Origin of the sequence: Shewanella sp. 10N.286.52.E4 (genome assembly GCF_041468785.1) — a bacterium.
Classification (GTDB): domain Bacteria; phylum Pseudomonadota; class Gammaproteobacteria; order Enterobacterales; family Shewanellaceae; genus Shewanella; species Shewanella electrodiphila.
Map to the genome: position 1 here is coordinate 1 of NZ_JBFRJJ010000005.1, position 57,671 is coordinate 57,671.

At 39.2% G+C, this 57,671-nt stretch carries 44 protein-coding genes (1 of these 44 running past the window's edge); 37 read left to right on the forward strand and 7 right to left on the reverse strand.

The annotated features are described in order from the left end of the window. On the reverse strand, nt 1-722 hold a 722-nt coding region (locus tag AB4153_RS02385), incomplete at its 3' end, for a tyrosine-type recombinase/integrase (RefSeq protein ID WP_371996228.1). Between the two features lie 555 nt (nt 723-1,277). Between AB4153_RS02385 and AB4153_RS02390 the strand changes: the two genes are divergently transcribed. Then, nucleotides 1,278-1,460, forward strand: coding sequence for a hypothetical protein (locus tag AB4153_RS02390; protein WP_303517704.1), 183 nt, complete (start codon nt 1,278-1,280; stop codon nt 1,458-1,460). Nucleotides 1,461-1,673: 213 nt separating this feature from the next. On the opposite strand, the gene AB4153_RS02395 is transcribed toward AB4153_RS02390, so the two are convergent. Beyond that, on the reverse strand, nt 1,674-3,755 hold the full coding sequence (locus AB4153_RS02395) for a S9 family peptidase (protein WP_371996229.1): 2,082 nt from the start codon (nt 3,753-3,755) through the stop codon (nt 1,674-1,676). Between the two features lie 359 nt (nt 3,756-4,114). Between AB4153_RS02395 and AB4153_RS02400 the strand changes: the two genes are divergently transcribed. The 11 genes from AB4153_RS02400 (at nt 4,115) to AB4153_RS02450 (ending at nt 18,018) form a co-directional block, all read left to right on the forward strand. Further along, nucleotides 4,115-5,362 (forward strand): amidohydrolase family protein, encoded by a 1,248-nt coding sequence (locus tag AB4153_RS02400; protein WP_102527191.1) that lies wholly within the window; start codon nt 4,115-4,117, stop codon nt 5,360-5,362. Between the two features lie 177 nt (nt 5,363-5,539). Next, entirely contained in the window at nt 5,540-5,941 is a 402-nt protein-coding gene (locus tag AB4153_RS02405) for a GFA family protein (RefSeq protein ID WP_371996231.1), read from the forward strand. Between the two features lie 43 nt (nt 5,942-5,984). Further along, nucleotides 5,985-6,680, forward strand: coding sequence for an aspartate/glutamate racemase family protein (locus AB4153_RS02410; protein WP_371996233.1), 696 nt, complete (start codon nt 5,985-5,987; stop codon nt 6,678-6,680). A 506-nt stretch (nt 6,681-7,186) separates the two neighbouring features. Further along, a complete protein-coding gene (locus AB4153_RS02415) occupies nt 7,187-9,565 on the forward strand; it encodes an agarase (protein ID WP_371996235.1) in 2,379 nt (792 codons plus the stop codon). After that, nucleotides 9,546-10,913 (forward strand): SMP-30/gluconolactonase/LRE family protein, encoded by a 1,368-nt coding sequence (locus AB4153_RS02420; protein ID WP_371996237.1) that lies wholly within the window; start codon nt 9,546-9,548, stop codon nt 10,911-10,913. Before AB4153_RS02415 ends, AB4153_RS02420 begins: the two co-directional genes overlap by 20 nt. A 129-nt stretch (nt 10,914-11,042) precedes the next feature. Beyond that, a complete protein-coding gene (locus AB4153_RS02425; protein ID WP_371996239.1) occupies nt 11,043-13,433 on the forward strand; it encodes an agarase in 2,391 nt (796 codons plus the stop codon). A gap of 112 nt (nt 13,434-13,545) precedes the next feature. After that, the gene (locus tag AB4153_RS02430) at nt 13,546-13,932 is read left to right on the forward strand and encodes a VanZ family protein (RefSeq protein ID WP_371996240.1); all 387 of its coding nucleotides are present in this window, start codon (nt 13,546-13,548) and stop codon (nt 13,930-13,932) included. Between the two features lie 233 nt (nt 13,933-14,165). After that, a complete protein-coding gene (locus tag AB4153_RS02435) occupies nt 14,166-14,573 on the forward strand; it encodes a hypothetical protein (protein ID WP_371996241.1) in 408 nt (135 codons plus the stop codon). Next, entirely contained in the window at nt 14,563-15,342 is a 780-nt protein-coding gene (locus AB4153_RS02440; protein WP_371996242.1) for a hypothetical protein, read from the forward strand. Before AB4153_RS02435 ends, AB4153_RS02440 begins: the two co-directional genes overlap by 11 nt. 197 nt (nt 15,343-15,539) lie before the next feature. Then, nucleotides 15,540-17,453, forward strand: coding sequence for a prolyl oligopeptidase family serine peptidase (locus AB4153_RS02445; protein WP_371996243.1), 1,914 nt, complete (start codon nt 15,540-15,542; stop codon nt 17,451-17,453). A 148-nt stretch (nt 17,454-17,601) separates the two neighbouring features. Beyond that, nucleotides 17,602-18,018 carry a GNAT family N-acetyltransferase gene (locus AB4153_RS02450; protein ID WP_102527197.1) on the forward strand — a complete coding sequence of 139 codons (417 nt, stop codon included), beginning with the start codon at nt 17,602-17,604 and terminating at the stop codon, nt 18,016-18,018. 109 nt (nt 18,019-18,127) lie between these two features. On the opposite strand, the gene rsgA is transcribed toward AB4153_RS02450, so the two are convergent. Beyond that, entirely contained in the window at nt 18,128-19,213 is a 1,086-nt protein-coding gene (gene rsgA / locus AB4153_RS02455) for a ribosome small subunit-dependent GTPase A (RefSeq protein WP_371996244.1), read from the reverse strand. Nucleotides 19,214-19,801: 588 nt separating this feature from the next. Here rsgA and AB4153_RS02460 point away from each other — a divergent pair. The 8 genes from AB4153_RS02460 (at nt 19,802) to lepB (ending at nt 32,363) form a co-directional block, all read left to right on the forward strand. Then, a complete protein-coding gene (locus AB4153_RS02460) occupies nt 19,802-21,340 on the forward strand; it encodes a family 16 glycosylhydrolase (protein WP_371996245.1) in 1,539 nt (512 codons plus the stop codon). 282 nt (nt 21,341-21,622) lie between these two features. Beyond that, nucleotides 21,623-23,164: a sulfatase-like hydrolase/transferase gene (locus tag AB4153_RS02465; protein WP_303517674.1), complete on the forward strand. Its 1,542-nt coding sequence runs from the start codon at nt 21,623-21,625 to the stop codon at nt 23,162-23,164. 324 nt (nt 23,165-23,488) lie between these two features. Beyond that, on the forward strand, nt 23,489-24,856 hold the full coding sequence (locus tag AB4153_RS02470; protein WP_102435620.1) for a hypothetical protein: 1,368 nt from the start codon (nt 23,489-23,491) through the stop codon (nt 24,854-24,856). Between the two features lie 126 nt (nt 24,857-24,982). Next, entirely contained in the window at nt 24,983-25,987 is a 1,005-nt protein-coding gene (locus AB4153_RS02475) for a HEAT repeat domain-containing protein (RefSeq protein ID WP_303517671.1), read from the forward strand. Nucleotides 25,988-26,508: 521 nt separating this feature from the next. Beyond that, nucleotides 26,509-27,960 (forward strand): sulfatase, encoded by a 1,452-nt coding sequence (locus AB4153_RS02480; RefSeq protein WP_371996246.1) that lies wholly within the window; start codon nt 26,509-26,511, stop codon nt 27,958-27,960. A 125-nt stretch (nt 27,961-28,085) separates the two neighbouring features. Continuing rightward, nucleotides 28,086-29,990, forward strand: a complete 1,905-nt coding sequence (locus AB4153_RS02485; RefSeq protein WP_371996248.1) for a CRTAC1 family protein — start codon at nt 28,086-28,088, stop codon at nt 29,988-29,990. 319 nt (nt 29,991-30,309) lie between these two features. Next, entirely contained in the window at nt 30,310-31,503 is a 1,194-nt protein-coding gene (locus AB4153_RS02490) for a cation:proton antiporter (protein WP_371996249.1), read from the forward strand. 188 nt (nt 31,504-31,691) lie between these two features. Then, nucleotides 31,692-32,363 (forward strand): signal peptidase I, encoded by a 672-nt coding sequence (lepB, locus tag AB4153_RS02495; protein ID WP_303517662.1) that lies wholly within the window; start codon nt 31,692-31,694, stop codon nt 32,361-32,363. On the opposite strand, the gene AB4153_RS02500 is transcribed toward lepB, so the two are convergent. The 4 genes from AB4153_RS02500 to AB4153_RS02515 form a co-directional block, all read right to left on the reverse strand. Then, on the reverse strand, nt 32,349-32,732 hold the full coding sequence (locus tag AB4153_RS02500; protein WP_371996250.1) for a DUF3010 family protein: 384 nt from the start codon (nt 32,730-32,732) through the stop codon (nt 32,349-32,351). The two genes, lepB and AB4153_RS02500, sit on opposite strands and share 15 nt — an antisense overlap. A gap of 390 nt (nt 32,733-33,122) precedes the next feature. Then, nucleotides 33,123-34,481, reverse strand: a complete 1,359-nt coding sequence (locus AB4153_RS02505; protein ID WP_303517660.1) for a sodium-dependent transporter — start codon at nt 34,479-34,481, stop codon at nt 33,123-33,125. 251 nt (nt 34,482-34,732) lie between these two features. Then, nucleotides 34,733-35,206 carry an Lrp/AsnC family transcriptional regulator gene (locus tag AB4153_RS02510; protein WP_371996252.1) on the reverse strand — a complete coding sequence of 158 codons (474 nt, stop codon included), beginning with the start codon at nt 35,204-35,206 and terminating at the stop codon, nt 34,733-34,735. 353 nt (nt 35,207-35,559) lie between these two features. Then, complete coding sequence (locus AB4153_RS02515) at nt 35,560-38,109, reverse strand: TonB-dependent receptor (RefSeq protein WP_371996253.1); 2,550 nt, start codon at nt 38,107-38,109, stop codon at nt 35,560-35,562. 808 nt (nt 38,110-38,917) lie between these two features. Here AB4153_RS02515 and AB4153_RS02520 point away from each other — a divergent pair. The 17 genes from AB4153_RS02520 to AB4153_RS02600 all read left to right on the forward strand — a co-directional run. After that, nucleotides 38,918-40,384 (forward strand): sulfatase, encoded by a 1,467-nt coding sequence (locus tag AB4153_RS02520; protein ID WP_102527207.1) that lies wholly within the window; start codon nt 38,918-38,920, stop codon nt 40,382-40,384. A gap of 128 nt (nt 40,385-40,512) precedes the next feature. Beyond that, entirely contained in the window at nt 40,513-41,676 is a 1,164-nt protein-coding gene (locus AB4153_RS02525) for a mandelate racemase/muconate lactonizing enzyme family protein (RefSeq protein ID WP_102527208.1), read from the forward strand. Between the two features lie 54 nt (nt 41,677-41,730). Further along, a complete protein-coding gene (locus AB4153_RS02530; RefSeq protein WP_371996255.1) occupies nt 41,731-42,627 on the forward strand; it encodes an SMP-30/gluconolactonase/LRE family protein in 897 nt (298 codons plus the stop codon). A gap of 390 nt (nt 42,628-43,017) precedes the next feature. Beyond that, entirely contained in the window at nt 43,018-43,314 is a 297-nt protein-coding gene (locus AB4153_RS02535; protein WP_371996256.1) for a hypothetical protein, read from the forward strand. Between the two features lie 648 nt (nt 43,315-43,962). Further along, nucleotides 43,963-45,582: an MFS transporter gene (locus AB4153_RS02540; protein ID WP_371996257.1), complete on the forward strand. Its 1,620-nt coding sequence runs from the start codon at nt 43,963-43,965 to the stop codon at nt 45,580-45,582. 100 nt (nt 45,583-45,682) lie between these two features. Then, nucleotides 45,683-46,462, forward strand: a complete 780-nt coding sequence (locus AB4153_RS02545; protein ID WP_371996258.1) for a glucose 1-dehydrogenase — start codon at nt 45,683-45,685, stop codon at nt 46,460-46,462. A 78-nt stretch (nt 46,463-46,540) separates the two neighbouring features. Continuing rightward, the gene (locus tag AB4153_RS02550) at nt 46,541-47,548 is read left to right on the forward strand and encodes a hypothetical protein (protein WP_371996260.1); all 1,008 of its coding nucleotides are present in this window, start codon (nt 46,541-46,543) and stop codon (nt 47,546-47,548) included. A 235-nt stretch (nt 47,549-47,783) separates the two neighbouring features. Beyond that, the gene (locus AB4153_RS02555) at nt 47,784-48,047 is read left to right on the forward strand and encodes a hypothetical protein (protein ID WP_102435586.1); all 264 of its coding nucleotides are present in this window, start codon (nt 47,784-47,786) and stop codon (nt 48,045-48,047) included. 443 nt (nt 48,048-48,490) lie between these two features. Next, nucleotides 48,491-49,915 (forward strand): aldehyde dehydrogenase family protein, encoded by a 1,425-nt coding sequence (locus AB4153_RS02560; protein ID WP_102527214.1) that lies wholly within the window; start codon nt 48,491-48,493, stop codon nt 49,913-49,915. Nucleotides 49,916-49,993: 78 nt separating this feature from the next. After that, a complete protein-coding gene (locus AB4153_RS02565) occupies nt 49,994-51,157 on the forward strand; it encodes a mandelate racemase/muconate lactonizing enzyme family protein (protein WP_102527215.1) in 1,164 nt (387 codons plus the stop codon). A 20-nt stretch (nt 51,158-51,177) separates the two neighbouring features. Beyond that, complete coding sequence (locus AB4153_RS02570; protein WP_102527216.1) at nt 51,178-52,200, forward strand: 2-dehydro-3-deoxygalactonokinase; 1,023 nt, start codon at nt 51,178-51,180, stop codon at nt 52,198-52,200. Beyond that, a complete protein-coding gene (locus AB4153_RS02575; protein WP_102435578.1) occupies nt 52,200-52,835 on the forward strand; it encodes a 2-dehydro-3-deoxy-6-phosphogalactonate aldolase in 636 nt (211 codons plus the stop codon). Before AB4153_RS02570 ends, AB4153_RS02575 begins: the two co-directional genes overlap by 1 nt. Nucleotides 52,836-53,145: 310 nt before the next feature. After that, the gene (locus AB4153_RS02580) at nt 53,146-53,886 is read left to right on the forward strand and encodes a FadR/GntR family transcriptional regulator (protein WP_102527217.1); all 741 of its coding nucleotides are present in this window, start codon (nt 53,146-53,148) and stop codon (nt 53,884-53,886) included. Nucleotides 53,887-53,956: 70 nt separating this feature from the next. Further along, nucleotides 53,957-54,688, forward strand: coding sequence for a FadR/GntR family transcriptional regulator (locus tag AB4153_RS02585; protein WP_102527218.1), 732 nt, complete (start codon nt 53,957-53,959; stop codon nt 54,686-54,688). A gap of 407 nt (nt 54,689-55,095) precedes the next feature. Further along, a complete protein-coding gene (locus tag AB4153_RS02590; protein ID WP_371996262.1) occupies nt 55,096-55,896 on the forward strand; it encodes a 2-keto-4-pentenoate hydratase in 801 nt (266 codons plus the stop codon). Nucleotides 55,897-56,122: 226 nt separating this feature from the next. Continuing rightward, entirely contained in the window at nt 56,123-57,502 is a 1,380-nt protein-coding gene (locus AB4153_RS02595) for a Na+/H+ antiporter NhaC family protein (protein ID WP_371996263.1), read from the forward strand. A 97-nt stretch (nt 57,503-57,599) separates the two neighbouring features. Beyond that, nucleotides 57,600-57,671: the beginning of an NUDIX hydrolase gene (locus tag AB4153_RS02600; protein WP_303517632.1), read on the forward strand. It continues 360 nt past the right edge of the window; the window shows 72 of its 432 coding nt (coding positions 1-72); it begins with the start codon at nt 57,600-57,602; its stop codon lies beyond the right edge, outside the window.

A 57,671-nucleotide genomic window follows, 5' to 3' on the forward strand; every position in this document is an offset into this window, starting at 1 on the left:
AAATGAGTGGCGTAGCTGTGACGTAAATTATGTGGGCTGATGGATTTATGGATATTGCACTCACGGATAACCCGTTTTAAAGCTTTCTGAATACCGCCTTTATCTATCAATGAATCAGGCTGGCTATCTTTACCAGGAAAAATCAGTCGAGGATGGCGATGAGTTTGCCAGTAATATCGCAGTGCTAATAAGGTACGTTGTGGCAGCGGAACTAATCTGTCCTTACCGCCTTTAGCGTTACGAATATGTACCTGCATCATCTGTGAATCGATATCACCAACCTGCAGTGAAATCGCTTCACCGAGACGTAACCCCAAACTGTACAAGGTGAGAAAACACACTTGATATCGCAGCTTATGAGTAAGACTAATAACGATTGAAACTTCAGCGGGCGTTAGAATGTCGGGCAGTCTATGGACTTGCGGCGGCTTAACGATATTAAGCCACTCCCAGTGCTGGTTAAGGACGTGCCGGTAGAAAAACTGTAAGCCATTACGGTCGAGTTTCACGGTGCTCCATGAATGTGAATCAATTAAACTGACAAAGTAGCGCTTCAAATCATCCGTTGAAAGGTTATCAGGGCAAGCATCGAAATAAGCACTAATACGCCTAACGGCGCGGCTGTAGGCATCGATGGTCGCAGGCCGCTTGCCTTGCAGGGTTAAGTTGGTAAGATGTTGTTCATAAAGAAAATCAAAGCGTTGTTGCTCGTGAGTGTTCATGGTGATACTCCTAGATAAGTGCCAAGGTAGGCAGGGTCTAGTAAGTATTTAAGATGGGAAAATAAAGGTGAGCTTTTATCTTTTCTGCCGCAGAGCTGCTTCGTTCAACAAGAAAATCAACAAGGACACGTAACAGTTGGCTACGCTTCTCTACACAATTTTAGCCAACCATTACTTAGCTTGTTATTTGGGCGTTATGTGTACAAGGAGGTTCCATGGGTAGCATACATAGTTACTATTTAGTTGGGTTCATGCTTTTATCAGCAATGTTAAATGCGTTCATAGAGCATGAGGAAGTCGGAATAAAGTTACTTTGCTTACTTTTATTATTCACGACTTTCGTCTTTGCTTCTCTATTTCATTCTTTAATGGTTAAAGTTGCAAAAGAGAAAACAGCAAATGTCGAGTAAGGTAGACATACAAGCTGTTTAACCAGAAAAAATATAGTTGGTTTTTTCGTTCCTCAACATTTTAGCCAACAATATTTTGCTCATAAAACAGTGGCGTTATGTGTTGAGGATGATTCGCAGTAAATTCAAGGATGAGGAGCCCGAAATGAGAGTTAATAAATTTAATCAAGCCAAACTAGGTGCTTTAACCATCTGCTTAGGTGTTTCACTTGGTATGTCTATTTTCGTTGGAAGTACATCACCTTACATTGGATCAATGCTCGGTATAATTACTGTCGGTGTTTTCGTAATGATTGTCTCAGGAAAGTGGGGCACAAAAAGCACATAACCAGTTAATATTTAAAGCTTATATATTGACGAATTTCTCAGGCTTTATACTTTATCTCTCCATCGTTTATCTCTCCAAGCTTTATCTCTCTGCCATTTATAAAAAGCTGGTCATTAAAAAAGAATAACGAGTGCGATAGACACTTATTGAATTCCAATAAAAACAGCCAGCATATCGTTTAACGAAATATGCTGGCTGTTTGTATTGTACCTGTTAGTTGGTTTTCTCTGCTTGGTATTGTTCAAACCACCATAAGATATGGGCAACTTTTGACATTAAGTTACTTGGTCGTTCGTATATACCATGGGGCGCATCTGGGATCCTGACCATAGCGGTATCAATATTGCGTAATTTAAGGGCTTGATAAAACTGCTCAGTTTCAGCAATAGGGGTACGTTGATCCGCTTCTCCCGTTAATAGCATGGTAGGTGTTGTGACATTACCTACATAACTGATTGGTGATAACTTCATATAATGCTCGCTATCTTCCCAAGGCATTTTCTCAAACCAGTTCTTAATTACGAAGGGATAAATATCTGTCGTTAGCACAAAGCTATACCAATTGATCACAGGTTTGGCGACTACGGCTGCTGCAAATCTATCTGTATGGCCGACAATCCAAGCTGTCAGTACGCCGCCGCCTGATCCACCGGTGACAAATAATGCCTCTTCGTTAATTGCTTCTTTGGCAATAACACCATCGACTACCGACATTAAATCATCATAATCTTGGCTAGGGTAATTGTTATAAATGGTTTGTGCGAACTCTTTACCGTAACTGTCGCTTCCACGTGGGTTAGCATAGACAACGACATAACCACTGGCTGCCATTAATTGTACTTCTGCAGAGAAATGAGGGCCGTAGTTCGTTACTGGACCACCATGAATCTCTAAAATTAGCGGGAAGGTTTTGCCTGCTTTTTTATCCGCTTCATAACCTGGTGGATAGGCTACCCATGCTTGAATATCTCTATCATCAAAAGAGGATTTCACGTTCAACTCTTTTATTGAAGCTAAGGTTTTATAACTCAACGCATCATTATTTAAATCGGTAAGTTGGTTAGTTCTTCCTTTACGGGTAATGGCAATATCTGCGGGACGTTGAGGGTCTGAATAGGTAAATGCGATAGTGCCATCTTCAGCGACATCGAATTGGCTGCCCGTGTAAGGTCGACCAAATGAAAGGCCACCAAGGTTTTTAGCGGCAATTTCACGCTTACCTTTTAATGACTGATACGCCACATAAGTTTCACCTTTATCATGATAACTCATGTATATGGCTTTACTGTTATCAGCCCATTTTATGCTGTTAATCGAGCGATCTAAGTCGGCAGTGATAGAACGTTTATTACTACCATCAATATCCATGATAAACAGTTCAGTATTTTCATAGTTTTTGAAGTTTTGATCGTAGCCTAAGTACGCAATCATTTTGCCATTAGGTGACACGATAGGGGAGTTATCTGGTCCGACTCGATCAGTAAGTTGGGTGACTTGTTGATCATTAATATTAACGGCGTAGATATTGGTGTCTGTCCATTCTAAATCTTTCTCTGCGCGCTTATTGCTCGAGTAAATGAGCTGCTTACCATCTTTAGTCCAACTGATATTACTACGATGATCAAATTTCTCGTGGGTGACTTGTCTTGCTGCGCCGCCATTTGAGGACATCACAAAAATCTGACTATTACCTGCTTGGCTAAAACCTGCGCCATCAAAACGATAATACATGTCATCAATATAAACGGCAGGTTTTGCCCATTGGGCATTTTGTGGCTTACCAGGCAGTGAAACAACAGATTTAGGTTTACTGTTTACGAAGCGATTAAATGCGATGTACTTGCCGTCTGGTGACCAACTTAAATTAGATGGAGATTGGCTAAAGTGACTCATTTGGCTGCTTTCACCGGTTTCTAGCCATTTCATATGGATTTGAGCTGAGCCACTGGCTGTTGAGATATAAGCTAGTTTACTGTTGTCAGGTGATAGGCTTGGTGAGAAATCAACATGCAGGCCATTGGTAACAGGGGTAAGGCGCTTGTTTTTATCGACTTTCCAAATGTTACCTAGCTTTTTATCCGTCTGAATATCCATGTAATTACGTACAAAATACACTTCATCGCCTTCAGCGGTAATGGCTAAACCAGATGCATATTCTAAAGAAAACACATCTTCGAGCTGCAGCGTATTATGGACTTGGCTGTTATCGACATCATTTTGAGCATATGCCATTGTCGATGTTATAGCCGCAACGAGTGGCGATATCATGCATACCAGATAAATACCTTTGTTCATGAGTAATCCTTGACCTTAAATTGAACGATGAATATTTGTTATTAGTAACCCTAACTGAGTTATTGGAGATGAGTCAGCTAGAGAATTATTGATATTTATTGAATAAATTACCATAAGCTTAATAAAACACAAAGTTATGTGAATTAATATTTACATTAATCAAAGCTTAGGTATATTAATGAACAAGATTAATAACAATAAGCTGTAATGCCATGACTTTATTTCCATTTTCAACAAAACATAGAATAACTGAGTTCAAATCGTTCATCTCTACTACAGATTCAAACTCTAACAATATCCAAATCCTTAAGAATGATAAAAAAGCCTTTTCGCTTAGCGCGTTGGTTTTTGGTTGTTTAATGTCTCACTCGGTAATGGCTGATACAAAAGTCATTCATGCAGGTGAGTTGCTTGCTGTACCAGGTAAGGCCCCTTTAACAAAGCAAACTGTGGTCATTAAAGATGGTGACATCATTGCGGTTAAAAAAGGTTTCGTTGAGGTAAATAAAATTTCAGCTGATGCCACCTTGATAGATTTATCAGATAAGTTTGTTATGCCGGGCTTGATGGACATGCATGTTCATTTACAAATGGAGTTAGGACCGAATAATGTGTCAGATACTGTAAAACTATCTGATGCCGATGTCGCAATGAAAAGCGTTCACTATGCCAAAACCACCTTATTGTCTGGGTTTACTACAGTACGTGATTTATTAAGTGAGCCAGAGCAAATGTATGCACTGCGCGATGGTGTTGAAAAGGGCTGGATTGAAGGCCCACGTATTATTGCCGCAGCGGGTGTCACTATAACAGGTGGCCATTTAGATGCTGATGGCATGGCACCTGATATTTTAGCGATGAAATCCCCTAAAACGATTTGCGATGGTCCATATGAATGTCGAAAGGCGACGCGTGAAGCCATAAAATATGGCGCTGATGCCATTAAAGTGGCCTCAACTGGTGGGGTATTATCAGATACCGATACTGGTACTGGTCAGCAAATGACTGATTTAGAATTAAAAGAAATTGTAGAAACAGCTCACGGTTTAGGGCGTAAAGTGGCAAGCCATGCTCATGCAACTGCAGGCATTAATGCAGCGCTTCGTGCTGGCGTAGATAGTGTTGAGCACGGCAGCTATGCCGATAAAGAAACCATTAAACTGTTTAAACAAACGGGTGCTTATTTGGTTCCTACTTTGCTAGCTGGTGCAACGGTTGTTGAGATGGCTGAAACGTCAGATTTTATGTCTACACCTATTAAAGCCAAAGCCATTAGGGTTGGACCTGACATGCTAGCTAACTTTGAAAAATCATATAAAGCGGGAGTCAAAATCGCTTTTGGTACAGACAGTGGCGTTTCTAAGCACGGAATAAACGCTCAAGAAGCAGTATTGATGCATCAAGCGGGAATGCCAACCAGTGACATTTTAAAATCAGCGACTGTAAATGCTGCAGACCTTATTGATATGTCAGATAAGCTTGGCACTATTGAAGTAGGTAAGTATGCCGACATTATCGCAATTGATACCAGTCCACTTGATAATATTGAAGCCTTATTAGATATTGGTTTTGTGATGAAAGATGGTGTGGTGTATAAGCAGCAGTAATCATTATCTTTGGTTCAATTGATAGCAAAAGTGATTGAATAAACAATTCATACATCATTTAATAAAAAAGGAGCTTAGGCTCCTTTTTTATTAGCATATTTAATTAATCTTAATTTAAATCATTCTTCTAACTAAGCGTGGTAACGTAAAGCTAGTTCGAACTCACAAGGAAGGGACATGGTAAATTTAACTGAGGTCAATGGTGTTGAGGTTATGCCTAAGCATAGAGCCAGTTGTCATTGTGGTTTAGTGGTCATGGAGCTTTCTTTACCAAATGGAATACAGGATGTTAGGCGCTGTGATTGCAGTATGTGTCGTCGTCGAGGTGCTATTGTTGCATCAATCAATTTAGGTGATATTCAGTTTATTCAAGGTGAACACGAGTTAAGCGTCTATCAATTTAATACCAAAACAGCTAAACATTATTTTTGCCGTCATTGCGGTATTTATACCCATCATCAACGACGCTCAAACCCGAATCAATTCGGCTTTAATGTGGCTTGCTTAGCAGGTATTAATCCGCTGAAAATTGATCAAGTAAAACTATATGATGGCGTGAACCATCCAGCTGACCGTTAGGTCCAGTACAGGACGTGTTAATTCGGTTTATTAGGGAAAAAATATGAAGACCATCGGTTTGTTAGGCGGCATGAGTTGGGAGTCCACTTCTAGCTATTATAAAGCGATCAATGAAGGCGTTAATCAGCAATTGGGTGGTCTGCATTCCGCTAAAATTAGCTTGTTTAGTGTTGATTTTGATGAGATTGAAAAGCTGCAACATCAAGGTGACTGGCAGCAAACAGCAACTATCTTGTCTGAAGCTGCTCAACGAGTAGAACTGGCTGGCGCAGATTTTATGTTGATATGTACTAACACCATGCATAAAGTCTATGACGATATCGACGCCGCCATTAATATCCCCATTTTACATATCGCAGATGCAACCGCAGACCGACTTAAGCTTGATAATATTGACACCGTTGGCTTACTTGGAACAGGCTTTACTATGAAGCAAGATTTTTATAAAGGACGCTTAAAGTCCTTGCATGGTATTGATGTTATCGTCCCTCATGATGCACAGCAAAAAGTTGTTCATGACATAATTTATCAGGAACTATGTCTAGGGGAGTTTAAGCCATCTTCTAAAGACAGTTATCTGCAAATTGTCGAGGATTTATTCTCTCGAGGGGCTCAAGCAGTCATCTTAGGTTGTACTGAAATTGCTTTACTGATTAATCAATCTGATACAGAAATACCACTCTATGATACAACAAGCATTCATGCCGCTGCTGCAGTGAGTCGATGTCTGCGTAAATAAGTTAGTTAACAGCCCTTGATGGCAAGGTAATCGCAAAACTTAAAACGGACATGATAACAATAATGAAGCAATATTAACTTAGGTTGATGTTCATGGGTAAAGAATTGGCTAAGTAAATTGTTAATCTAGTTCACTTGCGTTGATTTAATATAAACGATCTTCACTGGTTACAATCACTCCAAGCATCTTGGATGCTTCATATGCTGTTAATTAATAAAGCAAACACCTCTTCATTACTGGCTGCAAATAATCTCATATTATGTTTTTTACTAAATATATTTTAATGTTAATTGTTGACAATAAGTTGCGGTTGTTACAGTTTATACCTACGAATTTTTAAATTATCCATTGATTACTCAATTTTAGAATAATGAGCATCAGACCTTATTGTTGATATTTTGATGCTTATTTTTGATGTTTGTCCTTATCGCTTGTTATGGCAAGTGAATGAGGAATGGGGTTATCAGTGAAAGTGAAATGCTAAAGTAGGATAAGGAGTTTGTGAAATGAGTGGAGTGACCCAATTGCTACCTAAATCGATGATAGCGTTACTGGTTGGTGCTGTTATTGGTGGGTGTTCAGTGGATAAGGAACCCGATTCTCTTATCACAAGTTCTGATACTTCTACTATTAAAGAGTCTAGCACTAAAGAAACTAACTCTATATTACAGCAAAATAGTAAGGCGAGCTCTGTAAATAATTCGTTTTCGGATAGTGTACTAGCATCGATAAAGCTTAAGAATGCCGTTGCTTCTACCAAAATAATTGATGGTAAATCACAGTTAGTTATCAAACTAAAATCAAAAAGTAATCATACTGCTGGTTTTTCATTTAAACCAAATACCCCTTGGGATTGGAGTGAGCAAGAACAATTTGCTTTTGCACTAAATTTAACTAATCCATTACCTCGCTCGACTCATATATATGTTAGCGTAACCGACAGTGAAGGAAAAGGTCATCACCGTAGTTTCGTGTTACCAGCCAATAGTCACGATACCTATTATATGGAGTTACGAGGTCCAGACCTTAATGTTGAAACTGGATTACGTGCTAATCCTACTCAATGGGATTCAACGTATACCCCAATCATTTGGCGTCATGGTGTGAAAAATATTGATCTAAGTTCAGTTGCCCAAATTGAATTTAGTGTTCATGGTGTTCCTGAAGATAAACAAATTCTTGTTGATGATATTCGATTAATAGATCCAAATAAGGTCAATCAAAATTATCTCGCTAACCTCGTTGATAAGTTTGGCCAAAATACCTCTCTAGATTTTGTCAATAAAGTCAGCTCCCCTGAAGAGTTAGTGTCTATATCGAATCAAGAACAAGCGAAATTATCTCATGTGCCACCAGCAGGGCGTTCAAAGTTTAATGGTTGGAAAGACGGCCCTAAACTTAAAGCGACTGGCTATTTTAGAGTTGAGAAATATCAAGATAAATGGAGCCTTGTTGATCCTGAGGGGTATTTGTTTTTTTCTACGGGTATAGCCAATATCAGAATGGCTAATACCTCTACTATTACAGGTTATGATTTTGACAGTCAGTATATTACACCCCGCTCAAAAGGTGACTTTACGCCAGAAGATTCAATAGGGCTTAACAGAGCACCTAAAGCGGCTTGGTCGTCTCGTTACGTCAGCTCAGAATTACGCGCAAAAATGTTCACATGGTTACCTGAATATGGTGAGCCCATGTCTTCTCATTTTGGTTATCGACGCGAAGTACATACTGGCGCAGTTGATAAAGGCGAAACTTTTAGTTTTTACCAAGCGAATTTGGCTAGAAAATATCAGACAGATGATACTAATGAAATAATGGAAAAGTGGCGAAATACCACAATCGACCGGATGTTAACGTGGGGATTCACCTCATTTGGGAACTGGGTTGATGCCAGCTTTTATCAAGCGGATAGAATTCCATATTTTGCCAATGGTTGGATTATCGGCGATTTTAAAACGGTGAGTAGTGGTAATGACTACTGGAGCCCATTACCCGATCCTTTCGACCCTGTATTTAAACAAAGAGCATTATTCACTGCTAAGCAAATTGCTGCAGAAGTACAAAACAACCCTTGGTGTGTAGGGGTGTTTATTGATAATGAAAAAAGTTGGGGTGTAGAAGGTGATGTACAAAGTCACTACGGCATTGCGATCAATACCTTGAATCGTGATGCGAGTGAAAGCCCTACAAAAGCCGAGTTCGTTAAAATACTAAAAAATCAATATGCCAATATAGATGAGCTAAATAGCCAATGGGGCACAGCAATAGACTCATGGGACAGCTTATCAAAAGGTGTTGTTATATCAGACTTTAATGATGCCGTAGTGAAAGATTTAAGCACGCTTTTAGAACATTATGCCAGTGAATATTTTGCCGTCGTTAGCGGCGCTGTAAAACAATATCTTCCTAATCATATGTATCTTGGTGCCAGGTTTGCGAACTGGGGGATGACACCCGAAGTGAGAAGTGCGGCGGCTAAGTACGCAGATGTCATGAGTTATAACTATTACAAAGAGTCGATTAATGATTCATTTTGGGCATTTCTTGAAGACATCGACAAGCCAAGCATTATTGGTGAGTTTCATAACGGCGCTTTAGATTCTGGCTTAATTAACCCTGGACTAATTCATGCTGAATCGCAACAGGATCGCGGCCTTAAATACCAAGATTACATGTTAAGTGTGATTGATAATCCTTACTTTGTTGGAGCTCATTGGTTTCAATATATTGACTCTCCGTTAACAGGACGAGCTTATGATGGCGAAAATTATAATGTTGGCTTTGTCAGTGTGACAGATATTCCATACCAACCGCTGGTGGATGCCGCAGCAGAAGTGAATAAGCAAATTTACACGAGACGTTATGATGCTAAATCACAGTAATGTAAAGCTTTATCGACTAATCGTACGCTGGGTTGAGAGTCCAATGGCTCAAGTGGGTAAACATCAAGCTATTCAAAAGGCTGAATGTATAGTTAGAGCTGTTATCAAGCGTCAGCATCAGTCTGACGTTCAATCTAGTAACAGCAAAAAAACTGTTGATAGCTATAAGAAACTTGCTGCTTTTCTGATATTTAGTGTTTCATTATTATCGGTTAATGCTTATGCGTTAATTGATGATGTTCCTGTACTCCAATCAGAAAAATTTGATTTAGGTCTTAGTCAAGATGATGAATCCGTCAGTCATGCAAGAGTTGATGCAAGAGTTGATGCAGGTGTTAAGGGAAATGTTGAGACAAGAGTGGAGATAAAAGAAGATGTCACTCGCTATGGGGTTTATGAAATATTCGATCAAAGTGCTTTGGCTATATTGGATGTTAATAAACCCATTGAGCAACTTGCTACAGGCTTTGAATGGGCGGAAGGGCCGGTTTGGGTTAAGCAAGGTGAATACCTGTTGTTTTCAGATATACCTGCTAACAAAGTGTTTAAATACGACCCCAAGCATGGTTTGAGTATTTATCTGTCTAATAGCGGTTATTCCAATGGGCTCGTTCTTGGGGCAAATTCAAGTTTTCGCTCAAATTCTGATCCTATTAACTCAACTGCTGTCAACTCTACTGCTGTAAAATCAAAGCTCGATAGGTTGGTATTACTGCAATCTCGCTCACGTCAGATTGCTGTGATGAATACGCAATTGAATGACCCTCAAAGTGATTATCGTATTCTGGTGTCGCAATATGAGGGGAAACGCCTTAATAGTCCCAATGATGGCGTGCTCACAAGTTTTGGAGATATATTTTTTACCGATCCACCTTATGGTTTACCTCAACAGCTAGATGATCCTAACAAGGAATTAGCATTTCAAGGTGTATATCAGTTAACTGTTGGCAATGAACTGAGGTTGATTGACGATGCAATTAAATTGCCAAATGGCATTGCGCTGTCTCCTGACGAAAATACCTTGTATGTAGCGGCATCTGATCCTGATAGGCCAGCGTGGTATCAATATTCGTTAAATGTCGAAAAGCCTGTAAATCATAAAAGGGTCTTATATGAAGTTGTTGATTTAGACCCCGAACATAAAGGCTTACCTGATGGATTAAAAGTTCATCCTTCAGGGGTGATATTTGCCACTGGACCACAAGGCATTTGGCTATTTAATCCACAGGGAAAACTTTTAGCCAAAATCCATTTAGACAGCATTGCCGCGAACTTAGCCTTTAATACAGATTTTTCCAAAGTTTACGTTACGGCTCATCATCAGTTATTAGCTTTTGATATCCAATAGCGTAACAAATAAAGCAATCACTTTGGCGTTAACAATAGCAATGACTATGCATTTGATTATGCATTTTTTTAGCACTGACCATGGGCTAAATGTTAAGTAATGCCTTGATCATTATAAAGGGAGTTTTAAATGAGACAGTATTCAATTCTATTTTGGGGTCTGATTTATTTGCTGCAAGGTTGTAGTCAGTCAAACACAGAGAATGAAATTAGCAGTAGTAAACAAAACAGTTTTCAACAAATTAATCCTCAAGAAAAAAGCACTTCAAAAGTGGAGAACGATCCGTTTAAAAATGAAGTTAAGTTAGCTAAATTAATTGATTTTGAGGATGACAAAAATCAACAATGGTTAACTCAAGACGGAAGTGAATATAAGGTTATTCAATCAAAAGATTCTGGCAATTTGAATCATCATTTGAGCATCGATTTCTCTAACAAAGCGAATATTTCTTCGCTTACTATCACCCCTGAACAGCCTTGGGATTTTTCAACTGAATCTGATTTTAATTTAGCGTTTGATGTACAAAATAAAGATGGAGTATCTATCCAGTTATACCTCAATGTTATTAACACTCAGGGACAATATCAGAGCCGTTCAATTAGTTTAGCATCAGGTTATAACGGCACGGTATATATCCCACTTGATGGCATCGAGGCTGAAACAGATATGGGGCTTTGGGGGGATGTTAGGCCTTGGAAAACCCAAGATGATTTAATGATTTGGCGCTCTTGGCGTCAATCGGGTGAAAAATTTGATCAAATTGCGAGCCTTAAGTTCTTTACTATCGGTATTTTAGAACCTAAATCTGTTGAAATCGATAATATTAGACTGCGAAAAAACCCACCTTCTGATAAAGAATGGATGGTTAATGTTGTCGATAAGTTTGGCCAAAATGCCAAAGTCAAAACACCTCTAACAGTAGAAACAGAGCAAGCACTGGTAGATATTGCAGCAAAGGAGCTCGCAACACTTAATGCTTCTACTGGAATGGCATCGCGTTCTAAATATGGTGGTTATACTGAAGGACCAAAGTTAACCGCCACAGGCTATTTTAGAACAGAGAAGGTTAATGGTAAGTGGTGGATGGTAGATCCTGAAGGCAATATCTTCTTTTCCCATGGGCCGGCGAATGTCCGTATGGCCAATATGACGACTTTAACGGGTGTCGATTATGATGATCCCACTATTCGGGTTAGACACAATGACGAAATCACGCCTGAAGATTCAATGGGAATCGTTAAGGTGAGTGATGAAGTTAAAGCAAAGCGTTATGTTATTTCGCCCACTCGTCACCAAATGTTTGAGTGGTTACCTGAATATTCAGACCCATTAGCTAAACATTACAGTTATCGTCGAACGACCCATAAAGGTCCCATTCCTCATGGAGAAACTTATAGCTTTTATCGCGCTAACCTTGAGCGTCGTTATGGCGAGTTAACTCCTGAGACTGACTACATTAAGCAATGGCACAAAGTGACTGCACAGCGCATGCAAGATTGGGGTTTTACATCTTTTGGTAATTGGGTAGATCCTGCTTTTTATCAATCAAAACAAGTACCGTATTTTGCCAATGGTTGGATCATTGGTGACTTTAAAACCCTATCTGGTGAAACAAACCATTGGGGGTTAATGCCAGATCCATTTGATCCTGTCTTTGCACAGCGAGCAAAAATTACGATAGATGCGATAGCCAATAATATTCAGTCATCACCTTGGTGTGTAGGGATATTTATTGATAATGAAAAAAGCTGGGGTGAAAGAACCGGCTCAGTTGCTGCAAGGTACGGTGTGATCTTAGATGCAATATCAAAAAACAGTCAAGATAGCCCGGCGAAAAATGCATTTATGCAACGTATCCAAACGCAGTACAAAACCGTTGAGGCACTAAATACGGCTTGGGAAATTAAACTTAGCAGTTGGCAAGAGTTTGCTGATGGCTTGGTGTTTGAAAGCTATAACGATCAAGTTATAAGTGATTTATCGATGTTATTAAAATTGTTAGGCGAGCAATATTTCACTGTGGTGCACGATACATTAGCTCAAGCTCTGCCAAATCACTTGTATATGGGCGCGCGGATGGCAAATTGGGGGATGCCTGATGAAATTATTAAGGCATCACTTAAGTATTCAGATGTGTTGAGCTTTAATATCTATGAAGAGGGAATGCAAACCGATTACTGGCAATTCTTAGAAGAAGTTGATTTACCCGTAGTAGTGGGTGAGTTCCATATCGGTACAGCAACTGATTCGGGCTTATATAACCCAGGTATCGTTCATGCGGCGAACCAAGAAGATAGAGCCAGAATGTATACCGATTATATGCAAAGCGTGCTTGAAAAACCTTACATGGTTGGAGCACATTGGTTTCAATATATTGATGAACCAATTTCAGGGCGTGCATTTGATGGTGAAAATGCCAACATAGGCTTTGTAACTATTACAGACGTTCCTTATCCTGAAATGATAAAAGCAGTAAAACAAGTGACTTCTACTATGTATCAGCAGCGTTATGAACAGTAACTCCGAACATAACGTTAACCTTATTTAATATAATTGCTGTCACTTTGATGTTGTTTCGTACCTCTTATTCATTCATCTTTATACACATAATGGATAAGGGGTTAACGGAATAATGTATAAAGCGCTCATTTTTTTAGCTGTGTCGTTTAGCAGTTTTATAGGCTGGATTATTTACCAAGCCAATACGGGTGGAAGTAATGTCTTTTTCGATTTAGTTCGCACTATTCCCCATGGTGATAAAATTGGCCATTTTTGCTTATTTGGTTTGTTGACAACAATGGGATTACTGGCCAGTCGTTTAGCACACTTTAGCTTCAGAAATATTCGCATTTACTATGCTGTTCTAGTCGTCAGTATCTTTGTGTTAGTCGAAGAAATAAGCCAAGCGTTTATTAGTACAAGGACATTTGATTTAAGCGATCTTCTAGCCGATGCCTTGGGTATTACACTATGCTCATTTATCACTATTAAGTTGTTTACACGTTATACCTATTCTTAACCTCCTAAGGATGAGTAAAAAGGGTTGTAAATAGTAGTTTTGTAATTTGTTTTGGCAATTAAATATATAATTCAATATTTTAATGAGTGATTTTATTTCATCTCAATCAGCTAATTGTGATTTGGCTGAAGACGTATTATTAATAATGCTGAAAACCTAAACCTAAACCTAAACCTAAACCTAAACGGATGTTTAAAAACAGTTGTAAATTAGAAGTAACATTGGAACTATTTATGAGCGGCTTGTTTGTTATTATCATATTAATTTCGTCTTTCACTGTCCATGCTGAGCAAATCAAACCGTTCACTTCAGATGGATGTAGTGTATTTCCTGATGGAATCTTTAGCCAAAATGAATTGTGGTTATCATGCTGTACTGCTCATGATTACGACTATTGGCAAGGCGGCACTTTTAAGCAACGTCTTGAATCGGACAGACGATTAAAACAGTGTGTAGCAAAAGTGGGTGATCCTCATATTGCCAATATAATGTTGGCAGGAGTTCGAGTCGGTGGCAGTCCATATTTTCCCACAACTTATCGATGGGGGTATGGCTGGCCTTATCCGAGAGGGTATAAAGCGTTAACCGATAGTGAAATAAGCAAAATAGAGATAATTATTAAGGAAGATAATGACAATTGATTATTCAAAATACTCATTGGAAGAGTTATTAGACGTTAAAGAAAATATTAATGCAGCTAAGTACCCACAACGATATCAAGATCTATTAGCAGAAATAGACAATCGGGCTAATAGCCCTGAAGAACAGTTATTAGAACAAAAGCAAGTTCAATCTGAAAATGAATTAGAGGACGCATATAATTCAAACTATGGATATAGACTTGAATACTTTGAGTTTGAAGCTAGAGGTGATGAATATAAAAGAGCTTTATTCTTACTGGCTTTTCTTCTGATTAATATCGTTTTTCTGTGCTGGGCTGTACCTAAATATCATGTGGCTCCATTATCTGAAGTCCACGAGTTTCGAACCTTAGTAGACAAAGTGAAGTGTAAAACAGAAACAGTTTACGACGAGGAGTTAGATAAAACTACTCGTTATTATGATCTTTATCTTCAGTCATACCCTGAAACATTTGCTGCGCTTGGTATTAGTCGAGCATTATGTCAAAAAATAGCAAAGACAATATCTGTTTCAATAAATGAGGCTGAAGCTCAAGAGCAAACAGAAATATCCCTATGGCATGAGCAAGGCCTGGTATACCAAATTGCGCACAAAAATCGTATTGTTTTACCTTATACCTATATGAAATCAAAAATTTATAATTTTCAAACGACTAATTTCAAAATGAATTGGTTTTTATTAATTGGAATTTGGATTATATGCTTTCCTTCATTCATTAATGCTATTTTTCCAGGTACTTTTGTGAAAAATAAAAGCATCAATGTGTAAACCATGTTCTTAAGATAGTGTAAAAGGAATTTCTGTGCCTGACACGTTTGTGTTGAGATGATTAGTCGCAGTTCAAGGTAAACTAATTGGCCAAAAATACAGGTTAGTGTTAGTTTAATTTGTGTTCAATTTCTTAGTAAGCTGTTGAGTTGTCGATTTATTGAGAAAACCAATTTCAAGCTAAATAAGGATATATTATGCTTAAGACATTGATGAGTACTGCTGTCATCGCGTTAGTATTGACAGGTTGCTCTACCGCAAAAAAACAAACACAGCCGGCTCCACAGATATCCCCTCAAGCTCAAATCAACTTTGAAACTTACACAGCTGAAGAGTTTTATAAAACGACCAGTGTGTTTGGCTCATCTATTAATCATTCCGGAAGTGCGGTTTTGGTAAGTAATGATGATTCAGGGATCTTCAACGCATACAAAGTGCCAGTAGATGGCTCCAAAACAACTCAATTAACGTTTTCTACAGAAGAATCAATTTTTGTTGAATCTTGGTTCCCTAAAGATGATCGCTTTCTTTATAGTGCTGACAAAGGGGGAGATGAATTAAACCATCTATTTGTTAAAGACCTCGAAGGCAATGAAGTAGATTTAACTCCAGGTGAAGGCTTGAAGGCCATGATGTTGTCATGGCATGAAGATGATGATTCGTTTTTTGTCATGACCAATGAGCGTGATGCTAAATATTTTGACGTTTATCAATATAATACAGCAGACTATAGTCGTAATTTAATTTATAAAAATGAGTCAGGATTTACAGTTGAAAGCATGAGTCCGAATGGTCGTTTTATTGCCTTAAGTAAGAACCACTCTAATAGTAATACTGATTTATATTTGGTTGATTTACGACTAAAAATGAACAAACCTCGCTTAATTACAGAGCATGAAGGTGATGTGTCTTATTATGCTTACACCTTCACCAAAGACAACAAGCAGCTGTTATATGCGACAAATGAGTTTGGGGAATTTAACCAAGCATGGACCTATGATATTGCTACCAGTGAAAGTGAGTTAAATTATAAAGCCGATTGGGATGTAAGTTTCAGTTACTTCTCGAAAGATGGTCGTTATCAAATCACGGGTATCAATGCTGATGCTCAAACTCAATTAACGATAACCGATCACAAAAACAACCGTGAACTCTCTTTGCCTACATTACCAAGTGGCGATCTCCGTGGAGTTAACTTTTCACAAGATTCTAAATCAATGGTGTTCTATATCAATTCAGATACTTCACCATCAAATTTATACAGCCATAAAGTTGGTACTGATAAGGTACTACGTCTTACTAACTCCGGCAATCCAGCCATTAAAGAGCAAAACTTAGTCGCTGGTGAAGTGGTGAGATTCAAAAGCTTTGATGGTATTGAGATCCCAGCTATTTTATATAAGCCAAAACAAGCTGAGTTTACCAAAGTCCCTGCGCTAATCTATATACATGGCGGACCAGGAGGGCAATCACGTAAAGGCTACTCAGCCACGGTTCAGCACTTGGTGAATAATGGTTACGCTATTATTAAAATCAATAACCGTGGTTCAAGTGGTTACGGTAAAACCTTCTTTCACTTAGATGATAAACGTCATGGTGAAGATGATTTACAAGATGTGGTATACAACAAAAAGTACCTACAGAGCTTAGATTGGGTTGATGCTGAAAAAATTGGCGTGATGGGTGGCAGTTATGGCGGTTATTTAACTATGGCTGCAATGGCATTTACCGATGAATTTAAAGTCGGTATTAATATTTTTGGTGTCACCAATTGGGTAAGAACCCTAGAAAGTATTCCGCCTTATTGGGAAGCATTTAGAAAAAGTCTTTATGACGAACTTGGAGACCCTGCTACTGATAAAGAGCGCTTACATAACATTTCACCGGTATTTTTTGGTCATCAAGTTAAAAGTCCAGTACTTGTTGTGCAAGGTGCTAATGATCCAAGAGTGCTAAAAATCGAAAGTGATGAAATGGTCGAGTCTATTCGCTCTGGTGGTACTCATGTTGATTACTTAGTTTTTGATGACGAAGGTCATGGCTTTAGTAAAAAAGAAAATCGCGTCAGTGCTTCGAACAAATACTTGGTCTTTTTGAAAGCATATCTATAACGTTTATCTCTTAAATGACTGAAATGATAATTAAGCCATTTGTGTAAACAAATGGCTTTTGCATTTATAGCAGTTATAGATTGGTATTAATGATAAAATTAATATAATCATAAGTTTGAATGTGAAAAAACATGTAAGAGGAAAGGATGTGAATATAGAAGTTTTACACTCAGAAGAGTCGAAAATTGTTGATCAACTTGTTGATGGTGTTAGGGAGTTTAATTTTAGCCACATGGGTAATGAAACGTCCAAACCCTTGACTGTAATTATGCGAGATAGCAATAACACAATCGTTGCTGGCATATCTGGGCGAACGATATACCATAAATTTTTAATCAACGTGGTGTGGGTCAGTGATGAATACCGTGGTCAAAGACTCGGATATCAGTTGATGAAGTTAGCTGAACAGGAAGCCAAACAGCAGGGGTGTAAAGCCGCGCAAGTCGATACGTTGGCATTTCAAGCCCCGAACTTTTACCAGAAATGTGGTTTCGAGGTTATTGGAACAGCGCCTGGTTTTGACGGCTGCCCCGAACAGTATTTCTTATTTAAACGTTATGAATAGTAAAGGGAAGCTCGCTGGTTAAATGAATTAAAATACTATTTGGCCAGCAATGGTTTTTAACAGAACTAATAGATTAATTTATTGAGCTAAAAACTTAATTACCACAGCGTTAATAAGTGCCTTTTTTAAAAGAACGCGAGGCTGTTTGCACTGAATTAATCATTTTTCCAAGTGCTTTATCTTTAGCTCTTTTTTGCGCTAACGTCGCGCTATTCATGGCTTGTTCTCGCATTAGTTTCTGGTAGCTAACCAATCGTCTTTGATCAATATCCCCTTTATCTAATGCATTTTGAATCGCGCAACCAGGTTCTGAGTTGTGCTGACAATCTGCAAAGCGGCATTGTGCTGCCAGTTCAGTGATTTCACTAAAGGTTTCACTTACCCCTTGCTCACAAGCACTGAGTTGTAATTCTCGCATGCCGGGTGTGTCTATAATCAAACCGCCCTGGGCGAGTGGTTTCAATGCACGAGATGTCGTGGTGTGTCTTCCTTTACTGTCATCTTCACGGATATCACTCGTTAGCTGCGTATCTACACCCATTAAGCCGTTGACTAAAGTAGACTTGCCCACACCAGATGAGCCAAGCAATGCGATAGTTTTACCTTGCTTGCAATAACCGCTGAGTTCAATTATATGGTCTTTATCTAGAGCGTTTAATGCATGAACCATCATAAATGGATCAAGTGACTGTACTTGCTGACGCTTATCATCAGCATCTTTACATTGATCGGCTTTCGTCAGGATTATAATGGGTTCTACTTGCGCTTCTTTTGCTAACGCAAGGTAACGTTCAATTCGGCTTAAATTAAAGTCTTGGTTGAGCGAACAAACAATAAATAAGCTATCCACGTTAGACGAAATTAGCTGAGTATCGATTTTACTGCCCGGTGCTTTTCGTTGAAACAATGATTGTCTTTCTAGTAAGCGTTCAAACTGAAGTTGAGTATTGAATAACAGCCAATCTCCGACACACAGTCTGTCAGTCTGTGTTGCTTGAAGGGCTGTTTGGGTTAATGAAAATTGGCCTGAGTCATTCATTACCACAACACCATTTCGATGGTGTTCAATAACACGTCCTGCATATAGCTTTTCATCAAGGTTTTCTACAGACAATAACTCAAGTTCATTGAGCGACAATTGTTGTTGAAAAAATGGTCGCCACCCAAGTTGTGCTAATGATGTTTGTGAGTTCATATTGAAGACCTTGCAAATCTTTATGGTTATTTAGCTCGAAGACGGGCTGTAAATTATCAACGTGTTTTAAGCGATGACGAAATTGATGGAGAGATTTTAGCAAGAACTAACAAAAGGAGATTGTACAAATACGACAATTTTTAATATTGGTTTAAAGCTCCAGTAATCTTAATTGTTAACAGAAAAGCCTGCCTGCATGGTGAACATTGTCATTATTAAAACCTTATTGTAGTGATTTGTTTTGTGTGACGTAGAGGGAGTAGAACAAGTGTTGTTATTTATGGATTTATTTTTAAAGGCAATTATATTAACTGGTTAGGTCTGCTAGTGTTGCGTGTGGTCGCTTGAATGATAGTGATGTTAAATATATCGAATATGGCTAATGTAAAGTAATGCAAAGCAATAAATAGATATTGCAAATGCAAACATCATATGTTTATATTGAGTTTCAATTTAACAAATTTCACAAACCTGTAAAGCGTGTTTTGAACGTTTTAACTGGACAATGTGGGGTTGATTTCAGTAAGTACAAATCTTGTTGGATGTGATTGTCATCATGGGATTTGATTATTAAAAGGACGTCCGTAAATGAAGCCTATCGTTGCCAAGTCAAATTTCGCTAAGACGATATTTGCACAAAGTGCTTTGGTGTTACTTATTTCTCAAAGCTTAATGGCTTGTCAAAATAATGAAAAAGCGCCTGAAACTGAGTTGGTAAGTCAACAGAGCAGTCAATCTTCAGTGGCACTTGATCAAGTTATGCCGTACTCAGATCCGAACAATGAAGGTGGCTGGGTATTAAATACTGAAATCAGTGATGAGTTTAACGCAGATGTTATTGATCAAGAAAAATGGTTTGTTCAAGGTGCAAATGATGAATACTACATTTGGAAAGGGCGCGCACCATCGCAGTTTGCGCCTCATAACGTTATTTTAGAAGATGGTTTACTCAAACTTCGCAGTCAGTGGGAACCCGACTTTGATTTTGCTGACGAAGCTTACGCAGATGGAAAAATTAAAGCCAAATATGGCACTGCAGAAAGTGGCGAGTTTATGCCTATTACTACTGCTGCTATTGTGAGTAATAAACGTTTTCTTAACGGTTATATGGAAATACGCTCTAAAGCGGTTAACGCATCCATGACTAGCGCCTTTTGGGCTATTGGTTACCAGTCTGAGCTTGATATTTATGAGCAAATTGGTAATCCAAAAATCATTGGTGATATTAAACCTGATCAATCTAAATCAACCGTTCATGATTGGAGCCCACCAGCAAAACGTCCTACACGTGTTTTTCATCATAAAGAAAACTTGCCATATCGCGTAGCTGATGAATTTCATATTTATGCAGCTGAGTGGGGTGAAGATTACTTAAACCTGTATTTAGACGGCAAATTACTGGAACGTTTTACTCAAAAAGAATTAGGCGATCGTTGGGTATTGAATAATCCACTAGAAATTTGGTTAGATTCAGAAATCTTTGCATGGCTTGGCATGCCAAATAAAGAAGAGCTACCAGCAGATTTCGAAGTTGACTATATGCGTGTGTGGCAAAAGCCTAACCCGCAGTTATTAGATAGAGCATTCTTTGGTTTTGAAGGGCCTATTTTATTCCAAGAAAATAAGCGTCCACTTAAGTTGGTACCTGAAAACTCAGCAAATAATGATTACCAAAAGTTCTGGGATATCAGTACTGAGTCAGCTAAATATGCCGAGATAACTAAAGAGCAACGCATTACAGGTTTGCGTAGCTTAAAAGTGTCAGCATTGGCTGCAGATGCTACGCAACCAATTATTATCAGCTCTCCTGAAGCTGCAGTTAAATTAGATGCTGGTAAGTATGTTTTTTCTATGCGCCTATGGGTTGATACCAGTAATTCGCTCAAAGAGTTTGATGTCACAGTCACTAACGATGCGAATACTGATGTTGGTTTTAATTTAAAGCCGATTAATTTAAGTCATATTGATCATGCACATAAAGCGCAATGGATAACCGTTAGTCAAGAAATTAACCTAACGCAAGCAGTTCCAGCTGATGCCAAACTGACAATCTCAATTGACCCTTCACTCATCGCTAAAGAGTCAGCTTTGTTTTATATCGATGATATTTCGGTGGTTAAACAGTAAAGGGTACGACTTAGAGATATCAACATAGCTAAAAGCTAGTAAGACTGTTGTGCGGGCAATTTGGGGAAGAGTGTCAATGATCCATTTACATTCTTAAGAGCTCGCGCAGTCTTTACTCGTAGAACAATTTACTTATAAACACTTACTCATAATCACTTACTGATAAAGAAGAGCACAATCTAGCATCATTGTTCTAAGAGGTTTTGTAAGTAACTGTTGTAAAACATGATTTTAAGTAATTGTTTTAAATGAGTAGAGAAAGACCAAACAAGAGACAAAATAATGATAAACAATAATCTGAAAACATTGCTGACATTAACCTGTGTTGGAATAAGCACATTAGTAAGTCAAGTTGTGCATGCTAATGAAGCAAACGACACCAATTTAAAATCAGCACAACAAGTTCAGCCTAATGTATTGATCTTGATGTTTGATGACATGCGTTTCGATACTTTTTCTTACCGTGATGGCCCAGTTAATACGCCTAACATTGATGCGTTAGCTCATGAAGGTGTTCGATTTGATAATGCAATGACCAGTACCGGTTTATGTTCTCCATCTCGAGCTGCAATGTTTACTGGACGCTGGGGTCATAAAACAGGCTTAGATGACAATGTCGGCTTATATCATTCACGCGTTGATGAATTAAACCCAGAAGAAGGAGGCGTTATTCGCCGCGCCGTTGATGTGGGTTACAAGGTTGGCTACGTCGGTAAGTGGCATATTGGCGCTCAAGGTCCAGCATTACGAGGAGCTGAGTTTATATATGGTCACGATAAAGACGTAGAGCGTCATGGCCGTCAATGGACACCTTATGAAACACAGGCCAATATCGAAAAATTTAATCGTGGTGAGCGTGATGCTAATGGTGAAAAGCACGAATATTACCGCACTATGCCAGGCACTTTTGAAGACACTAAAGCGGGTAAAGAGGTTCGTGAAGGTCAGAAAATGTTGCGCGCAGCCGCTAAAAAAGACGAGCCTTTCTTTGGTATCGTAAGTTTTGAGCAACCGCATCCGCCTTATCGCGTTCCTGAGCCATACGCGAGTATGTTTGATCCGAAAACTGTTGAGCTACCTAAGAATCATGGGATTGAACGTATTCATAAGCCGATGGCTCAAGATGATATTTGGTGGCCTTGGCACGATGTAAGCCACATGACAGATGAAGATTGGCGTAAGTCTCGGACCTTCTATTATGGAGCGATCGCAATGATCGATCATGCTGTCGGTGAACTGATTGCAACGGCTAAAGAAGTCGGCATGTATGATGATTTACGCATCATTATCATTGGCGATCAGGGCAGTATGCTAGGGGAACATAACCTTTATGATAAAGGGCCATATGCTTACGATGAATTAATGAGAATGCCATTAATTATTCGTGACCCAAGTGTTGAACCGAAGATTATCCAACGTCAAGTTTCTATGTTGGACATTGCTCCCACATTAGCTGATTGGATGACGCTTGCTGACGATGGTGATGTGGATGGCCGTTCATTGGTACCACTGATGGAACAAGGTGATGTGGCTGATAAAGGTAAAGATGATATCGCGCTATATGCCTACGAATGGTACAACGGTGGCTGGTTTGGAATAAGAGCTATCCGTACCCCAGAAATGAAATTTGTATGGAACCCAGGTGATAGTCGTGATGAGTTATATGACTTGAACAATGATCCTTACGAAATGACCAATTCAATCAAAGATCCCAAGTACAAAAAACAACTAAAACAGATGGTTAAATATATGCATGACGAACTGGTGCGCTTAGAAGATCCTTCTATCGTTAAGTTTCGTCAACATATGAAAGGCCTTTTGTAGACTTATATTTACCTTGCGAATATTACTCAAGGCGTAATGGTAAAAATAGGTAACAGTAACTTGTCACAACAATCATGAACTAAACAAAAATTGTTGTGATGACATATCGGCGCTGTGATTACAGCATCAGTATTAATGAAAGCTCATGTTAACTAAAGCATATGTTAACTAAAGCTTTTGTTAGCAACTGAATGTGTCAATAACACAAGCGCCAACAATCCCTGTTTTAGATTGGAAACCACTTTTGGCTGTATAGCCAAGAGCGGGGTTTTTGCGGCTCCAATGTTGGCAAAGCAGTAAAAATAATGTGAATTAGGATAAATTATGAACAACGTTTTTAACACCAGCATCGGGAAAACTGCCCAGACATGTTTACTCGGAAGTATGCTAACGCTTTCAATGGCATCAATGACTTATGTCGCGCCAACAGCAGCTGCAAGTATTGGTAATCAAGGCCGTTATTTTACTAACAAAGTGACCGGAGCAACTGAAACCGTCACATTATCGGGTAGTGCAGCAGTGCAAACGCGAGCACTTCAAGCCGCTATCGATCGCGCTACTAATAAGCCAAATGGCGGCGTGGTAAAAGTGATGGGTAATGATTTGAAATTGGCGCAAGTTGATTTAAAAGCCAATGTTCGATTAGAAATTCAGTCAGGTAAAACCATTAAAATGGCTGATAAAGTTTTATTTAACCTCAACCGTAATGGTCAAGGTCCTCGTGCGCCTTTAATGCAAAATGTGGAGATTACCTCAACCGGTAATGCTCGTTTTAAAATTGACGTCAATAAAAATGCCATTTTTTTAAATGCAATTCCGGTACGTGTGGGTTATGTGAAGAACTTTGCGTTATCAAATTTTGATATCAAGGATAACTATTCTATTTTCCCATCACTATTTATGGTTGCTGATAGTGACGCTAGAACAGTGGCTAACAATGCGACTTATGGTCGCATTCCTCAAAAGGGTGTTGTCGAAAATATCTCTGCTACAAAGGTGGCAGCAGGTTACGCATTGATCCAACTATTCAGCGGTAAGCAGATGCGTCTAAAGAACTTAGATGCTGAAGGGGGGTTAACCATTCGTTTAGAGCCTGGTAGTGGCAGACCATCAGATTACTTAAACCAAGCAGGTCCCCGCGTCGGTAATATTGCAGATATCAAAATGATTGATATTGAAAACACTGAAGGTATGGCTGCTTTGTTTCTAAAACCGCATCAAAAGATTTGTTCTGATATCACCGGCACCAATATCCGTGGTGTAAACAGTGCATTTACCATAATGAGCAACTCAAGTGACTCTAGCACCTTTAGCCGTGGTTATTTTGAGCGCACTAAGTTTACTGGCCGCATATCTCTGACTAAAACTAAAAACACGCCGTTAGCTGATATTGGTGCGTCGTCACAATATTTTGTCGAACCAAGTGAAAGCGCGGGCAGAACTAAGATTGCTGATTTCCCGAACGATCCTTCTGGTCGTCGCTGGCACACCAAACCAATTGCACCAGTATTGTTGGCTTCTGCGCTTAACAAAAATAATGTTGGCACAGCTGTAAAAGGGCGTTTTGGTATTGATATTTCAAATGCCAATATTACAAAAACGGGCAATTACGAACGTGCAACGAAAGTCTTTTACCGTGAAGATGCCGTCAAACTAAATGGCAAAGCCGCGACAGTGTGGATTAACAAATAAGTTTAGATTAAGCCTTAGCTTGGTCATTACGTTAATAAAAGTGTTTGAGCAGTGAGTGATTCGCCGCTCAAACACTATAAACATTAATAGTCATATTGTTGAGTGGGTCATGAAAAGGGGAATGCAGTGTTAAATCATCAAACAAATTTAGTGTTTAATATTAGAACTAATAAACAAATCGCAGCAGCCTTGTTATTTTCAGTATGCATGATGTTTATTGGTTTTCTGTTTGGGTTCTTCTTTAATGATTTAACTAATAGCGCTTCATCTAGATATGCAAGTGAATATCAAGAACGTGACCAAAACCAAGGCCAATTACAAAACTCAAACCCAAACCAAGAGAACCCAGCTCAGTTTACTGATGACTCAAACTTGATTAGGGTAACAAATAACAAACCGCAGCCAATGATTATCGATAATCTAGATGCTGTATCCAGTGAGGCAATGACATTTGAGCAATGCCAGCTGATTTCATCATTGTATGATCAACAATGGGATTTATCTTCTAATACTGAATTTTACCAGTTGATGAGTGATATTAATTCACTGCAAGATTCAGCGATTAAACAAATGGCGATAACAGCCATGTTGTCGATAACGTCTGTTGAGGATGAAGGTTTAGAAGAGGGGATATTTGAGTTTTTAATTGAAAATCCAAATGATGTTATTGCGAATCAACTATACCAACAAAATTATTCACATAAGTTATTGCCAGAACAGCGACAACAATTAAGACAGAATTTAGTCAATATAACAGATCCTAATATATTAACTGACAGCATAAAGCTGACTAGCCAAGTCAGTTACATGGCTGAAGAGAAAAAGCAGCAATTCAATCAAGCGTATCAGCAATTTTATTATTCCCCTTATGACAATGTTCGTGCTGCAGCCATTGGAGTGATTGGTGTGGTTTCAAGGGACGATGAAGTGATGTTATTAACGGATGCGCTATCAGATCCCTCAGATGCAGTCATTGATATGGCTTTAGATGTCATAGGAAAAAGACAATTAACCGATCCGCAATTACTCAGTGCATTAGAAGAATTGCATTACCAAAGAACCGATCAATTAAATACTGCGCAGCAGCGTGACATGGTAGAGCACATTCTTTTTGAATCAGGCGCTATTTGAATAAAGTGCTATTTGACTCAGGTGCTATTTGACTCAGGTGCTATTCGAATCAGGGGTATATGCATAAGGCTAATTCGATACATGTTTAGTCGGCAAGTATATGGTTGCAGCCGGTATAAAACTTTGAGCATGTGTATGAGATTTTGCAGGAGTTTTAATGTGAGAGTTTTCACATCTCAGTAGCTAGATTTGCTACATAAAATTGTACAGGAAAACGGCATTTATAATGCCGTTTGTATCGCGTTAAGCAAAATAAATTATCATATTTTATTAAATGAATTAAGTAACTTAGTTCTAGTAGTGATAATTTACTTTAGTGACGGTAAAGGCTTTGAGCGTTTAATGCGTAATAAGTTAATACACGCTAAATTAATACTCGCTCAGTTAATAAAGCATGATTAATGATAATTGCAGTAATTAGAGAAATGGATGTTATGAATAGATTACTTACTACAAGTTCAACATTAAGCCCGTATCAGCACTTGAATTTAAAAAGGACAGCTAAGGTCAAGGCTAATGTTTTGGGCGTTTTATCATCATTAGCCATGCTAGTGTCAACCTCGGTCACAGCTGTACCAGCTATCGCTGCAGAAACTGCGCATACCAGTCAGCAACAGCCGAATATACTGCTTATTTTGACTGACGATCTTGGCTATAACGACGTTGGATTTAATGGCTCGACTGATATTACAACACCAAACTTAGACGAGTTAGCTGCAAATGGGACTTCATTCTCACAAGCTTATGTGGCGCATCCATTTTGTGGTCCCAGCCGAGCGGCGTTAATGACAGGGCGTTACCCACATAAAATTGGTTCTCAGTTTAATTTACCTACCAAAGGTTCATTTGTTGGCGTTCCAACCAATGAGCAATTTATCAGTAAGCTACTGCAAAATAACGGCTACAACACTGGAGCAATCGGTAAGTGGCACTTAGGTGAAGCGCCTGAGTTCCATCCCAATGCGCGTGGCTTTGATGATTTTTATGGTTTTACTGGCGGTGGGCATAATTACTTCCCTGAACAGTTTAAAGCGCAATATGCTAACCAAGTAAAACTGGGCAATACCAATATCAATCATTACATTTTGCCTTTGGAACATAATGGTAAAGAAGTTGATGAAAACGGATACATCACTGATGCGCTTTCTCGCGAAGCCAGTCGTTTCGTTGAAGATGCAGCGACCGATGACAAACCATTCTTTTTATATTTAGCCTACAACGCACCTCATGTTCCTTTAGAGGCGAAACAATCTGACATGGATATGTTTCCTAACATTACCGATGAAAAACGTAAAACCTACGCAGGAATGGTCTATGCGGTAGATCGCGGTATTGGGCGCGTTGTTGACTCGTTAGAAAAGACTAATCAATTAGATAACACCTTGATTGTTTTTTTAAGTGATAACGGAGGCAAGCTAAGCAAAGGTGCCAGTAATTACCCGTTAAAGGAAGGCAAAGGAAGCGTATATGAAGGCGGATTTAGATCGCCAATGTTGTTTCACTGGCCTAAACAAGTTGCTGCTGGTCAGCGCTTCGAACACCCCGTGTTAGCGTTAGATTTATATCCGACATTTGCAGCGTTAGCTGGCATAACAATTCCGAGTCAAAAAAGGTTAGACGGTAAAGATATTTGGCCTGCATTTAGTGCCGGAGAAGATCCGCATAAAGATGAGCTCTTTTATGTTTTACGTCACCGTAAAGGCTATAGCGATGCATCTGTTCGCCGCAATCAATGGAAAGCGGTAAAGCAGGGTGACAAGCCTTGGCAATTGTTTAATGTTGAAGTGGACTTAAATGAAACCAATGATTTAAGTAAAAAGCATAAAACAATGTTGATTGACATGGTACGAGAGATGGAAAAGTGGAGTTGGGATAATAAACAACCGCTTTGGTTCCATGAAGCCTATGAAGGCGCTGATTGGCGTTTAAAAGGCATGCCGCGTTTCGATCAAACCTTTTCTACCAGCAAGTAGATTTGACTCTCACTCATCTTAATTGATTGTGTTTATATCATTAGTTATGCACTTTTAAAGCTCATCGGTATTAACTCATTAATCTAATTGAGTTAATACCATGGCCCTTCATGCAGGAAGCACTCATGTTACAGTTTATAAAATTATCGACGGCGCTCGCTGTCAGTTTAGCTATTGCCAGTTTGTTAGGTTGTGAAACTACAACTGAAGACTCTGGTTCAGCAGACACAGTGACCAATCAACGCATATTATTCTCAGACCAGCACCAAGATATCAAACTGGAAAGTGTTAATCGCCGTAAATGGGATAATCCGGTGATAGCCGATTTTGACCAGGATGGTTATCCAGACCTTTTGCTGACCGATCATGGATATTCAGTAAAGCTTTATTGGAACAATGAAGGCACATATTCGAAAGGTCATGATTTGATTGTGGGTGACATGCATGGCATTGGTGTTGCAGATTTTAATCAAGACGGAAAAGTTGATATTTTAATTTCTCGTGGAGGCGGTTCAGGCTCCAATGCACGTAATGCCAAGCTATATCATTTTGATGGCCGAACGATCATTGAAGGTAATGAATTTAACCCGCCATTACAAAACTTACGTGGCAGAACCAGTAAGTTTTTTGATGCAAATAACAATGGTGAATTAGATTTAATATTAATGGGTTTTCCTTCGCGGGCTAAGGGGCCAAAACCTAAAAGTACGACTGAAAACTTTATTTATCAAAATGACGGTAAAGGCAATCTCAGTTATGCGACAGATTTACCGCAAACCTATCAGGATGGGCAAAAAATACTAATTACTGACTTTAACAATGACAAGATTGATGACTTACTTATATACGGTCATGGCCGACTAATCGCTTTAAAGGGAAATGGTGATTTAACTTACACAGAAGTGACTAATGGTGTGTTTGCGCAAGATATAAAACATGTCACTGGTATAGCTGAAATTGATTATGATAATGATGGTGACTTTGACCTCTATCTTACTAGAGCAAGACCATTTGAAGCGGGTGACACCTTCTTTGATAAAGCCAGAAATACTTTTGCCTTTTATACTAAACGTGGCAAGTTCCGCTTTGAGGATTTAATCATTGGTGACACTTTTGAATTAGAAAACTACCAGTCACCTTATCCAAATCAAGATGTGTTTATAGGAGAGGGAGCATATAAGTACCAATTTGAAGGTGAGCGTCATAGTGGACAAAACATCAAGTTGGTTAGCAGTAATGCATTAGGCTGGCCTGACAAACTACCTAATAAAGGGCTATATGTTGGTTACGTAGGTAATGATACCTGGCGGATCGCAGGAAATACCTTCTCGCCAACGACTGGGGTAGTTAAAGGTGTTGAGCAATATGACGCAACAGAGCAATTGCCTGCGCCTAAAGACATGTTACTTGAGAATCGACATGGAAAATTTGTCAATGTCACGGCTAAGGCTAATCTAGTGATGAATGAGCATACTTCAAGTGTCGCGGTGGCAGACTTTAACAATTCAGGGTATCAAGATGTGTTTGTGGTTAAGCAAGGAGATTTGTCTCAGGCAACAGAACAGCTACTTTGGCTTAATAATGGTGATGGTACATTTACAGTTCAAGCGCACCATGGCATTAAATCACTGGAGCTCGGCGCAGCAGGCTCTGGCAGTGATGTGGTTGATTACAACAGAGATGGTTTTAATGATCTTGTTTACGCAAATGAGCGCGGTCAATGGCATGTTTACAAAAACCAAGCGGTCAATCGCGATACGGGGAATGCGAACTTCACTGTAGTAACAGTTAATAACTCACCAAAGGATAAAGCAACTGCACAAGGGGCTTTGGTAAAACTTAGTGCTTGTGGCAGTAGTCAAATTAGGCGAGTCGGCGCATCTGGTGCGCCTTACACGCAATCTTATAATCAACAAATCCATTTTGGGTTGGGCGAATGTCAGCAAATTGATTCAGTTGAGGTCATTTGGACTAATGGCGAAACGTCGACATTTAAAGACATTAACCCTAATCAGATTAATTTATTATGATGACTTTTGTCACGAAGCTAACACTATCTGTAATCGTTAATGTGAAATTGTATTCTTTAACTGTTTAAGATAAATTTAGCTATTGATTTTAAGGGATATATATATCAATTAATTCTAGCATTAAGTAGATTAACTAACTGGCCTCGATATATCTCGAGGCTTTTTTATGGTGGATATTTGGGCTTGCCTACTAAAACTTGTCGTGCAGGATAATAAATAGGTCATAATCATTGGGTGATGTAATCTAGGTGTTTTTAATAATGCTTAAATTTAGATGATGCAATGAATTGCGTTAGCGCCTCGATAGGGAGATTGAGTCATGTATTTAGAATTAGCGATATTAGCTGTTTTCGCTTTTAGCTACAGTTTAATTGCAGGCCGAGTCGAGCGATCGATGATATCTGGCCCTATGGTGTTTGTTGTCGTGGGTTTCATACTGGGACCGTCAGCTTTTGGCTGGTTGGGCAATGAACTCGGTAATTCAGCTATGCGGGTGTTTGCCGATTTAACCTTGGCTGTGGTGTTATTTTGTGATGCCTCAAACAGTAATTTATCGATATTAAAACAGCATATTAATATTCCGACGCGGATGCTGCTATATGGGCTTCCAGGTGCCATTGGGTTAGGTTTTATTGCTGGTTATCTACTGTTTCCTAATTTATCTCTATTTGAACTCGCTGCGTTGGCAACCATGTTAGCTGCAACCGATGCCGCCTTAGGTAAAGCTGTGGTTTCCAGTCCTGTAGTGCCTGCAAAAATTCGTGAAGGTCTCAATATTGAAAGTGGCTTAAATGATGGGATTTGTGTACCTATTTTATTTGTATTTCTTGCGCTTGCTAGTGGCAGTATTGCAGAAGGGCAAGTATCCCATTTAGCAATGACCTATTTAGCTGAAGAATTAGGCATTGGTTTAGCGGTGGGGTTATCAGCAAGCTTTATCGCATCAAAGTTAATCAGATACAGTTATAAGAAAAATTGGATCACTGAGGCTTGGAGCCAAAACATTGTCTTAAGTCTAGCGCTATGTTGTTTTGCTATTTCTCAACAATTGGAGGGGAGTGGTTATATTGCGGCGTTTTCTGGTGGGTTGTTGTTTGGATACTTGATGAAAGACGTCAAACATAAATTGATATTACCCACAGAAGGTATTGGCGAAATTCTCGCATTACTGACTTGGATGTTATTTGGTGCCATTGTCATTGGCAATGCTATTGAAACGTTTACTTGGACGATGCTTCTGTATGCTCTACTAAGTTTAACTGTTGTTAGAATGATACCTATCTTCATATCTTTGGGGCGAAGAGGTGAGAATGTCCCTTCAAGATTATTTTTAGGCTGGTTTGGACCCCGCGGTTTAGCATCCATTGTGTTTGTTATCATCATGCTTGATCGTGATTTGCCGGGGGGTGACTTTATTGCGATGACAGTTATTTGTACTGTTTTTATCAGTCTTATTGCCCATGGCGCGTCAGCAAATATATTAGCTAAATGGATCAGCACGCGGGTCAAATAAATGCATAGAAAGGGAAGTACTTAGCTTCCCTTTAAGCATTTCTATATCAGGCATAATAATGCCACACTTCTGCTTAATTAAATTCGCACATCATATTGAAGATTAAACATCATTTAAACTCACTGTTGTATTGCATTCCATTTTGCTAATCTACAAGTGAATTTGTTATTTAATAAAATGGAGTTTATATGACGAACAGGATTATAAAAGCGATTAAAGCTAATAAATCGATATTGTTATTTATTATCTTAATGAGTGTTTTTAGAAGTGCCGTTGCAGATTGGTATACAGTGCCGTCAGGTTCAATGAAACCGACAATCATCGAAGGTGATAGGTTATATGCTGATAAAATGGCTTATGATTTACGAGTACCGTTTACGCACATTTCGCTTTATAAGATTGCAGATCCTCAGCGCGGCGATATTATTATTTTCGAATCTACAGCTGCTGATAATAGACTGGTTAAACGTGTCATTGGCGTCCCAGGTGATGTCATTGCATTAACGGATAATGTGCTCAGCATTAATGGAAATACATTAGCCTATCAACCAATAAGTTCAACTGATTCATCCGAGGACAAAATTGAGCAATTATTTTCTGAAACTAGCACGGTTAACCATTTCGTTCGCACCAGTAACAGTGGCTCTAGGCTTTCAAATTTTTCTGAGGTTACCGTACCAGAAGGTCATTACCTAGCACTAGGCGATAACCGTGATCATAGTTCTGATTCTCGAGTGATTGGTTTTGTACCTAGAGATGAAATCATAGCCAAAACATCCAGTGTAGTAATGTCATTTGACTATGATAATTACTACATTCCACGTTCAGAGCGCTTTTTACATAGCTTAATTGAGGGCTAGTGCTTCATAAGCCAGATCATAAGCTTTGCCCAAGTCGACTGTTTTAGGTTTGGTTGACTTATGATCTGCTTCACGCTTATCGGTAGCTCTTAACGTTGCTGGATGCACAAAATCTATTTCACAATTTAATGTAGCTAATATGGCGCCTTCTAATAAAAAAGTTCCCGCACCACCAGCTCCTTGACCTGTGGTAGAGCGTCGATTAATCACCGCTTTATTGATGTTGTTGGCGTTACAATAGTCCATAATTTGTTGTACTAGTTCTTTCACATCTTTTTGCTCAGGGTGCTTATTCAAAGCGAGCTTATTGAATTTAGCATTAACCATTTCATGACAGGTTCTGCTGCCCGTTAAAGTTACTATTCGCATTTCATTAGCTTTAAGCATGATGCCCATCACATTCATTAGATGATTCTCTTTTGTTTTTTATTAATAATTCAATGCCTTATGTAAACTAATGACATTATTACTATACTGGGATAGTTTAATTTATCATGACACTGTTTATTTATACAGTGTTATGTGTAACCTGATTTGTAGATGTGACATGATTTGTAGATGTGAAATGGGAAGTGTAAATCGCTTATATTTTACAGTGATAAAAAAGGCCATGTCGTCATGGCCTTTATGTGATTGATTATTGTTTTAAAAATCCCTTTAGAGACTCAATGCTTAATAACGACTTTGCAAATGAACCCCTCGCTAACAGATAACCCATCACTTAACAGAAAATCCTTCAGTTAACAGATAAACCCCTAGCTAACCAATAAATAATTGTAGAATTATCACTGTTATTAATAGTGGACAAATATACTTAACGTAGACAGGCCATAAGCGCCAAAAAAAGCTATCTGGGTTAACAGAATCCTGCTGCGCAATATCTTCCATTAACTTATTTCTATGCCAAACCCAACCCATGAATATCGCAATACCTAAAGCTATTAAAGGCTGTGCTCGCTCTGTTGTTAAGGTAATGATGAGTCCGAATAATGCACTAAAGTTAAACACAATGATGCTGGCCATGATGGCGATAAAGACGCCGACAACTAACGTCGCTTTGTTGCGGTTTAATGATGTCTTTTCGACGATATAGCTGGTGGGCACTTCAACAATCGACATAGCAGAAGTTAATCCGGCAATGGTCATTAACGTAAAAAACACGATAGCGATAATATATTGACTGATGCCACCAATAGAGTCGAATAATGCAGGTAGAACACTAAACACAAGCGTATCTGAGTTGAGTAAGCTGCCATCGTCTGCAAATATTTGAACGCCATTATGTTGCGCCACGTACATTGCTGGAATAATCATTAGCGCAGCAAGAAATGCTACCATAGTGTCAGTTAACGTCACGTAAGCAGTTAATTGGCCGATGTTCTCTTGTTTATTTAGATAGGCGCCATAAACCATCATCGCTCCTGTTCCCACAGTTAATGAGAAGAAGGTTTGTCCTAAGGCACCAATTAACACATCAGCATTAAATATCATTGAAAAGTCAGGAACTAATAATACCTTTAAACCTTGCATTGCCCCTGGCTGAGTTAAGATATAAACCGCCCCTAACACCAGCATTATCAGCAACAATGGCATTAAACGCTTAGACCAACGCTCGATACCTTTTTGGATCCCTTGTCGGATCACTAGAACAACTAACGCGATAAACACTAAAGAAAAGACTAAGTTTCTTGAAACTGAAAACTCGGTAAACCAGTTTGCAATATCAGGTTGGTCTGCCATTTGTGCAATGGGTGCTAGCGCAAAACTGACAAACCAGCCAGAAAGAATACTGTAAAAGGTACAAATCAGTGTTGCTGTGATAATCGAAATCATACCGATCGTTTTACCGATCTGCTTTGATATTGCAGAATTGCCCAGTTTTGCCATGGCATCTGCAGGGTTAGTTTGACCATGACGACCCACCATTAACTCAGCCATCAACATTGGGTATCCCAGTAGGATAATGAGCAACACATATACGAGTAAAAATGCGCCTCCACCGTGGGTTGCAGCTTGTGTTGGGAATCCCCAAATATTACCCACACCTACAGCAGAACCTGCTGCGGCCATAATAAAACCGATTCTTGAACTAAAATGTCCGTTTGCTTGTGCACTCATGATGACTCTCTGATGAGGATGAAAATATAAAGAGCGCGCATGATAGTGTTTTATTGACGTGGTGCAATGGTTTTATATTGCTAGATTAATACCTGTGGCGATATTTAATTGCTGTATATAGAGGGTGTGCAGAAAATTAATGTGATATTTTTACATTAGTTGAAATATGTTTTCGCCATAGCAACCAGAAAGGTTTGCTGGCGCAATTTAATATATTTATACAGATTGGCACAAACTTGATATAGCGCACATTAACTGATGGGAATGGCTGTGCTACTTTTCACTTTTTTAAGTACAAAGCTTGAATGGATCCCTGCTATATGTGGGTTTGTCGTGAGTTTATCCAGTAAGAATACTTTGTAATGCTGCATGTCTTTGACTAACACTTTAAGGTGATAGTCAGCTTCACTGCCGGTGATTAAACTGCATTCTTGAACTTCTTCATAATTAATAATATCGGCTTCAAATGCTTCTAATATGTCACTGGCGTGTTTTTCTAAGCGGATTTGAATGTACACCGTTAAGGCTAGGTTGAATTGTTCTGCATTTAATAGTGTTGCGTAACCTGCAATAAAACCAGCATCCTCTAAAGCTTTAACTCTACGAGAACACGGAGAAGGCGATAACCCCACATTGATTGCTAATTCTTGATTGGATAAGCGTCCATGGCGTTGTAGTTCTGAGAGAATCGCGAAATCAATTTTGTCTAAGGTGAGTTGTGTCATGGTGCTCCTAGTAAGGTTCTCGATAATTGGCAATCCGACAATTACAGATAACTTAGCAAGCAAGATAAAAAATTACATAGAATTATAATCCTCATGACGTGTGAAGTAACGACTTCTTATGCTGTAGACATAAAAAAACACCCGAAGGTGTTTTTGATACTTCCATCATGTTTAGTAATCACTGTGCTAAAAATCGCAAATTCAATGTAGGGCGAATGAGACAGGAAAGGGGATATCTCATTCGCCCTTATTGAACTGGTTAGCAACGTACTTGTTAGCTACGTGCTGTATTGCTTTAAGCCTTACTATCACTGTTGGGGCAATGACAGTAAGGCAACATGGATTAAACGAGCTTAGAAAGCATATTGCACGCTGCCGCCAAAGAAACGGTTCCAATCACGAGGGTAGAAGGCTTGTCCATAACCTTCTTGGTTGGTGTTTTGACGTGTGGTATATGGCTTGTCGAATAAGTTCTTCACATATAGGCTGAAACGTAAATTGTCTTGCCCAAAGTTAAAGTATAAATCCCAAATACTTGAAGAAGGATTAGCATTTTGATCAAGCGCTAGCTCATTAATAGTTTGTGTATGCGCACCGTTATAACGCCAAGCTGCTTGTACGTTACCATTCCAGCCCGTGTTACCGAATTCAGTTGAGTATTTCAATGTACTAAATACTTGCTGCTCAGCATTATTCGGGAAAGAAAGGCCTGTTTGATCAAATGTTTGACGACCGGTTACAGGATCAGTGTTACAACGATCTGCTAATTCGCCACCATCACCTGCAGGACAGTTAATCGGTGTATCTGAGAAATCTTCGTAACGCGCATCAAAAATGGCGTAACTTGCGGTCCAACGTAAATCTTCTGTGATATCAACTATCGCATCAGCTTCGAAACCCGTTGAGCGTGCTTCTTTTGCATTCACGTAGCCTGCGAAAACGATATTCTCTTCTTCATCAATCACACGTGTTGCGCGTACTTGATAATCTTCAACTGTCATATCAAAGTAAGTGATGTTGAATAGTACGTCATTATCAAAAAAGCCAGTACGTAAACCAACTTCAAAGTTACTTGATTGCTCAGGTTTTGTTGGGAATTGATCAGCATCTAATGGGTTAGTATTTGTAGTAACAAAATACGAAGAACCTTTATAACCCGTTGAGTAATTGACATAAGCACGAATTGAATTGGTAAAGTCGTAACCCACAACAGCCTTGTAAATAAATGCATCATCAGAATCTGAGAACTTGGTTTTTTCAGTTTGACGTTTAATCAATGAAGGATCTGTTTGAGACATTGCTAACACATCAGCGTATGTATCCATACCGATCCCATCTGATGGTGCAAACAAATCAGTACGCTCGAACGTTGCTTCACCTTCTTCATGCAGAGCACGGAATCCGAAAGTGGCATCTAGTTGATCTGTAATTTGGTATTCAAATTGACCGAAGATGGCAAAGTTTTCGAAGTTAGTGGTGAAGTTACCACCAGAGAGCAAACGGCCTGGATTTAGGTCGGCCATCATACTTTCGTCAAACTGTTGTCCTTCATACATGCTTAAGAAGTTTCTTGTAGACTGGCGATCGTAACAACCAGATAACTCGCCGCCATTGATAAAGCCGAAGTTACCAGCGATACAACCATCTCGGTTTTCTGAACGTTGACCTTCAGTGTTGTGATAAAACAAACCTACAATCCAATCAAACTTTTCATTATCGAATGAGCTTAAACGAATTTCTTGTTGGTTCACGATAACAGATTCATTACCGCCAAATGCTGAACGCTCTAGTGGGAAGTTTAAAGTGAAAAAACCTGAACTGTTATATAGGTCGAAGTCTCGGTAACTACCATTATATGAAAGGGTTAAGTCATCATTAAGGTAATAATCAGCAGCAATAGAGAAACCTAAGTTTTCAGTTGAACCATAGTTTGCTTCGGGGTTACGAGCAGTAACAGGTTTACCTGTATCATCAAAAGATTTTGAAGAATTTATACGGTTATAAGTTGTGCCTTCAATGATGCCATCATCTTTAATGTTGATGATAGGTTTAGGGCCGTAATCTGGATTAACCGGACCAATCTGTGTCATTGAACAACAGTTACTGTCAGTTTCTGCATATTCAGCACGGAACAAGATATTAAATTGCTCGCCATCATCATAAAGAAGTTGACCACGTAAACCTGATTGATCTTTTTCACCTATTTTATAATCTTCATGACCTGGCATTGTATTGTCAATCCAACCGTCAACTTCGCTCCACTGTGCGTTCATTCGAAACGCCCAATTGTCAGAGAGTGGCACATTCACTACGCCACTAACATTTATACCATTGTCTTGGGTGAGTTCGGTTCTAACTTTACCGCTAACGCCATTTAAATTAGGCTTTTTGGTCACATAATGCAGCATACCGGTTGAGGTGTTTTGACCAAATAAGGTGCCTTGAGGACCACGTAACGCTTCAACACGTTCAACATCGGCAACCGCAAGGTTTAGCATAGATTGACGGGGTAATACTTCACCATCAATAACCACAAGGTTTGAAGATTGCAAACCGATAGAGTTAGTAAAAGTACCAATACCACGGGTTTTTAATGTTGTTGTTCTAATTTCAGTACTGTCATCGATACCAAAGCCCGGTAGGTATTTAACGAGGTCGAAACCGTCTTGGACACCCATTTTTTCGACTAAATCACCATCCAAAACTTCAATAGAGACGGGAACATCTTTTAGTGCCTGCTCACGTTTTTGCGCGCTTACCATGATGACTTCAATGTCTTTAGTTGAAACCGCTTCTTCATTAGGCGCATCTACAACTTCCGCAGCATATAGGTTGCTTGAGAAGGCTGCAAAAGAACAACCAGCCAGCAATATTGCTTTATGCAATTTACTATATTTAGGCATTTTCTTACTCCGTGTATTTATTATTTATGTCTTATTGCGGGAAATAAATTCCCCCCCCATACAAATCAGAACTTGGTAAACCACGACTTAATGTTTACAGCGTATTTAAATAAGCTTGTTAGTATATGTATAAAAAACAGGCAATACAGTTCATATGAAGTATTTAAACATATGATGTTTAAATGTGCAACATGTTAAATGTTTGTTGTTATTACGGTGCTATAGCATTGATTTATTATCATTTATCAGAGAAATTGTCGGGTTTTGTGGTGGTTTTGTAAATGAAATTTGTTAAAAAAACTTCTTCAATCGAATAGGAATTCGTTAAAATTTTGGCGATTTTTGTATGAAATGTTTGCTGTATCAACAAAGGTAATAGGCTTTTAGTTAATATTTTTGTTTGATATATATTCCGAGAAAATAAATTTAAGTTTCTATAATTACAGGGTAAAAAGTATTGGTCGCACCAAATGTATGCTCTTTAGTCTCCATTTGTTGTGCCATAAATGATTGGTTGGTACAACATACTGTTTACAAGTGCAAACATCATATGTTTAAATATTTGTAACGTTTTACTGTTTGTTAATTGTTAAGTTAATGTGAGGCAAACTTGGTCTAATACTTTAGACGAGGTTTAGCTGCTTACCTGGCGTGATTTGTCACTGATTTTGATAGTTGAAGTTTGGCACCGTTTGTAGAAGTGCCAAACATGGCTAGTCATTATGAGCCAACGCTTCATTAGACAGCTTTGCGCGAACAAACAATATTAACGATGACAGTCGTTGTGAATACATGGAGCAGTTTCTAAATGAAAGTAAGAATAATCAAAAGCGTAGTGATATTGTCTAGCCTGTTAACCCTTAACGTCTATGCGCAAGGTGAGACGAGACAACAAACACAGAAACAGTCTGAAGCGAAGCTCACTACTGCGACTGACAAACCAAATATCATTCTCATTTTTGCCGATGATGCCGGCTATGGCGACTTTGGCTTTCAAGGCAGTCAAATCATGCAAACCCCGCATTTAGACAATATTGCAGAGCAAGGGGTTATTTTTAGTCAAGGCTATGTGAGTGATGCAACCTGTGGTCCATCGAGAGCTGGATTAATGACAGGTAAATATCAGCAAAGATTTGGCTACGAAGAAATCAACGTACCGGGTTTTATGAGTGATAACTCAGCGTTATTAGGGCCTGAAATGGGCTTGCCAGTTGATCAAACAACCATGGCAGACTACTTAAAAGAACAAGGTTATAAAACTGCCGTATTGGGTAAGTGGCATTTAGGCAGCGCCGAACGGTTCCATCCATTAAACCGCGGTTTTGACGAGTTTTTAGGTTTTAGAGGTGGCGATCGCAGTTACTTTAAATACCCAAAACAAATTGAAAATGACCCTAACAGCACTATGTATGACAAACAACTAGAACGCGGAATAGGCCATTTTGAAGAAAGAGAAGGCTACTTAACGGACATTCTTGGCCAAGCCGCTGCAGACTTTATTGAGCAAAATAAACACGATCCATTTTTCATCTATCTTGCCTTTAATGCTGTGCACACTCCGATGGAGTCAAAGCCTGATGATCTACTTAAATTCCCAAAATTATCGGGAAAACAACAAGAGTTAGCCGCCATGACCTTAGCCATGGATAGAGCAACCGGCATAGTGATGAACAAACTTGAAGCACTCGATTTAGCTGATAATACTATCGTGGTATTTACCAATGATAATGGTGGTCCAACCGATAAAAACGCATCGAACAATGCACCATTAGCAGGCACGAAATCTAATCATTTAGAAGGTGGGATCCGTGTGCCATTTATCATGAGCTGGCCAGCAAAAATTAAATCTAATCAACGTTATGACTATCCAGTTAGTACCTTAGATTTATTACCTACTTTTGTTGCAGCCGCAGGTGGTGCTGATAAAGTAACAGATACTGACGGCGTTGATTTGCTGCCTTATATAAACGGCGACAATGTAAGTCGACCGCATCAACAGATGTTCTGGAAAAAAGAAACGCGCGCTGTGATTCGCGATCAAGATTGGAAGCTTATTCGTTTTCCTGATAGACCTGCAGAGTTATATAACTTAGCTGATGATATTGGCGAGCAACACAATCTTGCAGCAGCAGAGCCTGAGCGCGTTAAAAAGATGTTCAAAGATTTGTTTACTTGGGAGCTCACTTTAGAGCGTCCGCGCTGGTTATTAAAGCGTAAGTTTGAAAAATACGATATGGACAGAATGGATAAATATCGTTTGCCAGCGACGCAGTAAGCTAAGTGCCAGTTAACTAGCGTAAAAAAGTTAAATTATTGGCAAGAAGATTAACTGGTTGTGGTGTAGTCATCGCCAAGAACAGAATAACCGCAAAAATAATGATAATAATTAGATGGTGCATTTAAATGAAAATTGAATCTGTAGAAGCGCTGCTAGGCTGTGTTGGTAGTCGTAATCAGTTACTTGTAAAAGTAGTTACAGAATGCGGAATTATCGGCTGGGGAGAGTCTGGTTTATCTAACCGTGAATATGCAGTGATGGGCGCTGTTAAACACTTTGCCCAGTTTTTAAAAGGCAAAGATGCAAGACAAATAGGTCGTATTTGGCAAGAGCTTTATCGAAGTCACTACTTTGAAGGTGGCAGGGTAATAACAGCTGCCATATCAGCAATTGATATTGCGCTTTACGATATTTTGGGTAAAAAGCTAAATGTACCAGTTTATCAATTGTTAGGGGGTAAACAGCGAGACAATATTCCTTGTTTTGCTTGTTGCTATACTGAGGCAGATCCTGACCGTTTAGATGAACTCGTTAACGAAGCTAAAGCGCTAATAGAACTAGGCTGGACCACAATTCGAGTGATCCCAAGTCGCTTTGACGATCCTAAATTATTTGAACCACAAGAGTCTATTACTCGCACAGCACGTTGTTTAAATGAGCTACGCAAAATTCTTGGACCAGATATTACCTTGGGGATTGATTATCACCATAGACTAAGTGTGGCGGAAACGGCTTCATTTTGTCAGCGATTAGCACCAGATACGCTGGACTTTATCGAAGAACCTATTCGCAATGAATCACCTGATGCTTATAAAACACTGCGCACCATGACAAATATTCCGTTTGCTATTGGTGAAGAGTTTAGTTCGAAATGGGCGGCCAAACCTTATATTGAACAAGGGTTAACTCAATATCTACGTGTCGATGTTTGTAATATTGGTGGCCTAACTGAAGCGATGAAAGTCGCAGGGTGGGCTGAAGCGCATTATATAGATGTGATGCCTCACAACCCATTAGGGCCGGTCTGTACAGCTGCAACAAATCACTTTGCCGCAGCTTTAGCTAATTTTAGTTTAATGGAAACCCATCAAGGACCATTCAGTCCATTCGGAGCCCATGACACTAATTTATTCCCATTACAGCACGAACTTGAAGGTAACGTTTTTATGTTGCCAGATGTTCCAGGTTTGGGTGTAGAAGTAAATGAAGCGGCATTTAGACAAGCAACCCCCATAGAGACAGAAGCCCCACATTTAAGTAAACGTGATGGTTCACATACTAATTGGTAATCAGAATTATTCTGAAAGTGGCGCAAAATACCACAGGCGAATCAAAGGAATAACATGAGCAGTCAGGTTTTTGATAGTAGAGTTAATTATGTTGGCGAGAGCCCACTGTGGCACCCTTTAACTGACACTTTATATTGGGTCGACTTCCCTAATAAGCAGTTGATGAGTAGAAAAGGTGAACAGACTAGCCAGCATACGTTTGATCAAATGGTGACGGCAATAGGTTGGGTCGATCAAAACCACTTAGTCATAGCCACTGAAACGGGCTTGTATAGATTCAATCTCGATACGAAACAAACGCAGTTAATAGTGCATGTTGAGCATCAAGTTAGCTCGAATCGCAGTAATGACGGCAGAGCCGATCCTTGGGGCGGTTTTTGGATTGGCACTATGGATAATGACGCAACGCCAAACAAAGGCTGTTTTTATCGCTATTACCAAGGTCAACTTAAGACCATAATTACCGATTTAACCATTCCCAATGGCATGTGCTTTGATAAATCACGTCAGCGCGCATATTACGCCGATTCTGCCGCGCAAAAAATGTATTGGATTAGCTTAGATGCCGTTACAGGTTGGCCTGTTGATGAATTTTCTGATTCAGAGCTTAGACGTCGAGATGCAAGGCTATTCTTTGACTTTTCAGACTCAGCAGTGTCGCCAGATGGTGCGATTGTAGATGCAGAGGGTAATGTTTGGGTGTCATTATGGGATGGTGGTTGTATAGTTTGCCTTTCGCCAGAAGGTAAAGAGCTCGAAAGGGTAGATACCGGCACATCAAGACCGACTTGCCCAGCATTTGGCGGAGAACTCGCGGACAAATTATTTACTACCTCAGCACAATGTGGACTCGAGGAAGCGCCAGTTACCGCAAATATCCATGGCACGACAATCCTGTTACATACTAAAGTCAAAGGGCTATTTGAGCCTGCTGTTAATCTAACGGAATAAGACTGTCAGTTAATAAAGGGGTAAATTACTGACAGTGTTATCTTCACACTCGTGTGGGTCACTCTTCTTCAAATTAGCGATTTGAGCTAAGTATGCTAATCAACGTAATCAAGCAGCTAGCTATAGCTTGGTTTCGCTTCGCTACACATTTTGGGCTAGCATTATCAGCCCTGTGTTGAATCTTTTGCACTTTACACTTTACACAAGGAGAGCGTTATCGAATACGCAGAAGAGTTCTCAAAACCTGAAAAGTTTAAGAGGATATTTTTATTTCTTCTATTGGCTGTGCTGATACTCATAATTAATGAAAAGTGGTATCTCCCTTTTATTAATGAGTATGTTGATACTGTACATTGCCGAACTCTGTTCGGTTACTCTGGGATTACAGTCATGTGGCATGCTTTATTTGTAGGTTTACCACTATTCAGTGCCGTCATAATCGGTTTGGTTACTGTACCTCTTGGATATAAAGGGATTATTCATAAACAGTTTCCGCCTAAAGGGGTAAAAGTATATAAACCCACTTCAATTCTGCGAGGCTGGAAAGCAAGTGGTAAGTCAATACTTCACCTTTTAACACCTAGCTTATTTATATTATTTTCTGTTTGGGGTTATTTCCAAGTAGAGCAAATGCCACACGAAATACCAGATGATTTTGATTTAAGTGTTTGTGAAACGAATAAGTAATTTTGAATAAAGTCATACAGATATAGGCTAGGCGTAACGGTATGCAGAGTTAACACTTTTATCTGACTACAAACTTGTTGTTTCAGCACAAAAATCGTCTCCAGCCTGTTCATAACAATCAATTGAAAGACACGGCTAAACAGTATTGCGCTTATGCTTATACACTCGATACATATTTGCAGAGTAATATATCCTACATTAGCTAATTGAACCTTATTCGTTAATTTAATCTCTTTGCTAATTCAACCTTCCTAACTTCGTCTTACTTTACTGATCTCTACACCGCTATATAAACGTTTATTATGTTTTTTTGTAAAAAATAAATGTAGTAACAACCTGAAAAGTAAAGTAAGTTACAATCAATTATCGTTTTACTCTGCAATCACCATCAGTCAGATTATTTGATAGTCGTTTCAACTATTTTTCATTCCTAATTGCTCTCAGCTGTACCCAGGCCACTTAATATCCCAATGTTAATATAATTAACAAACATATTGCCTATTGAAACATCATATGTTTAAATCTTGTTAATGGAATGATTCGTTCTTTATTCTGTATTAGAAAAGGTCAGCTTTTAATTTGCGTTATTGCATATATAAAGATGTTTTCTGACAGGGTAATTAAGAAACAAGATGTGGGGATATCACTTTGCTAGAAACAACAATGTCAGAAACGGCGTCTACTGGTAATAAGCGGGCCGATAACAAACTGACTGATAAAAATAAGCACTTTCAAGCGATTAAATTTTCGATGATTGCCGCATTTGGTGGCTTTGTATTTGGTTTAGATGCTGCGAATATTTCTGGAGCACTGAGGTTTGTTAGCTCTCAATTTGAGTTAACCAGTTTACAAACAGGTAACGTCGTAGGTTGTGCCATTGTTGGTGTTATTCTAGCTTTGTTCTTCACTGGTAGCTTATGTCAGCGTTTTGGTCGTAAAAAGGTGTTGCTTGGCATTGCACTCACGTACTCGTTATCTACTGTTATTTCTTCATTCGCCAACAGTTATGAAATGCTAGTAGTAGGGCGGTTTATTGGTGGTGTGGCATTTGCTTCAATCACTGTTTCGGCCATGTATATTGGTGAAATAGCCCCTGCAAAACAGCGCGGTCAATTTGTCTCTGTTAATCAGCTGCTTATTACTTTAGGCAGTTTGATTGCATTTGTTATTAACTATTTTCTTGTTAGCTCTATGGGCAGCATTGAATCATTAACGGATGAGAATATTTGGCGTTTAATGCTCGGCTTCGAGATTGTGCCAAATATTATTTGGTTTTCGTTATTGCTTACCATCCCGGAATCACCACGTTGGTTACTGAGCAAGCAGCGAGATGATGAGGCTAAAGCTGTATTTGAGCAAATCACTGCACAAGGTGAAGTCAGTGAGTTAATGACTGATATTAAGCAAACCATTAAACAAGACAGTACAAATACTGTCGTACAGCAGCTTAAATTACTGTTTAGCAAACCAATGCGGTTTTTAGTTATTATTGCTGTTGTGTATGCCGTTGTTCAAGGCGCGACAGGGATGAATGCGGTGCTGTTTTATGCGCCAACTGTATTTGAGCAAATTGGTATGAGTGTAGAAGATACTTTTTTACAAACTATTGTATTAGGTGGAGTTTCAGTACTGTTTACTTTAGTCGCAATTTTTACCGTAGAAAAATTAGGTAGGAAAGTACTTACGGTATCAGGCCTTTTATTGATTGTGTTAGCGCATGGATCAATTTGGTACGGTTTTGATAACGCGAGTTATCAAATTAGCCAGTCTGTTATTCAAAAAGTGGCACTGCAACAGGTCGATGCTGACAAATTATTACCATTTTTGGGTAAAACCTATGACACAGATGTAGCATTAAAAGCAGATTTGGCCAGTGTGTATACTAAAAAAGAATTGCCTTTGATCAGTGGTGTGGTGATTAACGAATCAATAACCATCAACCCAGCATTTGTTTTATTTGGCTTATTCGCATTTTTAGCGGCATTTAATATGTCAATTGGCCCAATTATGTGGGTCATATTCTCTGAAATATTTTCTAGCCGAGTGAGAAGTGTGGCGCTGCCTTTTGCTGCACTAGTGCAAAGTATTTCAAGTTGGAGTATTCAACAGTTTTTCCCGTGGCAATTAGAAAACATGGGCGCTGCGAATACCTTTTTATACTATGGCGGCGTTGCGTTTATCGGTTGTATTGTCATGGCGTTGATTTTGCCTGAAACAAAAGGCAAGACCATTGAAGCGATTGAGCGTGAATTGGTACACGAGCGTTAACACTAACTTTAACAGGGTGTTTACTGTCTCGTTAACTGGTTTGCTTACAGTTCTTAATCATAGTGTGAAAACCTAACTAATTAAAAAAAAAGAGAATAATATGTCTGATCGTTTAATGGGTGAAGTAGCCATTATTACCGGTGGTGCTGACGGTATTGGCTGCACCATTGCTGAAGAATTTTGTCAGCAGGGGGCTAAAGTTTGCGTAGCAGATATGAACCAAACATTAGGTCAACAAGTGGTCGATAAACTGGTTGCTAAAGGTCATCAGGCTATTTTCGCATTTGTAGATATTGCAGATGAAGATTTGGTCAATGCAATGGTAGCAAAAACAGTTAAGGAGTTAGGTGAGCCTACAGTGTTAATTAATAATGCCGCCTTAATTAGTCCTGGTAACCAAATTGATGATGTGTCGGTCGATGCTTGGAAGAAATGTTTTTCAGTTAATGTCGATGGGATGTGGTATTGCAGCAAAGCTGTGTATCCATACATGAAACAAAATGGCCGCGGCAGTATTGTTAATATTGGTTCAGTGCACTCGTTTAAAATTGTACCCGGTTATTTCCCGTATGCGGTTACCAAGCATGCAGTCATAGGCCTGACACGTAATTTAGCTGTCGAATTTGCTGACAGTAACATTCGCGTGAATGCACTTTGCCCCGGGATGATTGAAACGCCAATGGCATTTAAATCTTGGGATGCAACTGACGATCCGCAGGGCTCTCGTCAAGCTATGGCAGAGGTGCATCCTTTAAAGCGTAACGGCACTACCAGTGAAATAGCAAAACCGGCTTTATTTTTAGCCAGTCAAGACTCAAGTTTTATGACAGGTCAAAGCCTTGTCGTCGATGGTGGTCGCTCAGTTATTTATCATGATTAAAAGCGCATTGTTTTGGGCGATTGTCGATGAGCGCTTTTTGATAGGCACATGCTGTACAGTGTTTAGCGTTAATCTGCAGTGTTAAAGTTAACTTATTCTAAAATTGATGGCTTTGAGGCAATCACAATAGCTAATAACCAAGTGTCTATGACTGTCATGCCTCAACTTGGGGGCAAAATCATTTCCCTTAAGTCCGTTACCATGCAGCATGAATGGCTACAACAAACGCCATACGGCCAGCTCAGCAAAGCTCAATATGGTGATTCGTTTGTTGATGGTAATGACATAGGTGGCTGGGATGAGTGTTTCCCAAGTATTAGCCAGGAAATCTATTCCCACCCTAACTACAGTCACGTCAAAATTCCCGATCATGGTGAGTTATGGTGTATGCCATGGCAAGTTAGCAAAGTCGCTGAAATTAATGGGTATGTAGCTGTGACTCTGCTTTGCACAAGTAAACAATTACCGTATACATTTGAGAGAACCATCAGTTTAAGTACTGAAAGTGATTATTTTACAATTGAGTATTGTGTAACTAATCACGGAGCCGATGATTTACCATTTGTCTGGTCTATGCACCCTATATTCGCAGCTAAAGAGGGGATGACTATTCAATTATCTGAATCTATCCACCAATTCAGGGCTGACAGTGGTTTTAAAGACTTTTTTAATTCCTCACAACGACACATAAACTGGCTTTATTTTGGTGAATCAACCGATAAAGTGGTTAGCCTTGCTGACGTAATGCCTGAATCTAGCCAATTTGCTAGTAAACTATTCAGTAATGAGTTAGTTCGGCAAATACCTGAAGATAGTAATCAACTGGTTGAAGTCGCGCTCTTTGAACCAGAGCGCAAGCAGATGTGTGGTTTTCGCTTTAATCGAGGTGAGATTTCACATTTTGGCTTATGGCTTAATTATTGTGGTTGGTCAGGCAGTGATTTAGCGCCCGCTTATGTCATTGGCTTAGAGCCTTGTTTAGGAAGTGCGGATTCATTAAAAGAGGCTGTTGAACGAGATTCTGTAGCAGTTCTTCTTGCAAACAGTTGTCGTAAATGGTCCATCGAGTGCTTTATTAAAGGGTAATTGTTCAGACCTATCTCTTTCGCTTTGTGTCGCAAGTTAAACATGAAAAGCAATCACTATTACGGAGACATTCATTAAGGTCATTTCTTTTTTACTATTTAACAGCACCTATATGCTAACGTTAACAATTTATCCTGCTATGGACCTTTCTTTCATAGTCTCATGCTTATTCTATTCTTAATTGATTGAATTTATGATAGTTTAAATCTTGTATTTAATTTGAAAAGGAACTTCAATGCTTATAATAGAACTGTTTGTAAAATCATTATTGTGGCTTTCAATCGCACTGTCTCCAACGTTATTATGTGCAGGTATTGGCGCAGTATTAAGCCTATATCTAACTGGAGAGTTAACAGGTGTGATATTACCTGTTTGCACAGCTATTGGTTTTATCTTAGGTAGTCACTGGGCCGAAACCGTTCGCAAAGGTGTTGGTTTGTCGGAGTATTTAGGTCGCTTAGTGATCAGTCAAAATGATGCCAAAGGTAAGTCCAAATAAATACTAATAGCATTACTATCTTTTCAAAAATATCATTCTATAGCCTAATTCGGCACCTTAATATAAACCGATAGCAAGACCTTATAGAAGCTTGTTATCGGCTAGCTAAAATATTGCCGCTTTTTAAATATTCCTTCCTAAGTTCTGCCAGTTATTTATCTTCGCCAGCAAAGTCGCAATCCTTAACATCCTACTTGTATCCTCAAAGGTAAATGTTTTGTTAACATTTTTGTAAACATTTAGGCTTTGTATATTGCACTCTTAAACATCATATGTTTAAATACTTATCATGTTATGCGATTTATTCTTTTATTGGTTAACTGCCTAGTCATTAGATGTGTTATCTGTGAGTAAAGAGGGTTTTACTCACCATGGCTTTATGATGTTTATGTAACAGGTTTTAACGAATAGCGTATTAGAAATATACAAATGGAGCTGTGCTAATGCTTATAAAACAACTATATATCGGTGGTGAGTTGGTTTCTAGTGGATTGACAACTGAAGTTATCAACCCTGCAACTCTAACCCCTGTTGGCAGTATTGCAGCAGCAGATATTGCCCAGGCTGAACAAGCATTAGCGGCTGCAAATAAAGCATTTCCAATTTGGTCTAAAACCTCGATTAAGCAAAGAACCGATTGGATGTACAAATTGCGTGATGCTGTGATTGAAAACGAACAACATCTTAGAGAGTGCATCCATCTTGAAATGGCAAAACCTTGGTCATCAACAAAAGATGATTACCAAATGTTGGTGGATAGCTTAAATTTTTACGCCGACGCTATGTTGAACCTTGAGCAAGAAACACTTGAAGATAAAGAGGGCACTCATACTCATGAACTTAGACGTGAGCCTGTGGGTGTGGCAGCAGCATTTTTAGCTTGGAATTTTCCACTACTAAACCTTGCCTACAAGATTGGCCCCGCAATGGCTGCGGGCTGTCCGATTGTCATTAAACCTTCAGTTAAAACTCCTTTATCTGCTTACGCCGTTGGTGAATTATGCGCAAAAATAGGCTTACCAGCTGGTGTGGTGAACATTATTTCTGGTCCGGATCATAAAGTGGGCGATGCAATTTCAGCATCAACTATCCCTTCAGTGTTAACTTTAATTGGTTCTACCAATGTCGGTAAACATGTTATCGCAACGGGCGCCACATCCATTAAACGCTACTCAATGGAATTAGGCGGTAATGCCCCTGCAATAGTCTTTGCTGATGCTGATTTAAACAATGCTGCAGACGTGATTTGTGGCGTGAAATTCGCGAACGCAGGTCAGATTTGTGTCACACCAAATCGGGTGCTTGTTGAACAATCCATTGCAGATGAGTTTATTGAAATGATTTTGACCCGTGCTCATTCTGTCAAAGTAGGTTTTGATAAAACAGCTGATATTGATATGGGACCTGTTATGGATGCTTCATCATGGCACCGAATCGATGCACTGGTACAAGATGCGATTGTTAAAGGTGCCACGTTACTAACGGGTGGCGGTAAGCCCGAAGGACATGAAACAGGCTATTTTTATAGCCCAACTGTCTTGTGTGGTGTCACTCCTGAGATGGATATTGCTAAAGAGGAAGTGTTTGGACCTGTTATCAGTATCATGACTTTCAGTAAAGATGATGAGGTTTTAGCTGAAGCTAATAACACTGAGGCAGGCCTGTCATCATTTATTTTCACGACTAATGAAGCCAGAGTTACGCGGTTTGCTGATGAGCTACGATTTGCAGAAGTACAAGTGAATGGCATTAAATATGCGATTAATTTGCCTCATTTTGGTATTAAGCAATCTGGAGTTGGAGTCGATTGTTCCTTGCTAGCGCTGGACGATTACCTTGCTTACAAACGAGTCTCTCGTGCCGTTTAGTTTTTAGCAATAGTTCTTTATTAGTTAGTTAGCAAAAGTCTCAGTATCGCTGATTCGGTATTACCAGGAAGTTATTCGATGAAAATTATTGAAATAAAAAGCCACGTATTGCAATACGATCTTGAAGAAGAATTAGGTTATTCGCAGCAATACTACGCCCAAAGAACGACCCATTTAGTTGAAGTCATTACTGATGTAGGTATTACAGGTTGGGGGGAATGTTTTGGCGGTGGCGGTATTGCTTTTGCCAATAAAACTATTGTTGAAAAAGTAATACAGCCGATGATTCTAGGCATGGATCCACTGGATAGGGAAGTAATTTGGCACAAGGTCTACAACCTGATGCGTGATCATGGCCAAAAGGGAATGCCTATCCAATCATTGTCGGGTGTAGATATCGCTTTGTGGGATATTGCAGGCAAGTTTCATGGGCAGCCGGTGTATAAACTACTTGGCGGGGCATTTAGAGAGCGTATTCCAGCCTACGGTTACGGCATGATGCTACAACGTTTTGATGACTTAGAAGCTCGATTTACCGATGAAAGTGCTCGTATTAAAGAAATGGGTTTTACTGCGACTAAGATGAAAATCGGTCTAAGTCCTGATAGGGACATTAAACTCGTAGAAGCTGTACGAAAAGGCATCGGTAACGATATGCGTCTAATGGTTGATGCGAATCATGCTTATACTGCTAGAGAAGCGATTCCATTGGGGCGTGAGCTACAAAATTTAGGTGTTCACTGGTTTGAAGAACCTGTCGCTCCTGAAGATAAGCAAGGTTATCGTGATTTATGTGAAGCGTTGGATATGACCATCGCAGGTGGCGAAGCTGAGTTTACCCGTTGGGGCTTTAGAGACTTAATTGAAAACCGTTGTGTAGACTTACTGCAACCTGAGGTGTGCGCACTTGGCGGCATTACTGAATACCAAAAAGTTTTAGCGATGGCTCATGCTCATTTTATCCCAGTGATTAATCATGTTTGGGGCTCAGCAATTGCCGTCGGTACAAATCTTCATTTACTAGCTGCATTACCTGATTTACCGGGGGCAGCGCATCCAGTACAACCCATGCTTGAATATGACACTACACCGAATCGTTTTCGTGAAGACTTACTTAAAGAGCCGCTTAATATCTTAAAGCAAGTAAAAGACAGTGGCGGCAGTGTTGCCTTACCTCAAGGTCCAGGGATTGGTGTTGAACCTGATCCTGACTTTATTAAACATTACGAAGTCATTAATTAACCTTTCTAGAGAATTCTCCCATGATAGATGCATCATCGCCTCAACCTGCACTTATAGCGGTTGATTGGGGTAGTAGTAACTTTAGATCCTTCTTATTGGATAAAAGTGGCCATATTTTGTCCGAAGTGACGTCACCACAAGGTATGTTGTGCCTTGAAAAAGCGCAATTTGAACCTGCTTTACTTGAACAAATTCAACCTTGGTTGAATGACATTAGTGCGCAGAAAAATGTTGTACCTGTATTAATGGCTGGCATGGTCGGCAGTGCACAAGGTTGGTGTGATGCAGGCTATGTCGAGTGTCCTGCTGATGCTAAACAAGCAGCAACTCAATTACAGGCAGTGAACAATCAAGCAGGGTTACAGTTACATATTGTTCCAGGTTTCAAATGCCAAACATCTAATTTACAACCAGATGTTATGCGCGGTGAAGAAGTGCAAGTGTTTGGCGCGGTGTCATTGATTGAACATGAGTTAGGCCTTTTAAATAACGCCCAGCTTGAAAAATTAGTGTTTTGCTTACCCGGCACTCACTCCAAATGGATAAGAATGGCGAAAAGCGACCATGGCCATACCTTGATAGATGATTTATCAACGCATATGACGGGTGAGATGTTCAACATCGTGCTTGAGCATAGCATTTTGGGTAAAGGTTTAGATAAAAGTGCTGAATCGCATATTGAAGAAATAGATATGGACGGTTTTTTACAAGGGGTGCATACAAGCCAGCGTGAAGGTGGCTTACTGCATCACCTTTTTAGTGCCAGAACACTGAGGCTAGAGCAGCGTTTAGCCGATGATGATGTGACTAGCTATCTTTCAGGTTTACTTATTGGATCAGAACTTTGTTCGGTTTTAGCCTCATCGCCAAACCTAGAACATATTTATCTCATTGGCAGCTCTCAACTAAACAACCTATATAGCGAAGCGTTAAAAGAGTTGGGGTATTTGTCGACTACAGTGAGCAGTGCTAAAGCATCAGCCCTTGGCATGTTGTCGATTGCTAAACAGGCGAATTTAATTATATCTAAGGAAGCAAGTTAATGGCTATTTCGTTAAAAGATGCATTAAATGAATTACCTTTAGTTGCCATCTTACGTGGTGTGACACCTGAAGAAGTTATCGCTATTGCAGATGTGCTAGTAGAACAAGGCTATAAAGTGATTGAGGTACCGCTCAACTCGCCACGACCTTACGAAAGCATTAAGTTATTAAGTGATAAGTACGGTGAAAATCTTGTGATCGGTGCCGGTACGGTGGTGTCCAAAGAGCAAGTTGATCAAGTCGAACTTGCTGGCGGTCGGATAATTATATCGCCTCATGCTGACGTTGAAATTATTAAGTACAGTAAAGCTAAGAATCTTTATTGTGTTCCAGGTTTTTTTAATCCTACTGAAGCTTATGCAGCCATTCATGCAGGTGCGGATTCTTTAAAGTTATTTCCTGCTGATACTCTTGGCCCCAAAGGGTTAAAAGCGATGTCAGTTGTATTGCCTGACATCCAAATTTTACCCGTAGGTGGCGTTTCACCAGACACTATGCAAGCATTTATTGATGCAGGTGCCAGTGGGTTTGGTTTAGGAAGCGGCTTATATAAAGCTGGAATGAGTGTTGAGCAAGTTAAGCATAACGCTATGGCATATGTCCAAGGTTATAAAAGTACCTTAACAGTTCACTAAGCCAAATCTTTAGAGTTCAATAATGCCGTAAACTGAGTTCAGTGAGTTGTATTAGTTCAGTCATTTCAGAGATGATTTTGAACTTGTCTGTTGTCGCTATATACAAATAGTGTTGTTTTGCTTTCCTTTATACTTATTCCTAGTAAGTATCTGTTGTAGCTTTAGCAGCCGAAAGGCTGCTATTTTTTTAGTTACTTCTGCTTATCACCCAAAGCATCAATTTATCTAATGTGAAGTCAATATATTATTAAGTCTCAATCATAGATTGTTTCAATTGACACCTTAAACATACTATGTTTATATTTAACCTATGAGTGAATTAATATATTACGATTTAAAATGCACCCAAGGAATGTCGCCTAGTCTTTCAGTACAAGTTGCTAAAGAACTCGGTCGTCGCATTGTTTCTGGTGCATTCGAAGCCCACAGTCTTATTGATGATGAAAATGCCTTGGCATCTCGTTATCAAGTCAGTCGTGTTGTCGTCCGTGATGCCGTTAAAATTCTAGTAAGCAAAGGTTTACTAGAAGTCAGACGCGGTATTGGTACACGTGTTCAGTCACGCGATAAATGGAACATGCTAGATGATGATATTTTAGCTTGGCATTTATCTGCACCGCCAAACCTTGTGTTTTTAAAACAGTTGATGGACGTTAGGTTAGCATTTGAGCCAAAAGCAGCAAGATGGGCTGCAGAACGTGCAACTGAAGAAAACCTCGCTGAAATCGAATCAGCGGTAGAACGTATGGCAAAAGCTGACGGTACAGCGGAAGACTTTATTATTGCCGACTCTTTGTTTCATAAATCGGTGATGAAAGCAGCTAACAATAGTTTTCTCGCTTCTATGGAAGGAGTGATATATTCAGCTTTATTGGTCAGTATTAAAGTCACCAATAAAGACCCTCGTGATAATGGCGCTTCTGTTCCTTTTCATCGTGAAGTCTTTGAAGCGATTGCAGCTAAAGATGGTGATAAAGCTGAAAAATTAACCGAGAAACTGTTAAATGATGCCAGTATTCGCCTTTCTTTAACTCAAAGTAACAATAATTAACAATTCACGGTTGTCTATTGTCCAAAAATCAGATAAATAGTATGTAGTTATCTTTTTGGAAAAATATTTAATGAGTGAATTAACATACTACGATTTAAGAAGAACGAACTCGATGTCACCGAGTTTGCCTGTTCAAGTAGCAAAAGAGTTAGGTCGTAGGATTGTTGCTGGCACGTTTGTGCCTGGTACGCTTATTGATGATGAAAATAAACTGGCTGAACGCTATCAAGTCAGTCGAGTTGTCGTTCGTGATGCGGTAAAAATTCTCGTTGGTAAAGGCTTATTAGATGTACGCCGAGGAATAGGTACTCGTGTTAAACCTAGAAATAACTGGGCTTTACTTGACGATGATGTTTTAGCTTGGCACCTTTCTGCACCACTTAATCCTGACTTTTTAACTCAATTGATGGAGTTTAGACTCGCATTTGAGCCTAAAGCTGCCAGTCTCGCAGCATTAAATGCCACGGATGAAGATATTCAAGCAATTACTGAAGCACTCGCTGAAATGGAAGCGTCTACAAGCGATGTGGATCGTTTTGTGATTGCAGATGCGCACTTTCACAGTGCTATTTTAAAAGCGTCTCATAATGAGTTATTCATTTCGATGGAGTGCGTGATTTTTTCAGCCTTGTTAGTCAGTATTCGGGTTACTAACCAAAATGATGCTGAAAACAAAACATCGATTCCATTTCACCAAGAAGTATTTGATGCAATTAAAGCTAAAGATGGTGCATTAGCACAATCATTAACAGAAACCTTATTAAGCGATGCTAAAGCTCGTTTGGTTGCATTAATGGCATAAACAGCAGTGTTGTAAAATGAGTCTTTAAAGCTTGAGTATTCAAAGAAACGGTTCAATCATTGATTGAGCCGTTTTTTATTTTGATGTTATTTATGATGAATAATGATCTTTGATACAGCTATTTGACTAGGTTATTTCGCTCCGCTAAGTCTATTCCTTATGTTTAGCCTCTATATCCATGCTATTTGTGTTTCTGTTTCAGTAACATTCTGAGTATCTAAATTAAGTCAGCTGATTTGCGATTTTAATAACTGTCCTTGAAAAAATTCACATTGCACAGTTAAACATCATATGTTTAACTTTATAGAACAGATTCCAACTATTAATCGCTATTTCATAGTTAAATAGTCAACGCACTATTTAAAATCAAAAGATGATTCAAGTTAACTATTACACAAGGATCCAGTGTGGCTCATTCTGACTCAAACAATCTTACAAACAAACTAACGGTTTCAGACAAACTAGTTGGGTATGCCAAACATTTATTAATGCAACGAGGTGCTGCTAAGCCTGTTGCTGAAACGTCACGGACTACTGCACCTGATTCGTTATCTGAAGCGCTAACAGTGCAGCAGATTATGGCTGAAATGCATCAACATCCTGTGGTTGGCTGGAAGTGCTTAACCCCACGTGACGATGGCAGTCTTATTGTGGCGCCGTTACTTGGTGAAAGTGTTGTTGAACAAACAATATGCCCAATAGCACCAGTGAACAATCAGGCTCTTATTGAGCCTGAAATTGCTTTTGTTTTAACTGAAGATTTACCCAGCGGTAAAGTATACTCAGAAGCGGAAATCGATAAGGCTGTTGGTGAAACTAGAATGGCTTTAGAGCTTATACAACCAAGGTTTACAAAGGACTATCCAGCTAATCACTTTGAACGCTTGGCAGATGGCTTAAGCAATCAGGGGCTATATTTGGGGCCTGAAATTGAAAAATCTTTAGCTTATAGTGCGTCTAATATTGCTTTGTCACTTCAACAAGGTGAACAACAACAAAATGTAGTGGGAGAGCACCCATGTGATTTGCCACAAAACCCTTTGTATTGGTTAGTAAATCATTTAAGTGAAAGAGGGATTAGTTTGCAAGCTGGCCAAGCAATCATTACTGGTTCGTATTATGGTGTGGTTAAAATGGCACTAGATGTACCTCTTAAACTCGAATACGGCGGTTTAGGGCGCTTTGATGTGACGTTTATTGCTCGTTAAATTCCACTTTTTAATTAGAATAAACCTATAACCTTGACTGTTTATTCAGTTACCTGCGATATGGTGACTGCTCATTCAGTCATGATGAATTATTCATAGTTGATTTCTTTGTCAAAAATTCTTATTTTATTTGCTGTTTATGTTTTATTTTTGTTGACTCCAAGACATAACGACATTATTTTGCATCTCCATTTTTCAAAATCAAATTTAAACAAGGAAAGACGTCATGACAGAGCCATCTGCGATCAGCTTGATCCCGCCTGTGGTTGTTTTGATATTAGCAATTTTATTAAGAAGGCCTATTCTCGCTTTGGTGATAGGTGCTGTTGTGGGTTTATTGATGCTTGAGCCAACAGAAGCATTAAATAACTTTTCAGAAATATCACTTAAAGTCATGGCAGATGAAACCATCGGCTGGCTTATTTTAGTGTGTGGTACTTTTGGTGCTTTGATTGCTTTATTGGTTAGAACAGGCGGTGCATTTGCCTTTGGTAAAAATGCACTGAAAGTCGCCAAAGGCCCTAAATCGTCTTTGATGATGACGTTTGTATTGGGTGTTGCCATATTCATTGATGATTATTTGAATGCGCTTACAGTGGGTGAAACCATGAAGCGAGTGACTGACAAGTTTCGAATTTCTCGTGAAATGCTAGCGTATGTTGTTGATTCAACTGCTGCGCCGATCTGTGTATTAGTGCCATTGTCAACTTGGGCGGTATTTTTTGGCGGCTTGTTGGTAGACAATGGCATTGCAGAAACGGGGCAAGCAATCAGTGTATATATGTCAGCGATACCTTATATGTTGTATGCCTGGGTTGCTGTCATCATGGTGCCGCTGGTTATTTTAGGTATTATTCCTTTAATTGGGCCGATGAAAAAAGCTGAGTTAAAAGCACGCCAAGGTATTGGGATCCCTGTCGATGAATCTGCGGATATCCAAACCAGTAATGATTACGCTGTTAAAGCGATGGAAGATGAATTTAAAACTGCTGATCACCAAGGGAAACTACATAATTTTCTAGTGCCGATAATCATGTTGGTAGGCTTCACTGTGTATTTTGACATTGATGTCTGGTTAGGTTTATTAGCAACAATGTTGATAACTATACCTTATTACGCAGTACAAAAGCTGATGCCATTTGCAGAGATGATGGAGCAAATGATTGATGGCTTTAAAAGTATGCTGCCTGCAATCGGCACCGTTATCGCAGCTTTTATTTTCAAAGATGTATGCGATCAATTATTGCTACCGCAATTTGTCATTGAAAGCTTAAGCCCATATATGACAGCGCAGCTGTTACCGGCTGTGGTATTTATTGCAATGGCAATACTCGCGTTTGCTACAGGTTCTAGTTGGGGAATATTTGCGGTATCTATACCGATTGTTATGCCATTAGCACAAGCTGTTAATGCTGATATTCCTTTGGTGATTGGCGCACTATTATCAGCTTCATCTTTTGGTAGCCAGGCTTGTTTTTATAGTGATTCGACTGTACTTGCGGCGCAAGGTGCAGGGTGTAACTTGGTGAGTCATGCTGTTACTCAGCTACCTTATACACTGATTGCAGCAGCAATTACCTTTATAGGTTTTATCATCATTGCATAATGTATTAGCAACGAATGTAAAAACAGAGACTAAAACCAGTGCTTGCACTGGTTTTTTTATATCGGCAAAGATTATAACGTCTCAAATGGAGTATTAAATGAACAAGATAGATTCAGCTAATCACGCTTTTACAGGGTGTAAATTAGCATTGATATTTGATGCTCAACTA

Bases quoted from the DNA above. Each gene is read 5' to 3' on its own strand.
- AB4153_RS02575 (WP_102435578.1), top strand. From the start codon at position 52,200: ATGGCTATTTCGTTAAAAGATGCATTAAATGAATTACCTTTAGTTGCC.
- AB4153_RS02520 (WP_102527207.1), top strand. From the start codon at position 38,918: ATGAAAGTAAGAATAATCAAAAGCGTAGTGATATTGTCTAGCCTGTTA.
- AB4153_RS02530 (WP_371996255.1), top strand. From the start codon at position 41,731: ATGAGCAGTCAGGTTTTTGATAGTAGAGTTAATTATGTTGGCGAGAGC.
- AB4153_RS02525 (WP_102527208.1), top strand. From the start codon at position 40,513: ATGAAAATTGAATCTGTAGAAGCGCTGCTAGGCTGTGTTGGTAGTCGT.
- AB4153_RS02395 (WP_371996229.1), bottom strand. From the start codon at position 3,755: ATGAACAAAGGTATTTATCTGGTATGCATGATATCGCCACTCGTTGCG.
- AB4153_RS02435 (WP_371996241.1), top strand. From the start codon at position 14,166: ATGAGCGGCTTGTTTGTTATTATCATATTAATTTCGTCTTTCACTGTC.
- AB4153_RS02460 (WP_371996245.1), top strand. From the start codon at position 19,802: ATGAAGCCTATCGTTGCCAAGTCAAATTTCGCTAAGACGATATTTGCA.
- AB4153_RS02425 (WP_371996239.1), top strand. From the start codon at position 11,043: ATGAGACAGTATTCAATTCTATTTTGGGGTCTGATTTATTTGCTGCAA.
- AB4153_RS02410 (WP_371996233.1), top strand. From the start codon at position 5,985: ATGAAGACCATCGGTTTGTTAGGCGGCATGAGTTGGGAGTCCACTTCT.
- AB4153_RS02500 (WP_371996250.1), bottom strand. From the start codon at position 32,732: ATGCGAATAGTAACTTTAACGGGCAGCAGAACCTGTCATGAAATGGTT.
- AB4153_RS02445 (WP_371996243.1), top strand. From the start codon at position 15,540: ATGCTTAAGACATTGATGAGTACTGCTGTCATCGCGTTAGTATTGACA.
- AB4153_RS02545 (WP_371996258.1), top strand. From the start codon at position 45,683: ATGTCTGATCGTTTAATGGGTGAAGTAGCCATTATTACCGGTGGTGCT.
- AB4153_RS02465 (WP_303517674.1), top strand. From the start codon at position 21,623: ATGATAAACAATAATCTGAAAACATTGCTGACATTAACCTGTGTTGGA.
- AB4153_RS02515 (WP_371996253.1), bottom strand. From the start codon at position 38,109: ATGCCTAAATATAGTAAATTGCATAAAGCAATATTGCTGGCTGGTTGT.
- AB4153_RS02570 (WP_102527216.1), top strand. From the start codon at position 51,178: ATGATAGATGCATCATCGCCTCAACCTGCACTTATAGCGGTTGATTGG.
- AB4153_RS02485 (WP_371996248.1), top strand. From the start codon at position 28,086: ATGTTACAGTTTATAAAATTATCGACGGCGCTCGCTGTCAGTTTAGCT.
- AB4153_RS02415 (WP_371996235.1), top strand. From the start codon at position 7,187: ATGAGTGGAGTGACCCAATTGCTACCTAAATCGATGATAGCGTTACTG.
- AB4153_RS02585 (WP_102527218.1), top strand. From the start codon at position 53,957: ATGAGTGAATTAACATACTACGATTTAAGAAGAACGAACTCGATGTCA.
- AB4153_RS02505 (WP_303517660.1), bottom strand. From the start codon at position 34,481: ATGAGTGCACAAGCAAACGGACATTTTAGTTCAAGAATCGGTTTTATT.
- AB4153_RS02440 (WP_371996242.1), top strand. From the start codon at position 14,563: ATGACAATTGATTATTCAAAATACTCATTGGAAGAGTTATTAGACGTT.
- AB4153_RS02430 (WP_371996240.1), top strand. From the start codon at position 13,546: ATGTATAAAGCGCTCATTTTTTTAGCTGTGTCGTTTAGCAGTTTTATA.
- AB4153_RS02420 (WP_371996237.1), top strand. From the start codon at position 9,546: ATGATGCTAAATCACAGTAATGTAAAGCTTTATCGACTAATCGTACGC.
- AB4153_RS02490 (WP_371996249.1), top strand. From the start codon at position 30,310: ATGTATTTAGAATTAGCGATATTAGCTGTTTTCGCTTTTAGCTACAGT.
- AB4153_RS02535 (WP_371996256.1), top strand. From the start codon at position 43,018: ATGTGGCATGCTTTATTTGTAGGTTTACCACTATTCAGTGCCGTCATA.
- AB4153_RS02580 (WP_102527217.1), top strand. From the start codon at position 53,146: ATGAGTGAATTAATATATTACGATTTAAAATGCACCCAAGGAATGTCG.
- rsgA (WP_371996244.1), bottom strand. From the start codon at position 19,213: ATGAACTCACAAACATCATTAGCACAACTTGGGTGGCGACCATTTTTT.
- AB4153_RS02565 (WP_102527215.1), top strand. From the start codon at position 49,994: ATGAAAATTATTGAAATAAAAAGCCACGTATTGCAATACGATCTTGAA.
- AB4153_RS02400 (WP_102527191.1), top strand. From the start codon at position 4,115: ATGTCTCACTCGGTAATGGCTGATACAAAAGTCATTCATGCAGGTGAG.
- AB4153_RS02510 (WP_371996252.1), bottom strand. From the start codon at position 35,206: ATGACACAACTCACCTTAGACAAAATTGATTTCGCGATTCTCTCAGAA.
- AB4153_RS02560 (WP_102527214.1), top strand. From the start codon at position 48,491: ATGCTTATAAAACAACTATATATCGGTGGTGAGTTGGTTTCTAGTGGA.
- AB4153_RS02470 (WP_102435620.1), top strand. From the start codon at position 23,489: ATGAACAACGTTTTTAACACCAGCATCGGGAAAACTGCCCAGACATGT.
- AB4153_RS02390 (WP_303517704.1), top strand. From the start codon at position 1,278: ATGAGAGTTAATAAATTTAATCAAGCCAAACTAGGTGCTTTAACCATC.
- AB4153_RS02555 (WP_102435586.1), top strand. From the start codon at position 47,784: ATGCTTATAATAGAACTGTTTGTAAAATCATTATTGTGGCTTTCAATC.
- lepB (WP_303517662.1), top strand. From the start codon at position 31,692: ATGACGAACAGGATTATAAAAGCGATTAAAGCTAATAAATCGATATTG.
- AB4153_RS02595 (WP_371996263.1), top strand. From the start codon at position 56,123: ATGACAGAGCCATCTGCGATCAGCTTGATCCCGCCTGTGGTTGTTTTG.
- AB4153_RS02405 (WP_371996231.1), top strand. From the start codon at position 5,540: ATGGTAAATTTAACTGAGGTCAATGGTGTTGAGGTTATGCCTAAGCAT.